Origin of the sequence: Halobacterium rubrum (assembly GCF_021729015.1) — an archaeon.
Classification (GTDB): domain Archaea; phylum Halobacteriota; class Halobacteria; order Halobacteriales; family Halobacteriaceae; genus Halobacterium; species Halobacterium rubrum.
The window spans coordinates 1-53440 of the sequence record NZ_JAJQQZ010000001.1; the positions used below are offsets into that span (position 1 = coordinate 1).

The 53440-nt window shown below is 69.8% G+C and carries 63 protein-coding genes and 1 tRNA gene (1 of these 64 cut by a window edge); 38 read left to right on the top strand and 26 right to left on the bottom strand.

The annotated features are described in order from the left end of the window. Nucleotides 1-677 precede the first annotated feature (677 nt). Nucleotides 678-989, bottom strand: a complete 312-nt coding sequence (locus LT971_RS00005) for a non-histone chromosomal MC1 family protein (protein WP_237004786.1) — start codon at nt 987-989, stop codon at nt 678-680. 213 nt (nt 990-1202) lie between these two features. Here LT971_RS00005 and LT971_RS00010 point away from each other — a divergent pair, with 213 nt between their 5' ends. Then, nucleotides 1203-1400, top strand: a complete 198-nt coding sequence (locus tag LT971_RS00010) for a hypothetical protein (RefSeq protein WP_237004787.1) — start codon at nt 1203-1205, stop codon at nt 1398-1400. After that, nucleotides 1401-2450 carry a quinone-dependent dihydroorotate dehydrogenase gene (locus tag LT971_RS00015; protein WP_237004788.1) on the top strand — a complete coding sequence of 350 codons (1050 nt, stop codon included), beginning with the start codon at nt 1401-1403 and terminating at the stop codon, nt 2448-2450. Nucleotides 2451-2501: 51 nt separating this feature from the next. On the opposite strand, the gene pheT is transcribed toward LT971_RS00015, so the two are convergent. The 4 genes from pheT to LT971_RS00035 all read right to left on the bottom strand — a co-directional run bounded on the left by pheT (nt 2502) and on the right by LT971_RS00035 (nt 8061). Continuing rightward, on the bottom strand, nt 2502-4262 hold the full coding sequence (gene pheT, locus LT971_RS00020) for a phenylalanine--tRNA ligase subunit beta (protein ID WP_237004789.1): 1761 nt from the start codon (nt 4260-4262) through the stop codon (nt 2502-2504). Continuing rightward, nucleotides 4262-5770, bottom strand: coding sequence for a phenylalanine--tRNA ligase subunit alpha (gene pheS, locus LT971_RS00025; RefSeq protein WP_237004790.1), 1509 nt, complete (start codon nt 5768-5770; stop codon nt 4262-4264). The genes pheT and pheS overlap by 1 nt, the downstream gene beginning before the upstream one ends. 266 nt (nt 5771-6036) lie before the next feature. After that, a complete protein-coding gene (locus LT971_RS00030; RefSeq protein WP_237004791.1) occupies nt 6037-7218 on the bottom strand; it encodes an HD domain-containing protein in 1182 nt (393 codons plus the stop codon). 54 nt (nt 7219-7272) lie between these two features. Further along, nucleotides 7273-8061: a TrmB family transcriptional regulator gene (locus LT971_RS00035; RefSeq protein ID WP_237004792.1), complete on the bottom strand. Its 789-nt coding sequence runs from the start codon at nt 8059-8061 to the stop codon at nt 7273-7275. Nucleotides 8062-8368: 307 nt separating this feature from the next. On the opposite strand from LT971_RS00035, the gene LT971_RS00040 reads away from it, so the two are divergent. From LT971_RS00040 to LT971_RS00065, 6 genes are all read left to right on the top strand, one after another. Then, nucleotides 8369-8659 (top strand): HalOD1 output domain-containing protein, encoded by a 291-nt coding sequence (locus LT971_RS00040; protein WP_237004793.1) that lies wholly within the window; start codon nt 8369-8371, stop codon nt 8657-8659. Between the two features lie 88 nt (nt 8660-8747). Next, on the top strand, nt 8748-9437 hold the full coding sequence (locus LT971_RS00045) for a type 1 glutamine amidotransferase (protein WP_237004794.1): 690 nt from the start codon (nt 8748-8750) through the stop codon (nt 9435-9437). Between the two features lie 67 nt (nt 9438-9504). Further along, nucleotides 9505-10668: an acyl-CoA dehydrogenase family protein gene (locus tag LT971_RS00050; RefSeq protein ID WP_237004796.1), complete on the top strand. Its 1164-nt coding sequence runs from the start codon at nt 9505-9507 to the stop codon at nt 10666-10668. A 60-nt stretch (nt 10669-10728) separates the two neighbouring features. Further along, nucleotides 10729-11592, top strand: a complete 864-nt coding sequence (locus LT971_RS00055; RefSeq protein ID WP_237004797.1) for a DUF7979 domain-containing protein — start codon at nt 10729-10731, stop codon at nt 11590-11592. Between the two features lie 73 nt (nt 11593-11665). Further along, the gene (locus LT971_RS00060; protein ID WP_237004798.1) at nt 11666-12547 is read left to right on the top strand and encodes a hypothetical protein; all 882 of its coding nucleotides are present in this window, start codon (nt 11666-11668) and stop codon (nt 12545-12547) included. Nucleotides 12548-12681: 134 nt separating this feature from the next. Further along, nucleotides 12682-12963, top strand: a complete 282-nt coding sequence (locus LT971_RS00065; RefSeq protein WP_237004800.1) for a hypothetical protein — start codon at nt 12682-12684, stop codon at nt 12961-12963. On the opposite strand, the gene LT971_RS00070 is transcribed toward LT971_RS00065, so the two are convergent. Continuing rightward, on the bottom strand, nt 12964-13341 hold the full coding sequence (locus tag LT971_RS00070) for a thiol-disulfide oxidoreductase DCC family protein (protein WP_237004801.1): 378 nt from the start codon (nt 13339-13341) through the stop codon (nt 12964-12966). A 2-nt stretch (nt 13342-13343) separates the two neighbouring features. Further along, nucleotides 13344-13811: a cupin domain-containing protein gene (locus tag LT971_RS00075; RefSeq protein ID WP_237004802.1), complete on the bottom strand. Its 468-nt coding sequence runs from the start codon at nt 13809-13811 to the stop codon at nt 13344-13346. 530 nt (nt 13812-14341) lie between these two features. Between LT971_RS00075 and LT971_RS00080 the strand changes: the two genes are divergently transcribed. After that, entirely contained in the window at nt 14342-14662 is a 321-nt protein-coding gene (locus LT971_RS00080) for a 4Fe-4S dicluster domain-containing protein (RefSeq protein WP_237004804.1), read from the top strand. Between the two features lie 135 nt (nt 14663-14797). Here the strand turns inward: LT971_RS00080 and LT971_RS00085 are convergent, their stop codons facing one another. Both LT971_RS00085 and LT971_RS00090 read right to left on the bottom strand, forming a co-directional pair. Further along, nucleotides 14798-14959 carry a DUF6757 family protein gene (locus tag LT971_RS00085; protein ID WP_237004805.1) on the bottom strand — a complete coding sequence of 54 codons (162 nt, stop codon included), beginning with the start codon at nt 14957-14959 and terminating at the stop codon, nt 14798-14800. A 75-nt stretch (nt 14960-15034) separates the two neighbouring features. Further along, entirely contained in the window at nt 15035-15853 is an 819-nt protein-coding gene (locus tag LT971_RS00090) for a PHP domain-containing protein (RefSeq protein ID WP_237004806.1), read from the bottom strand. A 109-nt stretch (nt 15854-15962) separates the two neighbouring features. Here LT971_RS00090 and LT971_RS00095 point away from each other — a divergent pair, with 109 nt between their 5' ends. Together LT971_RS00095 and LT971_RS00100 are read left to right on the top strand one after the other, a co-directional pair. After that, nucleotides 15963-16268 (top strand): DUF5789 family protein, encoded by a 306-nt coding sequence (locus LT971_RS00095; RefSeq protein ID WP_237004807.1) that lies wholly within the window; start codon nt 15963-15965, stop codon nt 16266-16268. An 82-nt stretch (nt 16269-16350) separates the two neighbouring features. Continuing rightward, entirely contained in the window at nt 16351-16518 is a 168-nt protein-coding gene (locus tag LT971_RS00100; RefSeq protein ID WP_237004808.1) for a DUF5786 family protein, read from the top strand. Here LT971_RS00100 and LT971_RS00105 read toward each other — a convergent pair whose 3' ends face one another. Both LT971_RS00105 and LT971_RS00110 read right to left on the bottom strand, forming a co-directional pair. Continuing rightward, nucleotides 16519-17322, bottom strand: a complete 804-nt coding sequence (locus LT971_RS00105; protein ID WP_237004809.1) for a DUF7530 family protein — start codon at nt 17320-17322, stop codon at nt 16519-16521. After that, nucleotides 17315-18217 (bottom strand): NAD(P)H-binding protein, encoded by a 903-nt coding sequence (locus tag LT971_RS00110; RefSeq protein WP_237004810.1) that lies wholly within the window; start codon nt 18215-18217, stop codon nt 17315-17317. The genes LT971_RS00105 and LT971_RS00110 overlap by 8 nt, the downstream gene beginning before the upstream one ends. 174 nt (nt 18218-18391) lie before the next feature. Between LT971_RS00110 and LT971_RS00115 the strand changes: the two genes are divergently transcribed. From LT971_RS00115 to LT971_RS00140, 6 genes are all read left to right on the top strand, one after another. Continuing rightward, entirely contained in the window at nt 18392-19564 is a 1173-nt protein-coding gene (locus LT971_RS00115) for a PstS family phosphate ABC transporter substrate-binding protein (RefSeq protein ID WP_237004811.1), read from the top strand. A 70-nt stretch (nt 19565-19634) separates the two neighbouring features. Further along, complete coding sequence (gene pstC, locus LT971_RS00120; protein ID WP_237004812.1) at nt 19635-20705, top strand: phosphate ABC transporter permease subunit PstC; 1071 nt, start codon at nt 19635-19637, stop codon at nt 20703-20705. After that, entirely contained in the window at nt 20702-22345 is a 1644-nt protein-coding gene (gene pstA / locus LT971_RS00125; RefSeq protein ID WP_237004813.1) for a phosphate ABC transporter permease PstA, read from the top strand. Before pstC ends, pstA begins: the two co-directional genes overlap by 4 nt. Continuing rightward, complete coding sequence (gene pstB / locus LT971_RS00130) at nt 22338-23243, top strand: phosphate ABC transporter ATP-binding protein PstB (RefSeq protein WP_237004814.1); 906 nt, start codon at nt 22338-22340, stop codon at nt 23241-23243. The genes pstA and pstB overlap by 8 nt, the downstream gene beginning before the upstream one ends. Nucleotides 23244-23248: 5 nt before the next feature. Further along, the gene (phoU, locus tag LT971_RS00135; protein ID WP_237004815.1) at nt 23249-23929 is read left to right on the top strand and encodes a phosphate signaling complex protein PhoU; all 681 of its coding nucleotides are present in this window, start codon (nt 23249-23251) and stop codon (nt 23927-23929) included. Nucleotide 23930: 1 nt separating this feature from the next. Beyond that, a complete protein-coding gene (locus LT971_RS00140) occupies nt 23931-24968 on the top strand; it encodes an AbrB/MazE/SpoVT family DNA-binding domain-containing protein (protein ID WP_237004816.1) in 1038 nt (345 codons plus the stop codon). 33 nt (nt 24969-25001) lie between these two features. On the opposite strand, the gene LT971_RS00145 is transcribed toward LT971_RS00140, so the two are convergent. Then, on the bottom strand, nt 25002-25865 hold the full coding sequence (locus LT971_RS00145; RefSeq protein WP_237004818.1) for a YkgJ family cysteine cluster protein: 864 nt from the start codon (nt 25863-25865) through the stop codon (nt 25002-25004). A 462-nt stretch (nt 25866-26327) separates the two neighbouring features. On the opposite strand from LT971_RS00145, the gene LT971_RS00150 reads away from it, so the two are divergent. The 3 genes from LT971_RS00150 (at nt 26328) to LT971_RS00160 (ending at nt 28931) form a co-directional block, all read left to right on the top strand. Continuing rightward, nucleotides 26328-26528 carry a DUF7561 family protein gene (locus tag LT971_RS00150; protein ID WP_237004819.1) on the top strand — a complete coding sequence of 67 codons (201 nt, stop codon included), beginning with the start codon at nt 26328-26330 and terminating at the stop codon, nt 26526-26528. Between the two features lie 31 nt (nt 26529-26559). Next, complete coding sequence (locus tag LT971_RS00155) at nt 26560-28497, top strand: helicase C-terminal domain-containing protein (RefSeq protein ID WP_237004820.1); 1938 nt, start codon at nt 26560-26562, stop codon at nt 28495-28497. 158 nt (nt 28498-28655) lie between these two features. Further along, the gene (locus tag LT971_RS00160) at nt 28656-28931 is read left to right on the top strand and encodes a hypothetical protein (RefSeq protein ID WP_237004821.1); all 276 of its coding nucleotides are present in this window, start codon (nt 28656-28658) and stop codon (nt 28929-28931) included. Nucleotides 28932-29007: 76 nt separating this feature from the next. Here the strand turns inward: LT971_RS00160 and LT971_RS00165 are convergent, their stop codons facing one another. Then, nucleotides 29008-30036 (bottom strand): class I SAM-dependent methyltransferase, encoded by a 1029-nt coding sequence (locus tag LT971_RS00165; RefSeq protein WP_237004822.1) that lies wholly within the window; start codon nt 30034-30036, stop codon nt 29008-29010. Next, the gene (locus LT971_RS00170; RefSeq protein ID WP_237004823.1) at nt 30029-31132 is read right to left on the bottom strand and encodes a 60S ribosomal export protein NMD3; all 1104 of its coding nucleotides are present in this window, start codon (nt 31130-31132) and stop codon (nt 30029-30031) included. The genes LT971_RS00165 and LT971_RS00170 overlap by 8 nt, the downstream gene beginning before the upstream one ends. Before the next feature lie 183 nt (nt 31133-31315). Between LT971_RS00170 and radA the strand changes: the two genes are divergently transcribed. Continuing rightward, nucleotides 31316-32347, top strand: a complete 1032-nt coding sequence (gene radA, locus LT971_RS00175; RefSeq protein ID WP_237004824.1) for a DNA repair and recombination protein RadA — start codon at nt 31316-31318, stop codon at nt 32345-32347. Nucleotides 32348-32379: 32 nt separating this feature from the next. On the opposite strand, the gene LT971_RS00180 is transcribed toward radA, so the two are convergent. The 5 genes from LT971_RS00180 to LT971_RS00200 all read right to left on the bottom strand — a co-directional run bounded on the left by LT971_RS00180 (nt 32380) and on the right by LT971_RS00200 (nt 35768). Continuing rightward, entirely contained in the window at nt 32380-32784 is a 405-nt protein-coding gene (locus tag LT971_RS00180; RefSeq protein ID WP_237004825.1) for a hypothetical protein, read from the bottom strand. A 49-nt stretch (nt 32785-32833) separates the two neighbouring features. Next, the gene (locus LT971_RS00185) at nt 32834-33256 is read right to left on the bottom strand and encodes an iron-sulfur cluster assembly scaffold protein (RefSeq protein WP_237004827.1); all 423 of its coding nucleotides are present in this window, start codon (nt 33254-33256) and stop codon (nt 32834-32836) included. Between the two features lie 62 nt (nt 33257-33318). Further along, nucleotides 33319-34563: an aminotransferase class V-fold PLP-dependent enzyme gene (locus LT971_RS00190; RefSeq protein ID WP_237004828.1), complete on the bottom strand. Its 1245-nt coding sequence runs from the start codon at nt 34561-34563 to the stop codon at nt 33319-33321. Nucleotides 34564-34650: 87 nt separating this feature from the next. After that, nucleotides 34651-34941, bottom strand: coding sequence for a DUF424 domain-containing protein (locus LT971_RS00195; RefSeq protein ID WP_237006234.1), 291 nt, complete (start codon nt 34939-34941; stop codon nt 34651-34653). Nucleotides 34942-34970: 29 nt separating this feature from the next. Continuing rightward, entirely contained in the window at nt 34971-35768 is a 798-nt protein-coding gene (locus LT971_RS00200; RefSeq protein ID WP_237004830.1) for a tetratricopeptide repeat protein, read from the bottom strand. Nucleotides 35769-35822: 54 nt separating this feature from the next. Here LT971_RS00200 and thpR point away from each other — a divergent pair, with 54 nt between their 5' ends. The 6 genes from thpR (at nt 35823) to ftsY (ending at nt 39334) form a co-directional block, all read left to right on the top strand. After that, nucleotides 35823-36380, top strand: coding sequence for an RNA 2',3'-cyclic phosphodiesterase (gene thpR / locus LT971_RS00205; protein ID WP_237004832.1), 558 nt, complete (start codon nt 35823-35825; stop codon nt 36378-36380). A 74-nt stretch (nt 36381-36454) separates the two neighbouring features. Continuing rightward, complete coding sequence (locus LT971_RS00210) at nt 36455-36607, top strand: 50S ribosomal protein L39e (RefSeq protein ID WP_237004834.1); 153 nt, start codon at nt 36455-36457, stop codon at nt 36605-36607. After that, complete coding sequence (locus LT971_RS00215) at nt 36607-36885, top strand: 50S ribosomal protein L31e (protein ID WP_237004835.1); 279 nt, start codon at nt 36607-36609, stop codon at nt 36883-36885. Before LT971_RS00210 ends, LT971_RS00215 begins: the two co-directional genes overlap by 1 nt. A 5-nt stretch (nt 36886-36890) precedes the next feature. Further along, entirely contained in the window at nt 36891-37556 is a 666-nt protein-coding gene (locus tag LT971_RS00220) for a translation initiation factor IF-6 (RefSeq protein ID WP_237004836.1), read from the top strand. Between the two features lie 118 nt (nt 37557-37674). Beyond that, nucleotides 37675-38142 (top strand): prefoldin subunit alpha, encoded by a 468-nt coding sequence (gene pfdA, locus LT971_RS00225; protein WP_237004837.1) that lies wholly within the window; start codon nt 37675-37677, stop codon nt 38140-38142. A gap of 7 nt (nt 38143-38149) precedes the next feature. Then, nucleotides 38150-39334: a signal recognition particle-docking protein FtsY gene (gene ftsY, locus LT971_RS00230; RefSeq protein WP_237004838.1), complete on the top strand. Its 1185-nt coding sequence runs from the start codon at nt 38150-38152 to the stop codon at nt 39332-39334. Nucleotides 39335-39402: 68 nt separating this feature from the next. Here ftsY and LT971_RS00235 read toward each other — a convergent pair whose 3' ends face one another. Next, nucleotides 39403-39837 carry a JAB/MPN domain protein-containing protein gene (locus LT971_RS00235; protein ID WP_237004839.1) on the bottom strand — a complete coding sequence of 145 codons (435 nt, stop codon included), beginning with the start codon at nt 39835-39837 and terminating at the stop codon, nt 39403-39405. A gap of 145 nt (nt 39838-39982) precedes the next feature. Between LT971_RS00235 and LT971_RS00240 the strand changes: the two genes are divergently transcribed. From LT971_RS00240 to LT971_RS00260, 5 genes are all read left to right on the top strand, one after another. Continuing rightward, on the top strand, nt 39983-41377 hold the full coding sequence (locus LT971_RS00240) for a signal recognition particle protein Srp54 (protein ID WP_237004840.1): 1395 nt from the start codon (nt 39983-39985) through the stop codon (nt 41375-41377). A 39-nt stretch (nt 41378-41416) separates the two neighbouring features. Continuing rightward, nucleotides 41417-42304, top strand: coding sequence for a hypothetical protein (locus tag LT971_RS00245; protein ID WP_237004841.1), 888 nt, complete (start codon nt 41417-41419; stop codon nt 42302-42304). Between the two features lie 52 nt (nt 42305-42356). Beyond that, nucleotides 42357-42929, top strand: coding sequence for a magnesium transporter (locus LT971_RS00250; protein ID WP_237004842.1), 573 nt, complete (start codon nt 42357-42359; stop codon nt 42927-42929). A gap of 3 nt (nt 42930-42932) precedes the next feature. Then, complete coding sequence (locus tag LT971_RS00255) at nt 42933-43490, top strand: magnesium transporter (RefSeq protein WP_237004843.1); 558 nt, start codon at nt 42933-42935, stop codon at nt 43488-43490. Nucleotides 43491-43571: 81 nt separating this feature from the next. Continuing rightward, a complete protein-coding gene (locus LT971_RS00260) occupies nt 43572-44528 on the top strand; it encodes a hypothetical protein (RefSeq protein ID WP_237004844.1) in 957 nt (318 codons plus the stop codon). A gap of 18 nt (nt 44529-44546) precedes the next feature. On the opposite strand, the gene LT971_RS00265 is transcribed toward LT971_RS00260, so the two are convergent. From LT971_RS00265 to LT971_RS00275, 3 genes are all read right to left on the bottom strand, one after another. Further along, nucleotides 44547-44888, bottom strand: a complete 342-nt coding sequence (locus LT971_RS00265) for a DUF2087 domain-containing protein (RefSeq protein WP_237004845.1) — start codon at nt 44886-44888, stop codon at nt 44547-44549. Between the two features lie 86 nt (nt 44889-44974). Continuing rightward, nucleotides 44975-45391, bottom strand: coding sequence for an RNA-binding domain-containing protein (locus LT971_RS00270; protein ID WP_237004846.1), 417 nt, complete (start codon nt 45389-45391; stop codon nt 44975-44977). Next, complete coding sequence (locus tag LT971_RS00275; protein WP_237004847.1) at nt 45384-45974, bottom strand: AAA family ATPase; 591 nt, start codon at nt 45972-45974, stop codon at nt 45384-45386. Before LT971_RS00275 ends, LT971_RS00270 begins: the two co-directional genes overlap by 8 nt. An 86-nt stretch (nt 45975-46060) precedes the next feature. Here LT971_RS00275 and LT971_RS00280 point away from each other — a divergent pair. Continuing rightward, a tRNA-Arg gene (locus tag LT971_RS00280) sits at nt 46061-46135 on the top strand. A gap of 726 nt (nt 46136-46861) precedes the next feature. Continuing rightward, nucleotides 46862-47980 carry a GNAT family N-acetyltransferase gene (locus LT971_RS00285; protein WP_237004848.1) on the top strand — a complete coding sequence of 373 codons (1119 nt, stop codon included), beginning with the start codon at nt 46862-46864 and terminating at the stop codon, nt 47978-47980. A gap of 125 nt (nt 47981-48105) precedes the next feature. On the opposite strand, the gene LT971_RS00290 is transcribed toward LT971_RS00285, so the two are convergent. After that, nucleotides 48106-49215 (bottom strand): aminopeptidase, encoded by a 1110-nt coding sequence (locus LT971_RS00290; RefSeq protein WP_237004849.1) that lies wholly within the window; start codon nt 49213-49215, stop codon nt 48106-48108. A gap of 127 nt (nt 49216-49342) precedes the next feature. Here LT971_RS00290 and LT971_RS00295 point away from each other — a divergent pair, with 127 nt between their 5' ends. Continuing rightward, the gene (locus LT971_RS00295) at nt 49343-50362 is read left to right on the top strand and encodes a threonine aldolase family protein (RefSeq protein ID WP_237004850.1); all 1020 of its coding nucleotides are present in this window, start codon (nt 49343-49345) and stop codon (nt 50360-50362) included. Here LT971_RS00295 and LT971_RS16335 read toward each other — a convergent pair. Next, nucleotides 50359-50490: a DUF7859 family protein gene (locus LT971_RS16335; RefSeq protein ID WP_272904595.1), complete on the bottom strand. Its 132-nt coding sequence runs from the start codon at nt 50488-50490 to the stop codon at nt 50359-50361. The two genes, LT971_RS00295 and LT971_RS16335, sit on opposite strands and share 4 nt — an antisense overlap. Before the next feature lie 107 nt (nt 50491-50597). Between LT971_RS16335 and LT971_RS00300 the strand changes: the two genes are divergently transcribed. Then, a complete protein-coding gene (locus tag LT971_RS00300; RefSeq protein ID WP_237004851.1) occupies nt 50598-51248 on the top strand; it encodes an ArsR/SmtB family transcription factor in 651 nt (216 codons plus the stop codon). A gap of 83 nt (nt 51249-51331) precedes the next feature. On the opposite strand, the gene LT971_RS00305 is transcribed toward LT971_RS00300, so the two are convergent. Continuing rightward, a complete protein-coding gene (locus LT971_RS00305) occupies nt 51332-51847 on the bottom strand; it encodes a metallophosphoesterase (RefSeq protein WP_237004852.1) in 516 nt (171 codons plus the stop codon). A 91-nt stretch (nt 51848-51938) separates the two neighbouring features. Between LT971_RS00305 and LT971_RS00310 the strand changes: the two genes are divergently transcribed. Next, complete coding sequence (locus LT971_RS00310; protein ID WP_237004853.1) at nt 51939-52889, top strand: cation diffusion facilitator family transporter; 951 nt, start codon at nt 51939-51941, stop codon at nt 52887-52889. Nucleotides 52890-52993: 104 nt separating this feature from the next. Next, nucleotides 52994-53440, top strand: partial view of a DNA starvation/stationary phase protection protein DpsA gene (gene dpsA / locus LT971_RS00315; protein ID WP_237004854.1) — the 5' portion only. 102 nt of this gene lie beyond the right edge of the window; only the first 447 of its 549 coding nucleotides appear in the window; it begins with the start codon at nt 52994-52996; the stop codon falls past the right edge of the window.

Sequence of the window (53440 nt, forward strand, 5' to 3'; positions counted from 1 at the left end):
CATTCCTTCGGACCTGAACGTAGTTCGCGGCGAGTCATAAACCCACCGGAACTGGTTTGGTCCGAGACGACGTTCGCATTCCTCCGAACGCCCCGTTATTACTTAAGGGCATCGAACCGCGCTCGAATCGAGCGGGGTCGACGCCGCACGGAGCGGCGAGGTAGATGCATCAGCCGCCCGGAGAACCCGGGCAGCCTCATTGTCGTTCGCATCACCTCGTTTCGCCCGTTATTACTTAAGGGCATCGAACCGGCCCGGACGAGTCCGGGTCGGCCGTCGGCGGCATGCGTCGGCCGCCCGAAGAACCCGGGCGGCCCCATTGTCGTTCGCATTCCACCGAAACGCCCTGTTACACTTAAGGGCGTCGAACTGACCCCGAGACGGCGTCGGTTCGAACGGGACGAGGAGGCTTCAATCAGTGGCGTCGGGTACACCGAGCCACCTCACGTCGTTCGCATCCCATCCGAGTGCCGAGGTACGTAAAACACCGTCGAACCAGCGCCGCTTCGGCACGTGACCACACGGCAGAAATCCTCGTACGAGACGATGTCGCGTGGGCGGAGGTCGGCCAGTCGTCCCGCGCGAGTGCGCTCGGTCGGGCCGAGTGGTACCCACGCAGAGACGCGTAGCCGTGGGACACCCTAAGCAGTTGCGGCGCGAAGAAGTCGGGGGGTGGGTTACTCGTCGAGGTGGTCGATGCCCTGCTTGGACACGTTGGCTTTCGTGATGTCGCCGGGCATCCAGTCGGGCTTGTCGTCGGGGGCGTCCTCCTCCCAGGCCCAGGCCTCGTAGATGTGTACTTTGTCCGTGCCTTTCTCCCGGAGCTCGATGTCGTGGCGATCGGCGTCGTCCTCGGAGCCCCCGACGTCGTCGAGGCGGCGAGCTGCTTTCAGAGCTGCCTGTCGGGGGGTGTTACCGCTGAAGACACTGGGCTCGGTCCCGTCGTCGGTGCGGAGTGCGAAGTTCCGCTTACCGTCCTCACGTACCATGGTTTTCCTCCATGAGACGCCAACACAAGGACTTGTCATAAATATATCGGCGGATTTCGGACATCTTTTATAAGCAACAGCGGATATTCCACCCACGGCGTCCGTACGGGACCCGACAGCAGACCCGCCGCTGCACGGGCCGACCGGCTGTCTGCGCACACGTCGGAAGCGCTTAAGTAGCGGCTGCGGCGAACGTTGACGTAGACACCCGCGATGGTCCGCAAGAAGAAGCTGAGTCCGAGCGGCGCGAGAGGCGAGGACGGCGAGTACCACAACGCGCACGTGAACCTCCACGAGGACGAGCTGTCCGTGGCCGGCCTGGAGATCGGCGACGACGTCTTCGTGCGCGTGCGAGAAGACAAGATTATCATACAGAAAGCCGACCCCGACGACGTCGACCACGACCTCTAGATGTACGGTCTCCTGAAACCCGCGCTGTTTCGGCTGCCACCGGAGACGGCCCACGAGGTGACGACGGGTGCGCTGCGTGTCGCCCAGCGGCTGGGCGTCCACCGGGCGTACGCGAGCCACTACACCGTCGAGGACGACCGACTGGGCGTCGAGGCGTTCGGGCAGTCGTTCCCGAACCCCGTCGGTGTGGCCGCGGGCTTCGACAAGAACGCCGAAGTGCCGCGTGCGCTGGCTGCCCTCGGGTTCGGGCACGTGGAGCTGGGGGCGGTGACGGCCGAGCGCCAGCCGGGGAACGACCGGCCGCGGCTGTTCCGGCTGCCCGAGGACGAGGCGCTCGTGAACCGGATGGGGTTCAACAACGAGGGCGCCGACACCGTGGGGGAGCGCCTCGACGAGGAGCCGCTACCGGACGTCCCCGTGGGCGTGAACGTCGGGAAGTCGAAGACGACGCCACTCGAGGAGGCCCCCGACGACTACCGGTACACGTTCGAGCGCGTGGGCGACGCCGCCGACTACGTGGTGGTGAACGTCTCCAGTCCGAACACGCCGGGGCTGCGCGAGCTCCAGGGGCGCGAGCAGCTCGCGGCCATCCTCGAGGCGCTCCAGGACGCCGGCGCCGACCGGCTGCTGGTGAAGCTCTCCCCGGACCTCCACCGTGACGCCGTGGCAGACGCCGTCGAACTGGCAGGCGACCTCGGGCTGGACGGCATCGTGGCGACGAACACGACGACCGACCGCCCCGACAGCCTCCAGCACCCGAACGCCGGGGAGGGCGGCGGGCTCTCGGGGGCGCCCATCCGGGAGCGCGCGACCGAGCAGGTGCGGTTCGTCGCCGAGCGCACCGACCTCCCAGTGGTGGGGGTGGGGGGCGTGGCGACAGCCGAGGACGCCTACGAGAAGATTCGCGCGGGAGCGAGCGTGGTCCAGCTGTACACCGCGCTCGTCTACCGGGGGCCGTCGGTCGCGAAGCGGATCAACGAGGGGCTGCTGGCGTTGCTCGAACGGGACGGCTTCGACGACGTCGAGGATGCGGTCGGGGCCGACCTGTAGCTCCGGGGGGCGACAGCAGAGACGGCGAGAGCGAGAGACGCAGCAGCTATTCTACCGGAGCGCGTCGAGTTCGAACTCGAAGCCGGCGACCGGCACTTCGACGTCGTGGTCGACGATGACCGCGGGGTGGAGTTCGCCGATGACGCCAACCGGCTCGCCGTCGATCTCGACGGTGGCAGCGCGCCCGTCGATGAACGACGGGTGGTCGGTCGGCGGGGTGGCGAGGTCGACGTGGAACTCGTCGCAGAGTGCCTGCAGGCGCGCTTTGGCGTCCTCGTAGGAGGCGTCGTGGCGCGCGAGCACGGCGGCGACGGTGCGGCGTTCGGCGACGCCCGTCTCGGTGTCGCCGTCGGCGTGAGCGGCGAAGCCGACTTCGGCGAGTTCCTGCGGGTAGGAGTGGTGCGTGTTGTTCTCCAGGACCATCGCGAGCGAGGGCAGCGCCCACGTGCGGAGGATGGTGAAGTCCTCGCTGTAGGGTTCGGAGATGGTGGCTGGCTCCGCAGCCCCCACCGCGTCGTCCTCGTCGGGCGACAGCCGCATGCGGTCGAAGTTCTCCGCCTCGCTGGTCATGTTGAAGTTCAGGAGGTCCTCGAAGCCGAGGCCGACGAGCGTCCCGCGGACGGAGCGTTCGAGCCGCGAGGACTCGGTGCGGCCGCCGATGGTGTTGACGTCCGGGTAGCGCGGCTCGAGGTCGTTGAAGCCGTACGCGCGCCCGAGGTCGTCGACGACGTCGACGGGGTGCAGCACGTCGACGCGGTACGGGGGAATCTCGACGTCGTAGCCGTCGTCGACCGGCGTGGCGTCGAGCCCCGAGCGTTCGGCGAGGTCGACGACGTCGTCGGTGGTGAAGTCGACGCCGAGCAGCGTCTCGATGCGGTCGTGGGTGACGTGTTTGGTGCGGACCGCGAAGTCCGGCCGGTGGAGCTCCCTGTCGGGGTAGTCGACCGTGACGTCCTCGATGGTGGCGCCGCGGGCGTCCAGCGCGTAGCAGATGATGGCGCACATGCGGTCGAGCGTCCACTGGTCGGTGCCAGTGAGTTCGACGAACAGCTCCCGGGAGTCGGTGGTGACCTCGGTGCGCCGGCCGTTGATGACCGGCGGGAAGCTGAACAGCCCGATGGCGTCGTAGATTGCGGGGTAGGCGTCGTAGTCCGCCAGGAGGTCGGCGTAGGTCTCCCCGGTCGGGTGCTCGGAGAGGACGTCGGCGGGCGTGCGTTCGGCGTCGTCGTCCAGTGGGACGAACGTGTCGCCGTCGGGCTCGACGCTCGTGTACGTGATGGAGCGAGTGGCGGCGCCGTCGCCCTCGGTGTCGACGGCTTCGCTCGCGGTTTCACCGCTCGCGCGTTCGGTGGCGCTGCGCGCCACCTGCCCCTTGAGCATCGCGAGGTCGTGGATGCCGATGGCGCCCTTCGCGCGCTTGCGGCCCATCGTGGCGTGCAGCTTCTCCTGGAGCTGGATGAGCGAGTCGAGCGCGTCCTCGTCGAGGTCGACGCCGCGAATCACGGCACCGGTGACGTACGGCCGATCTTCGGGGACGTCCTCGACGTTGATGGTCCACTCCGGGCTGTTCGTGTCGGGGACGTCGACGCCGCGGTCGTCGCCGTAGTGGTAGCGCAGACTGCGTGCGATGCCCTCGACGGAGAGCCGGTCGAGGCGGTCGGCCTCGAACTCGAGTTTGAAGTCACCGTCCTCGGTCTCGCCCTCGTACTCGATGCCGAGGCCGAAGAGGTCCTGGCGGAGGTCGTCGTCGTCCTTGTCGCGGTGGCCGGTGAGCCGGCGGAGTTCGTCGGGGTCGACGTCGACGACGGGCATCAGTACACCACCTCCGCGTCCCGCAGGAACTCCACGTCACACAGCGTCCCGTGGACGTCGCGGATGTCCTCGAAGCCGGTCATCAGCATCAGCAGCCGCTCGAGTGCGAGCCCCCACGCCATCACGTCGGCGTCTACGTCCAGCGGTTCCAGCATCTCCGGCCGGAAGATGCCGGAGTTCCCGATCTCGATGAGCTCCCCCGTCTCCGGGTGGCGGCCGAACAGCTCGAAGCTCGGCTCCGTGTAGGGGTTGTAGGTGGGCTTGAACTGGAGGTCGTGGATGCCGAACTGGCTGTAGAACTCCCGGAAGGTCCCCATGAGGTCGCGCACGGAGAGGTCGTCGGCAACCACCAGGCCCTCGATCTGGAAGAACTCCAGGAGGTGGGTGGCGTCGAGGGTGTCGTTCCGGTAGGCTTTCTCGACGCTGAAGTAGCGGGCGGGCGGTTCGACGTCCTCGTCGGCGACGCCGGCGAGGTGGCGGGCGGTGAGACTCGTCGTGTGCCCGCGGAGTGCGAGCGCACGCGCGAAGTCCTCGTCCCACGGCGAGTGGTAGCCGTCGCCGTCTGGGCTGACGCCCTCGCGGTGCGCGCGCTCGACGCGCTCGACGAGGTCGGCGGGCAGCGAGTCGATCTGCTCCGGGTTCGAGAGCGCGAACCGGTCCCAGTGGTTCCGGGCCGGGTGGTCCTGGGGCATGAACAGGCAGTCGTTGATGTAGAAGTCGGCGTCGACGTGGGGGCCTTCCATCTCCTGGAAGCCCATCCCCACGAGGACGTCTTTGACGCGTTCGGCGGCCTGCCGGAGCACGTGGGTCTTCCCGGGCGTGTGGTCGGCGGCGTCGGCTTCGACGTTGTAGTCCGCGAACTCGACGTCCTGCCACTCGCCGGAGGCGAGCAGCTCGGGAGTGAGTTCGCCGACCTCCTCGGCCGCTTCGACGCCGGCCATCAGTTCCGTGACGCCGGCCTCGGTGAGCGTCACCGACCGAACGGTGCGCTCGCGGACGTTCACGAGGTCGCGGCTCGCGAGCTGGTCGAGGACGGCCTGGTCGTCGACGCTGCCGCCGTCGGCGAGCGTCGCGAGCGCGTCGGCCTCGGGGTCGCTGTCGGGGTCGGCGTCCGGGTCCGCCGAGAGTTCTCCGGAGTCGATGGCGCCGTACCCCTTCCGGGCGTAGTTCGACAGCGCGATGTCGACCTGCGGACCCTCGAGCCCGGAGGCGCCGATGACCTGCCCCATCTGGACGGGAGATTCGTCGGCGCCCGCGTCGAGGGCGGCCCGGTACAGCCGGACCTCGGGCAGGCCGTCGGCGGCGTACTCGCGGCCTTCGTCGGTGAGCGATACGTCTGCGGTGCTGGCCTCGCTGACGGCGACCAGCCCGGCGTCTTCGAGTTCGAACGCCGCGCCGGCGACCGTCTCGGGCGGATACTCCGTCTCCGCCGCGAGGGCCTCGATTCGTCGGGGGTCGTCGGCGCTCGCCGCTTCGAGCACCGCGACCTGCTGTGCTGGGAGTTGCATGTCGTGTAGGCGTGCGTGGGAGTCAGTTATCGGTTCCGAACGACCGCGGCCCGACCGCGTGGTTTCGGCCGCCCCGGCGCGCCAGCGCCCGGGCGGCGTCCGCCACGCGTCAGGCGTCGAAGAAGAATCCGAACCCGGGACGCGCGGCTGGCTCGCGGCTCGTACACCCGGCGTAGGGTTCGGACGCCATACTCTGGGCGACGAGGCCTCCGGCCAAAAACGTTCCGTCGAGAAGGGGCGGTCTGGGGGGAGGAGGGAGGAGACGATTACTCCGCGGGGTCGCCGACGCCCGCGAGCCCGAGTTCGCGTTCGGCGGCCGCCGCGACTTCGGGGACGTCGTCCTCGGGTGCGTAGACGCCGAACCGCCACTGGACGCGCTGGGAGGCGAGCATCCCCTCGACGAGCGGGCTCTGTTCGTCCAGCCGGCGGGTGTCGCCGTTGACCGCGACGCGCACCGAGGACTCCGGCATCGAGGGTTCGCCGGGCGTATCGACGACGACGGCGTCCTCGGGGACGCCGGCGGTCTCGGCGACCTGCGCCTCGAAGTCCCGGGCCGTCTCGTAGTCGGCAGTGGCGACGTCGTCGGGGACGGCATCGCGTTCGGCCCAGACGGCGCGCTTGTAGAGGTCGCGGTCGCGGACGCGGCGGGCGGCGTCGCGGGTCGCCTCGCAGTCCCGGAGCGCGGCGAGCAGTTCGGCGTCCGTGAACCGCGCGAACGTCTCGATGTCGAGGTCGGTGGTGTCCAGCAGGCGGGCGCCCGCGCGGTCGAGCATGGCGCCCGCGATGCGGGAGACGTGGTGGCGGTAGACGGCCGAGTTCATGAGCGCGCGCCCGACGAGCACGCTCTCGGCGGTGGGGACGTTGCCCTCGGCGAGCACGAGGTCGTCGTCCCGGAAGGTGAGCGCGCGCAGCAGCCGGCCGTGGTCGATGGTGCCGTAGGGGACGCCGGTGTGGTGGGCGTCCCGCACGAGGTAGTCCATGCGGTCGACGTCCAGTTCGCCCGCGACGAGCTGGCCGAGTCTGCCCTCGCCGGCGACGAGGTCGGCGACCCGGTCGGGGTCGAGGCCGTGCTCGCGGAGGACGTCACCGAGGACGCCGTTCGAGAGGAGGTGGGCGACGTCGTCGTGGTGGCGGCCGAGCCGGCGCTGGATGATGCCCTCGGTCTGGTGGCCGTAGGGGCCGTGGCCGACGTCGTGCAGGAGGGCGGCGGCGCGGACGGTGTCGGCGCGCGCGCCGGAGACGTCGAGGTGGTCGAGCGCGCGGTCCGCGAGGTGGAAGACGCCCAGCGAGTGCTCGAAGCGCGTGTGGTTCGCCGACGGGTAGACGAGCCGGATGGTGGAGAGCTGCTTGATGTGGCGGAGTCGCTGGACGGGCCCGGTGTCGAGCAGGGCCTCCGCGACGCCGTCGACCTCGATGTAGTCGTGGACGCTGTCCTTGATGGCGCGCATTCGTTCGCCCCGTGGCAGGGGGCGGACAAAGGTGATTCGACAGCTACCGCGCCGTCACGTTCGCGGGGCGACCGGGACCTCGACGGGCGCGTCCGCGAGCAGCCGGCGGGCGACGGCGACGAGGACGTTCTCGGCGCCGGTGCCGACGACGGCGTGCGGGTCGTCGCCGGCGGTGGCGTACAGCACGCGCGTCCCGTCGACGAGCAGGAGCCGGTCGACTTCGGCGCCGTCGTCGAGTTCGCCGGCCAGCCAGGTGGGGTCGGCGTCGAAGACGGTGTCGTCACCGAGCGCGTCGGCGGCGGCGTCCCGGGCGCCCTGGTCGACACCGCCGACCGTGACGTCGACGCCGGCGTCGGCGGTCGCCGCGAGTTCCTCGGCGAGGGCGGCGTCGAGCGCGTCGGCGGTGGCGACGAGCGCGACGGCCGTGTCGGCGTCCGCGACGAGACCCGTGGTGCGGTTCGCGACGGCACTGGCGCCGGTCAGCGTCCAGACATCGGTGGTGTCGGCGTCGGCGTCGCGCTGGACGTCGGGAACGTCGTCGAGCGCGTCCCGGAGGTCGCCGATGCGGGCGTCGTACTCGTCGCGCAGCGTCTCGGCGGCCTCGGCGACCGGGACCGCGCGGAAGCGCTGGGGGTTCGAGTGCTGGCGCGCGACCAGTCCGGCGTCCTCGAGCGCGTCGACGGCGTCGTACACTCGCGTTCGCGGGACTTCCGAGAGCTCGCTGACGGCTTTGGCAGTCGCGTTCTCGACTCTGGAGAGCGCGACGAAGCACTTCGCCTCGTACTCCTTGAGACCGAGGGCCTGGAGCAGTTCGACCGCGTCGTCGACAGGTGAGTCGTGCATGGGTCCCAACCGGCCGAAACTTGCGCTGGCTACGGTTTAAATTACCATCAATATGGAGAGATATTACTAGCTTGTGGCGTCAGTGAGGCGAGACGAACCCGCGGAATCTGTCACCCAGTTAATCACAGCATATTATACACGGGGCGTGGTAGGGGGTCGTGGCTCCCGGCGCGAGGTCCCAACCAATCACGCGCCCGGAGTCACTGCCGACGCGAGACTGCGTCTCGACAGGTGCGAAAGACTCTTCGTGACGCACAGTATCAGTGGGCACAGTCCGGGGGTCTCCCCCGTACAGAGGCACGCCACCATGACTGACAACACTCGATGCGGGCACGGTCGCGGGCGACAGGGCGAGGGCAGCCACACGACGTACGACCTCGGAGAGTACGACCGGCCGACTGTCGGCGTCGTCGAAGCGGTGGCAGCCGCCACCGACCGCGACCCCGGGTCGCTCCCGCAGCTCGGCCACGTCGTCGACCCCGACGCCATCGACGACCTGCTCGCCAGCGGGCCGGACGTCGAAATCGACTTCGAGTACGCCGACACGACCGTCACCGTCCGCGGGGACGCCACGGTCGTCGTCGACGTCCACTGCTGAGGCTGCAGCCGCCGGCAGACACGCGTCCGGGAAGCCAGCGCTGCCGCCGCCGAAACCCGCTTGAGCCTCGAGTCGCTACAGCCCGAAAATGGGTCGACCGCGCGTCGCGCTGCTCAACGCCGCACACGAACCCGCAGAGACCACCCGGAACTTCCGCCGCGAGCTGGACGCCGACCTCGCCGAGTTCCACGCGAAGTCAGGCGAACTACCCACTCATCACGAGTTCGACGGCGTCGTCGTCACCGGCTCGAAGTCCTCCGTCTACTGGGACGACGACTGGATCCCGGCACTCGTCGACTACGTCGCGGACGCCCACGACGCCGGCGTGCCGATTCTCGGCGTCTGCTTCGGCCACCAGGTGCTCGCGGAGGCGCTGGGCGGCACCGTCGAGGACATGGGCGCCTTCGAGCTCGGGTACCGGGCGATCGAACAGACCGTCGACGCCGACCCCCTGTTCGAGAGCGTTCCCGAGACGTTCACGACGTTCACGACGCACGGCGACGCCGTCACGGAGCTCCCGCCGGGTGCGACCCTGCTCGCGGAGAACGACTACGGCGTCCACGCGTTCCGCGTCGACCAGTCCGTCGGCGTCCAGTTCCACCCCGAGTACGACAACGACACCGCCGAACGCATCGCCCGCGAGAAGGACGTCGACGAGGACCGCCGCGACGACGTGCTGGCCGGCATCACCCCCGAGGCGTACGACGCCGCCTGCGAGACCAAGCGGCTGTTCGAGAACTTCACCAGCGGGCTGGCGTCGCCGACGGCCGGCGACTGAGCCGGCCGCGACCGACCACTGCGACGGACCAGTAGGCTTTTTCACCGTTTGGCGCCGAGTACGCGGTATGCTCGACTACGTGGGCCTGGAGGCCGACCTCGACAGCGAGGAGCGGCTCGTCCGGGACACCGCCCGCGAGTTCGTCGACGAACACGTCCGCGACGACATCGGCGACCACTACCTCGAGGGGACGTTCCCGACGGAACTCATCCCCGAGATGGGCGAACTCGGGTTCTACGCGCCGAACCTCGAGGGGTACGGCCTGCCGAACGTCTCGGAGACGGCCTACGGCCTGCTGATGCAGGAGCTGGAGGCCTGCGACTCGGGGCTGCGGTCGATGGCGAGCGTGCAGGGCGCGCTCGTCATGTACCCGATTCACGCCTTCGGCAGCGAGGAGCAGAAAGAGCAGTGGCTGCCCGACCTCGGCCGCGGGGAGGCCGTCGGTTGCTTCGGGCTGACCGAGCCCGAGCACGGCTCGAACCCGTCCGCGATGGAGACCACGGCGGAGCCGGACGGCGACGAGTACGTCTTGAACGGCTCGAAGACGTGGATCACGAACTCCCCCATCGCCGACGTGGCCGTCGTCTGGGCGAAAGACCAGGGTGAGGACGGGACCCCCGTCCGGGGCTTCCTCGTGGAGACGGACCGCGACGGCGTCACCACCAACAAGATCGACGAGAAGCTCTCGCTGCGCGCCTCGATCACGGGCGAGATCAGCCTCCAGAACGCCCGCGTCCCGAAGGAGAACCGGCTGCCGGGCGTCGAGGGCATGAAGGGGCCGCTGTCCTGCCTGACGCAGGCCCGCTACGGCATCGCGTGGGGCGCAGTCGGCGCCGCCAGGGACTGCTTCGAGACCGCCCGCGACTACGCCACCGACCGCGAGCAGTTCGGGCAGCCCATCGGCGGCTTCCAGATGCAACAGCAGAAGCTCGCCGAGATGGCGACCCAGGTGACGACCAGCCAGCTGCTCGCCCACCGGCTCGCCGAGCTCAAGGAGCGCGGCGACCTCCGCCCCCAGCACGTCTCGATGGCCAAACGCAACAACGTCCGGATGGCGCGGGACCAGTCCCGCATCGCCCGCGAGATGCTCGGCGGGAACGGCATCACGGTGGACTACTCGCCGATGCGCCACATGGCGAACATGGAGACCGTCTACACGTACGAGGGCACCCACGACATCCACACGCTGATTCTCGGCGAGGACCTCACCGGCATGCAGGCCTACCAGTAGACCGGAGTCCTCGCTTCAGTCCCGACAAGACACTTACCCCGACCGCCGGAACCCGGAGGCATGCCCACGCGCAGAGCCCTCCTCCGGGACGGCGCCGGCGCCGCTTCGCTGGCGGTGCTCGCCGGCTGCCAGTCAGCGCTCCCCTCCTCCCGGAACACCACCACACAGCCCGAATCCTCGGGCGCCGGCGAGCCGAGACTGGACGCCGAACCCGTCACGCCTTCGTCAATCCCGGACGGTGCGACTGTCGGCGTCACCAGTCCGCCTCTCCACGAACTCGTCGCGAACGCCGCCGAAGCTGACGGCCGCGTCGACCTGCAGACGACCGGGAGCGCCGACGGCGACGAGTCCCTCACGCTCGGCGGCTTCGACTACGTCGAGTTCGAGGACCAGACGTACGAGTCGACGGCGTCGTTCGCCGGGTTCGGCGAGGAGTCCACCGCGAAGTTCTCGCTGCTCGCCGTGGACGGCGACGAGGTCGGCGCTGACGCCGACGTCACCACGTACGAGTCGCTGAGCGACCGCGAGCAGGCGGTCGCCGACGAGATGCTCGCGGACGGGTCACTCTCTGTCGGCCGCCACGAACGGCGACCCGAGGAAGTCGGGGCAATCGTCGGGAGTGAGTTCTTTCGCGCGGACGGCCAGACGTACCGCATCCAGATCACCGTCGGCGACCCACCAGCACACCACATGCTGGAACTGGATACCGCGAACCCCGGCGACGACGCGCAGGTCGTGACAGTGCTCGACGAACGCCCTGCGGCCGACTGGAGTGACGTCCTGCAGGAGGGCCTCGGCCCCGGGAGCGTCGGTGTCGAGGACCTTCCCAGCAGCGCGGCGCTCGTCGACTACCTCGACGGCATCGACTACGTCGTCACCGCCACGACCGTCGCCGACGCCACGGTGAACGAGACCGTCCAGTAGCGCGCGGCGGCGGTCGTTACAAGAAGTCGGGACCGCAGAAAAGACACTTACAGCGGCGTCCGGAACGCCCGGTATGGCCTCTCGCAGGCGGTTCGTCCGGGCGGCAGGCGCCGCGGCGGTCGCGGCGCTCGCCGGTTGCGCGAGCGGGAGCGGTGGCGACGCGACCGACACCACCCACAGCGACGGCAGCAGTGGGGACGACACCGGCGACGGCGGGCTGCGGCTCGCGGGCGAGGCGATAGTGCCGGCCGACGTGCCCGACGGCGCAACGGTGGCAGTGTCCGAGCCGGACCTCCACCAGCTGGTCGTCGACGCCACACAGACCGACGGCCGGGTCGACCTCGACCGCGGCGGCAGCGGGCCCGGGCGGAACGCGACGCTGGCGCTCGGCGCGTTCGAGTACGTCGCGTTCGAGGACGAGACCTACGCCCCGAGCGCGTCGTTCGCGGAGTTCGCGGCGGAGACGGCCTACCGCTACGAGCTCGTGTCCGTCGACGACGCGGACGCGCCCGAGCGTGGCGACGACGTGCTCCGGTACCCGGACCTCAGCGAGGGCGAACAGGCGTTCGCCGACCAGTTGCTGGCGAGCGGGACGCACACAGTCGGTCCACACGAGCAGCGGCCGCCCGGCGCCGAGCCGTTCCAGTCCCAGTCCTACCTCCGCACCGACGACGCCACGTACCGGATTCGGGTGTCCGTCGGCGACCACGCCGCCCACCACATGCTCTCGCTGGACCCCGCCGACCCGGGGAACGACGCCCAGGTCGTAACTGTCACCGACCGCGTGCCGGAGCCGGCGTGGTCGGGCGTGTTCGCGGCGCTGCTCGGCGCAGGGTCGGTCAGCATCGAGGACGTCGCCGGCGCCGACGCGCTCGTCAACTACCTCGACGGCGTCGACTACGTCACCACGGCCGCCGACGTGCTCTCCGTGGACGTCCGGGGAGCCAGCGAGTAGGAGCGGGAGCACCACCACAACGCTGAAGCCGGCGGCAGGCGCCACTCGGCGGATTCTCGCGGCCACAGCGGCAGCACCGTGTGGGCTCGCCGCCGCCAGTGGCCGGCCGCCACACGACACGTGGCGGAGTATCCATGGAACCCCACCACGCGCTCGTGTCGCAGTTCGAGTCGTACAGCGTCCAGCGACAGCTCCACGGCGTGCCGCCCCACGAGGTCACCGTCGACGGCCAGCCGGCGGTCTGCAAGCGCGACACCGGGCCGACCGGGGGAGCAGGCGTCGAGGGGCGCGTGACCCGGTTCGTCGGCGAGCGGACGAGCGTCCCAGTTCCCAAGATTCCCGCCGTCGGCGACGACTGGCACGAGGCGGCGATGGGGTACGTCCGACGGCGCCGGCCGGTGCTCGACGACTGCTGACTACTCCCGCGCCGGCGGGTCGTCGCGGGCGAGCTTCCCGAGCGTGACCCGGTTGTCCGCCCCCCAGCGGTAGAGGCGCTCCCGCACCACTGCGTACCCCGGCACCGCCCCGAGCGCGGCGAACACCGGCCGGAGTTCCGGGAAGTCGTGTTCGAGCGTGCGCTCGATGGCCGCCCCACACGAGTAGACGGCGTCGTCGGTGAGGAGGTGCGCGCAGTCCTCGTAGTCGTCGGGCAGCCGCGCGACCTGGTCGGGGGACAGCTCCGTGAACCCGACGAGCTCCACGTCACCGTGGCGCGCCGCGAAGTTCGCACACCACGTGCAGAACCCGCAGTCGTCGTCGAACACCAGCCGCGGCGGGTGGTCTGGCTCGGGCATGGTCAGTCGAAGCGCCCCGTCACAGTCCCGCAGGACTCACAGACCGCGCGAATCTCGGAGTGGTCGTCGGCGAGCGAGAGCTCCTGTGTCGTCTCGCCCCCGCAGTCCGGACACTCGCGGAGGATTTCGGTCTCGCCGGCGTCCTGCGGCGCGCCGACGGCGAGCGCGCGTACGGGCTCGTCGCCCTCGTTGACGCCCTGCTGGAACTCGCCCGGCCCGAACCGCGCGAGCTCCCCCGCCTCGACGGTGACGTCCTCGTCCAGCGTCCGGAACGTCACCTCGCCGTCGAGCACGTAGAACACCTCCTCCTGCTCGGCGTGAGCGTGGAACCCGTACGCGAAGCTGTCTCCGGGTTCGAGCTCGTAGAAGTTCATCGCGGCGTCGGCCAGCCCCAGCGCGTCGGTCAGCGGGAGGCTGCGGGCAGCCGGCCCCATCCGGGAGTCGAGGTCGTCCAGACGCACTTTCCGCATACGTCTGGATTCCGTTCGGCGCGCGCATAAGCCCTCGGGAGTTCTAGGCCTCAGCGTCCTCCCGGCCTCCTTCGGGACCCAGAAAGCCCCGGCTGGCCGAACTCGGGGGCACCGGAAGACTCGCTACGCTCGTCTTCCGAGGTCACGTTCGCTGCGCTCACGTGACCCTCGCTGCGCGCTCCCTTCGGTCGCGTGCTTACGTCGGCCGCCTGCGTTCGGCCAGCCGCCCCTTTCAGTCCACCCACTACCGGCTGGCCAGCCGGCAGAAACCGTCTGATTCCACAGCCGGTAGCGGGGTGGGGAAATCGAAAGGGGCGAGGCGCTGGGCGAAGGCGCGCGACGCAAGCACTGGAGCGAGCGTAGCGAGTGAAGCGCGCAGCGAGCGCACCGAGCCCAGCGCCTCGGGGCTTTCGAGGCGTCCAAGTCAGAGAACAAACCTGTAGCAGCCCCACAACCACCAGAAACCCAAATGAGGCCTAGCCGAAGTCGTTCCCCGAGGGTTTCATACAGCCAGCGCGCAGAGCAGTGGTATGGCAATCGACCCGCAGTTCACGGAGAACCGCGAGCAGGTGGACTCCCACCAGGGCCACGACGTCTGGGGGCCGGTGGAGGAGCCCGAGAAGCTGGGGATTCACGGCACGCACGTCGCGGTCGACTTCGACATCTGTCTGGGGGACGGCGCCTGCGTGGAGGACTGTCCCGTCGACGTCTTCGAGTGGGTCGACACCCCCGACCACCCGGAGTCCGAGCTCAAGGCCGACCCGGCCAACGAGAGCCAGTGCATCGACTGCATGCTGTGCGTGGACGTCTGTCCGGTCGACGCCATCGACGTCGACGCCGGCCGGACGTAGCCGGCGCTGTTCTCGGACCGGCGCTGTTTCTCGGAGCGGCACTGTCTGACGGCGAGCCGGTGGCTGTGTGTCTTTGACTCGGTAGCCGAACGTCGTCGAACGAGCGGGGTAAAAGTGGGGCGAAAGCGGGGCGCGTTACGACCGGTCGATCTCGAGCTGGTCTCGGAGCTGCTCGAGGGTCTCGCTGTCGGAGATGTCGTCGAGGCGCTCCTGGAAGTGCTCCTCGCAGACGCCGACCTTCAGGCCGCCTTTCTCGACGGTCAGGTCGGCGCTCCGGTCGCAGTAGTGACACTGCATACGCGTCGGTTGGGGCCGGAGCCTCGTGAACCTCACGGCAGGGGCACGAATGGTACCGTGTCGCGCGGATTGCCGCTACTCCGTGGGGAGGTGCTGGCGGACGGCGTCGTACTGGTCGCGGTCGAGGCCCGCCGTGCCGAGCGTGCGCTCGTGGGCGTCGGTGCCGCCGGTCGCGAGGAGGTCGTGGGTCTCGATTGCGGCCGCGACGAGGGCGGCGCCGTCGCCGTCGGCGTCGTCGGGGTCGCGGCCGACGGGGCGGTCGTAGGGGTAGTGGGCTTCGACGGCGTCGAGGTCGGCGCAGAGCGCGAGCGCGCTCTCGGGGTCGTCGTACCGCAGCGGGTGGGCGAGGCCGACGAGACCGCAGGCGTCGGCGAGGAGGTCGACGCCTGTCTCGAAGTCGGGGACGTCGCGGGCGACGAAGCAGGGACCGTCGTCGGCGATGAGGTCGGCGAAGACGCCGTCCATCGCCTCGTAGTCCGTGTCGGCGTGGTCGACGACGGCGCGCGCGATGTGCGGGCGGCCCAGCCCCTCCCGGGGTTCCAGCGGGAGGCCGACGCCGAGTTCGGCCTCGACGTTCTCGATGATGCGGCGGCCGCGCTCGCGGCGGTCGCGCTGGATGCGCTCGCACTCGGCGACGAGCGCGTCGGTGCGGCGGACGCCGTACCCGAGGAGGTCGACGCGCTGGTCGCCGGCGTCGACCCGGAGTTCGATGCCGTGGACGACTTCGACGCCGTCGCGTTCGGCGACGGGCGCATCGAGGTCAGGGTGGAGGCGGTCGTGGTCGGTGACCGCCACCGCCGAGACGCCGGCGTCGCGAGCGGCGCTGGGCACCTCGTCGACCGTGAGGGTGCCGTCGGAGTTGGTGGTGTGGACGTGGAGGTCCGCGTAGACCATACGGGAGCGCGGGCGGCCCGCCACCTAAGCCCCCCGGTACCGGGCGTCGGGCGGGGGCGTGACTAAGGGCCCTATAACTATCATTATTGTTGATGCAGAACACTCTTGCATGGAGCCAGCGACCACAGACGTGATGACGTTCAAAGAGACCGCAGACGTGCTACGCGACCAGGAGTACCCGACCAGCGCGGCAGCGCTCGCGGCAGCCTGCGGGGACATCGAACTCGACGACGCGGGCGGCGAGGATCTCCGGACGGTCATCGCCCGCACGGGCGCCGACCAGTTCGCGTCCGCGACCGACGCCACGTTCGCGGTCTACGGCGCACTCCCCGCCGACGCCGTCGGCCGCGTCGGCTACAGCGACCGCGACCCGGACCCGATGGGCGTCGGCACCACCGAACCGGTCTCGTTCTGACCCGCCCAGTCCGGTGGGACCGGGTCGAATCCTCCGTTAGTTTGATATTGGACAACTGACTACTACCGTGTGTGTAGTTGTCATGTCAATGGGTGCCTATGACGAAGACGAACACGAACGGCGGGAATCGAAACACAGCGTCGAAGTCTCGGACGACGACACGCGGTCCACGTACGAGGGGTCCGTCGAGTTCGACTCCGGAGACTCCACGGAGGAGCTGCTCGACCAGTTCGAGCAGATGAAGAACTGACTACTTCCTGAGGAGATACAGCGACACGCTCGTCACCACCGCCACCGCCAGCACGTGTCCAGACACGGCCGCGACCAGGAACGGGTGTCCCCAGACGAAGGGGACCAGAACCGCCTGCAGCACACCGAACCCGAGTGTGCGGACGTCCACGGCGGCCATTCTGGTCGCGGCCGCCGGGTGCAGGTCCTGCGTCAGCGACCGCCACAGCGCCACGACGGCCGCCCACCAGCCCGTCCCGATGCGGTAGCAGACGTCCCACAGCACGAGCAACGCGAGCGCCGACGGCAACACGGGCGGCTGCTCCCCGAGCAGTGAGACGAACAGCGTTGCGCCGTCCCGCGGGTCCCAGACGAACAGGTACGTCAACAGCAGGACGTACGACACCACCCCCAGCACGACCTCGATGCTGGACGCGAACAGGAGTTGGCGGTACCGCGGCGGGACGCCCGGTCCCCGGGCGCGAGAGCCGATGTCGAGCATGAACGCGCTGCCGGCCGCCGCCACCAGCACTGCCGCCGTCCCCGGCAGAATCGCGCCCGGCAGGTCGTAGACGGCGGCCATCACGAGCAGGCCCGCCTCGAACAGCACGAACTGCACGAGCACCGCCAGCCGGTCGGAGATGTCGACGCCGGGGACGGCGCCGACGATGCTCTCGTACACCCACGTCTCGCCGTAGACGCCGCCCGCGACACCGGTCCCCGCGCTCGCTGGGTCGAACTCGCTGTACTCGGCCCCGCCGCCAGCGTCACCGCCGGGCGCGCTACCGCCGCCGGAGCCGCCACTGCCGCCGCTCCCGTCAGCCATCGACGGCCACCCCGCGGTCCCGCAGCGCCTGCGCGGCCGCGTCGTCGAACGGTGTCAGGTCCACGTCTACGAGGTCGCGGATGCTGTCGTCGGTGACGACGACGGGGTTCTTCAGGCCGTGAATCAGGGGGTGGGCGACGCTGCGCGGGACGTCCGTCACGAGGTCCACCCAGTACGTCGACAGCGTCGGTGACAGCACGGGCACCGGGAAGATGTACAGCCGGCGGCCGGCCAGCGCGGCAGTGCGCTCCAGCATCTCCTGGTAGGAGAGGACGTCCGGCCCGCCGACCTCGTAGGTCCCGCCGGCCGTCTCGGGGACGTCGAGGACGCCGACGAGGTACGCGACCACGTCCCGGGCCGCGATTGGCTGGCAGGGCGTCCGCACCCACTGTGGCGTCACCATCACCGGCAGCCGGTCGACGAGCTGGAAGACGAGCTCGAAGCTCGTGCTCCCCTCGCCGACCACGACGGCCGCCCGCAGCGTCGTCAGGTCGAACGCGGCGTCGGCCAGCACCGCCTCGACCTCGCGGCGCGACTCGAGGTGTTCGGACAGGTCGGCGCCCTCCTCGCCGAGCCCGCCGAGGTAGACCACGCGGTCGACGCCCGCCGCGTCGGCGCCGGCGGCGAAGTTCCGGGCCGCGCGGCGGTCCCGTTCGGCGAAGTCCTCGCCGGCGCGCATCGAGTGGACGAGATAGTAGGCGGCGTCGACACCCTCGAAGACGCCCGACAGCGACTCGGGGTCCAGCAGGTCGCCCTCCACGACCTCGACGCCCTCGGGCGGGTCGTACCCCGAGGCGTCGCGGACGAGCGCCCTGACGTCGTGGCCGGCGGCGACGAGTTCGGGAGCGAGCCGGCCGCCGACGAAGCCGGTCGCGCCCGTGACGAGTACGTGCACGCCGCTACCAACGGCCGGCGCGGGGTTAAGTGTCGTCCCCGGTCGTTCGCCACCGGGAGCGCGCCGGGTCCGGGGAGCGTTCCTATATAGCAATCATTCTCCTACAACCCCCCAAAATCCGGCACGTACCCCTATTATAAACCGGTTTAGTGTCAGCTGGCCCGTGTCCAGTCGATGGCATCAGACCCAGACCGGCTGGCCGACATCGTATCGCGTCGGAAGTTCGTCGCGGCGACGGGCGCCGCAGGCATCGCGGCCGTCGCGGGCTGTTCGAGCAGCGGCGACGGGGGAGACGGCGGTGACGGCGGAGACGACGGGGAATCGACGACGGCAGCGGCGACGGCCGACAACCAGGAGACGACGAGCGGCGACGAGCAGGCCTCGCAGGTCGCGACGGACACCCTGGTCGGCGACGGGTCCTCGACGGTGTTCCCCATCGCGAACACGGGCGCCTCGTACTGGAACTCCAACCCGGAGCCCGGCGACGAGGACTACTTCCCGCAGGAGTGGGCCGACGAGTACGGCACCGACATGCGTCTCGCCGACTACTTCGCCACCCAGTACGGCTGGACGGAGTCCGGCGAGCGCTCCGTGCCCCCGTTCCGCATCAGTATCGCGCTCTCACACTCCGGGACCGGCATCGAGGGCGTCATGGAGGAACGCATCGATATCGGTGACGCCAGCTCCACGGCGGAGGCGGAACTCGCCGGCAGCGACGTCTCCGACGAGGAGCTCGACAAGTTCGTCGACCACGTCGTCGGCGTCGACGGCCAGCCCATCGTCGTCTCCAAGGAGATCAAGGACGCCGGCGTCACCGACATCACCATCGAGGAACTGCGCAAGATCTACCGCCAGGAGATCACGAACTGGCAGGAGCTCGGCGGCCCGGACAAGGAGATTCTCGCGCTCGGTCGCGCACCGGGTTCGGGGACGAACACGGCGTTCCTCGTGAACGTCATGGGCGACGCCGAGGCGTCCATCTCGCCGGACCAGCGCTACGGGAAGAACCAGCAGCTCCAGCAGGCCGTCGCGACGGCCGACAACGCCATCGCGTACATCGCGCTCGCGTTCGTGCAGCCGGACGGCCAGGTGCCGCCCATCGGCCTCGAAATCGACGGCACGCTCTACGAGTACGGGAAGAACCTCGGCTCCAAGGAGTACCCGCTGGCGCGCGACCTCCACTGCTACACGTGGGAGGACACGAGCCGCCAAGAGGCTGCCTTCATCAACTTCCTGCTGTCGGACTTCGGCCAGGAGTTCTTCGTGGAGTCGAACAACTACTTCGCGCTGCCCGACGGCCGACTCGAGACCCAGCGCGAGAAGGTCGCCGCGAGCAAGTACGAGTAGCCCGCGGTCCGCCGACTGTCGACCTGTCATCCACCTGCGGTCCGCCTTCGATACACCGAACACAACACACATGGCATCCAGAATCGTCGAGCGGTTCGAACAGTACCGGTCCCGGAACGAGGACGCCGCGCTGGTCCTGCTGGCGGTGACCGCGCTGTCACTGGTGGTGGCGTTCGTCCTGTTCTACCAGCAGTCACGCTGGACCGTCGTCCCGGTGGCGGCGTTCCTCGTGTTGACCGTGGTCGGCTGGGTCAGATACCAGGCGACCGTCGCGCGCGGCCTGACGTTCGTCATGACCGTCGCCACGGTCGCCGTCCTCGGGCTCATCGTGGCGTTCCTGGTCGTGCGAGCGTGGCCGGCGTTCGAACAGATGGGACTAGAGGCACTGTACCGGACCGAGGAGCCGCTGTGGAAGCCCGCGAAGACCACGCCGTGGTCGCTCGCGCCGATGATCGTCGGGACGATGGTGACGACGGCCATCGCGACGGTCGTCGCCGCGCCGCTGGGCATCGCCGGCGCGCTCTACATCAGCGAAATCGCGTCCGAGACCACCCGGGAGGTCGTGAAGCCGGGCATCGAGCTGATGGCGGGGATTCCGTCCATCACGTACGGCTTCATCGGGTTCGTCATCGTGAACCGGTTCTTCTACGAGGCGTTCCAGACGTCGACGATTGGGAACTACTTCACGGTCGGGGTCATGATCGGCATCATGGCGCTGCCGACCATCGTGTCGGTCGCCGAAGACGCGCTGTCGACGGTCCCCGAAGCGATGAAGAGCGGCGCGCTGGCCGTCGGGACGACGAACTGGCAGACGATGAAGAGCGTCACCGTCCCGTCGGCGTTCTCCGGCGTGTCCGCCGCCGTCCTGCTGGGCGTGGGGCGCGCGATGGGCGAGACGATGGCGGCGACGGTGATGATTCCGCACACGAAGGGTTTCGCCGACCCAGTCTACGACGTGTTCGGCGGCGTCGGCGAGACGCTGACGACCGTCATCGCCTTCGAGGGCGGGAACGCCACGGGCCGCCACATCGAGGGGCTGTTCGCGGCCGGCGTCGTGCTGTTCGCGATGGTGCTCGTCCTGAGTGTCACCGCGCAGCTGATTCAGGCCCGGATGCGGAGCAAGTACGGTGGTGACCGATGAGCACGGTCACCCGGCACGCGCTCGTCGCGGGGGAGACGACGCTCCGCGAGTACGTCTCGACGGGCGTGATGGCGGTCGGCGCAGTGCTGTTCCTCGCGAGCTGGGCCGTGCTGTTCCAGTGGGTCGGCGAGCGCACGCCCGTGCTCGGCGTGGACCTCTTCACGCTGTTCGGCGTGCTGTTGCTCGCGATGGCCGCCGGCATCGCCGGCGTCGGCGTCGCCTCTCGGCTCGGTCACGTGTCCGCGTCGCCGTCCGCGTCGGCCGGCCTCGTCGCCGGCTCGCTGTTCGGCGGCATCGGCTTCGTCACCGGTGGACTGGTGGCGTCCCAGACGCTCGGAATGGGGACCGTCGGCTGGCTCGCCGTCGCGGTCGCGACTGGTGTAGCCGCCGCCGCCCTCGCGGTCGTGCCTCGAGAGGACGTCGGGTCGACGCTCCCGGCGGCGCTGTTCCTCGCGCTCGTCGGCGCGTTGCTCGTCACCGACACCCTCGGCCTCGGGTGGTCGTGGTCGCCGAACGACGTCTCGGCGACCTTCGTCGGGTCCGTGATGGTCCCCGTGGTGACCATCGCCGGGTCGCTGGTCGGCTCGTGGAGCGCCGCGAAGGCCCGAGCGGGCTTCGGCACGCAGGGCCGCGAGGCCGGCGCGTTCTACCTGATTCGGCTGAGCGTGTTCGGGATGCTCGGCGTCCTCACCTTGCTCGTCGGCTTCATCGTGAAAAACGGGCTGGAGACGGCGCTCACGAACGCCCAGTTCGGCCTCGACGGCCACCTCGACCTGCCCGGGGCGCTGTTCGGCGTGGCGCTGCCGGACTGGTCGCTTCCGTTCGTCGACGTACAGGTCCCGTTCGTGACGAACGTCTCCCAGAGCCTCTATGTCGACGTGCCGGGGCTCGCGCCCGCCATCCTCGGGACGCTCTGGCTCGTGGTCGGCGCGATGCTGTTCGCTATCCCGCTCGGGCTCGCGGCCGCCATCTTCCTCGCGGAGTACACCGAGAGCCGGCTGTTCCGGCAGCTCGTCGAGGTCGCGACGAACGGCCTCTGGAGCACGCCGAGCATCGTCTTCGGGCTGTTCGGGCTGGCGTTCCTCGTGCCCCGGTTCGGCGGCGGGAAGTCCCTGCTGTCGGGTCAGCTCGTGCTCGGCTTCATGCTGCTGCCGCTGGTCGTCATCACGAGCTACGAGTCCATCAAGGCCGTCCCGGACGAGTACCGGGACGCCAGCGCCGCGCTCGGTGTGACCCAGTGGCAGACCATCAGGAGCGCCGTGCTCCCGGCCGCGATGCCGGGCGTCATCACGGGCGTCATCCTCGGCGTCGGCCGTATCGCGGGTGAGACGGCACCGCTGCTGCTGGTCTACGGCGGCCCCCCCTTCGCGAGCCAGAACCCGAACGTCCTGTCGTCGTTCCAGTTCACGAGCTCGCCGCCGTTCGTCTCCAACACCGCGCTACTGGACGCCGGCAGCGCGCTCCCCTACCAGCTCTACACCTCGATCACGAGCGGGCGGCTGCCCGGACAGGGCGCCCCCTTCACCGTCCAGGACTTCGGCTGGGGGACCGCGCTCGTGCTCCTCGTCGTCGTACTCGGCCTGTACGCCGTCGGCATCGCCAGCAGACTGTACTTCCGCAACAAACTGTACAATGAGTAACGCAGACGTCAGCCACCAGTCGACCCCGGCACCAGCATCGACCACGACGACCGGCGAGACCGAGGAGACCGTCCGCGAGTCGTGGCGCACCTACGACGTCACGGGCGAGCCCGCCGTCGCCGTCGAGGACCTGAACGTCCACTACGGCGACGACCACGCCCTGAAGGACGTCTCCATGGACATCCCCGAGGAGAGCGTGACCGCGCTCATCGGGCCGTCGGGCTGCGGGAAGTCGACGTTCCTCCGGTGCCTGAACCGGATGAACGACCGCATCAAGGCCGCGCGCATCGACGGCTCCGTCGAGGTCGGCGGCGAGGAGATATACCAGGACGGCGTCGACCTGGTGGAGCTCCGGAAGCGCGTCGGGATGGTGTTCCAGGCGCCGAACCCGTTCCCGAAGTCTATCCGGGAGAACGTCTCCTACGGCCCGCGGAAGCACGGCGACCTCGACACGAGCCTGCTCAGTCGCCTGCTCGGGCGCGACGACGCCGAAGCCGAGGAAGCGCTCGTAGAGCAGTGTCTCCGGGACGCAGCGCTCTACGAGGAGGTCGCCGACCGCCTCGAGGACAACGCGCTCGGCCTCTCGGGCGGCCAGCAACAGCGCCTCTGCATCGCTCGCGCGCTCGCCGTCGACCCCGACGTGCTGTTGATGGACGAGCCCGCGTCGGCTCTCGACCCCATCGCGACGGCGAAAATCGAGGACCTCATCGGGGAACTCGCCGAGGACTACACGGTCGTCGTCGTCACGCACAACATGCAGCAGGCCGCCCGCATCAGCGACCAGACGGCGGTCTTCCTCACGGGCGGCGAGCTCGTCGAGTACGGTGACACCGACCAGGTCTTCGAGAGCCCGGAGAGCCAGCGCGTCGAGGACTACATCACCGGCAAGTTCGGGTGATTCTCGTGCCACGTGATGCATTCCAGAACGCACTCGAGGACCTGCGGGCCGACGTGGTGGCGCTCGGCGAGCTGGTGGTGTCCCGGCTCGACGACGCGCTCGCGGCGTTGACGGGCGACGGCGGCGACGAGGTCGCAGCGGCGGTCGTGGACGGCGACAACGAGGTGAACGAGCGCTACCTCGACCTGGAGGCCGACTGCATCGAACTGTTCGCGCTCCAGCAGCCGGTCGCCGGCGACCTCCGCGTCGTCGCGGCGTCGTTCAAGATTCTGACCGACGTCGAGCGCGTCGGCGACCTCGCCGCGAACCTCGCCTCGTACGCGCTGGCAGCGGGCGACGAGCACGTCGCCGACGTCGACCTCGCGGCCATCGGGACGGCGGCGCGCGACCTGTTCGCGGACGCGCTGGCCGCGTACGCCGGCGGCGACGCGGCCGCCTGCCAGCGCATCGCGAACCGGGACGACGAGGTCGACGCGCTCTGCCAGCGCGCGAACGACCGCGTCGTCCGGGACCTCGTGGAACGTGGTGCCGCCAGCGAGGGGCCGTGGGATGCCGAAGCCGTCCTCGACGACGTGTCGACGCTGTTGCTCACCGTCCGGGACCTCGAACGGGTTGCCGACCACGCGGTGAACGTCGCCGCGCGGACGCTGTACCTCGTCGAGAACGACCCCCGGCTGGTGTACTGAGATGGAGACGAGGAAAGTCCAGCAGGTCGGCGGCGGCACGTACACGGTCTCGATTCCCGTACACTGGGCGAACGAGCACGACGTCGGCGCGGGCGACACGGCCTACCTCTACCCGCACAGCGACGGGTCGCTGGTCGTACGGTGGGCCGACGGCGAGGACAGCGACCTCGCGGCGACCGTCGTCGACCTCCCCGACAGCGACGAGGCAGCGGCGTCGCCGGCGGCGGCCGAGCGTAGCCTCGACGCGGCGTACGTGGCCGGCTACAGGCGAATCGAGATACGGACCGCCGGCGGCCTCGACGACGGCCAGCGGCGGGCGGTCGTCGACCGGGCGCGCACCCTGAGCGGCGTCGGCGTCACCGAGGGGACCGAGGACAGCGTGACCGTCCGGGGGCTACTGGACGCGGACGACGTCTCCGTCCGGCAGTCCATCCGGCAGTTGCGGTTCACGGCGCTATCGACACACGACTCGGCGGTCAGCTCGCTGTCCGCTGTGGCAGCGGCAGACGGCGGCGTCGACCACGGCGACCGGCCCGCGCGGGTCCGCGACCGGCTCGGGGAGGTCGACCGGCTCGCGCGGCTGGTCGAGCGCTACGCGAACCGCGGGCTCGCCGACCGACAGGTGCTCGACGACCTCGGGGTCTCACGGGTGCGACTCGCCGAGTACGCCACGGTCGCCCGACAGCTCGAACGAGTCGCGGAGCACGCGGCCGCGGTCGCCCGGCACGCCGACGCTGCGCGCGGGTCGGTCGCGGCCGACGCCGTGACGGAACTGCGGGGAATCGGTGACGACGCCCGGCAGGTCGTCGACGACGCCACCAGCGCTCTAGTCGACGACGGCGACCCGGACGCGGCTCACGGCGCTCGCGCACTTGCGACGACGGTGAACTCGGATGCCGAGAGCGTGCGGCGGGCGCTGATCGAGCGGAGCCGGCACGACGCGCCGTGCCTGCTGCAGACGCTTGACTGTCTCGCCGGGACAGCGGCCTGCGGAGCGGAGATTGCGGCGGCGGCGCTCCGGGCGTCCGTGCGGTCGTAGTCTGCCCGGCAAGCCGCCGGTGGCGGCGCGCTGTCAGCCCCAGCCGGGCGTCCGGGGCGCGCCTCTCGCCGCTTCGACCGTGTCGGCGAGCTCGGGGTCGGGCGTCTCGTCGCCATCGGCGTGCTCGGCCCAGTCGTCGATGGCGCGCCCGACCCACGAGTCGGCGTCGACTGCGGTCTCGTAGGCCTGCTCGCGCTTCGTCGGTTCGACGGCGGTCGTGCCGGGGGCGCTGGCGGCGGCGACGGCGACGAACCGCGCGCGGTCCTCGTCGGTGAGCTCGCCGGCTTCCAGGCGGTCGACGATGCCCGCCGGCAGGTCCCCGGGGTCTGGGTACGCGAACACCTTCTGGCCGACCGCCTGCGGCCCGAACAGGAGCCCGGAGAGTTCCTCGGGCGGCGTGTCGTCGAGCAGCCTGTCGCCGCCGACGTGGTTCTCGACGCGCTCGCACTCGGTCTCGACGTCGAGTTCGAGGTTGTGTCCGGGGTACTCGGCGCACTCCTCGGGGTAGACGTCGCTGTCGTGGATACGACACTGCAGCGTCTCGGGGTCGAGGAACGCACACGAGGGCAGCCACGCACCGTCGGTGTCGAACGGCGCGACGGGCTTCGGTGGCTTCCGGATGCCGACGAAGAACGCCGGCTTCCCGCGGATGGCGGCGACCTCACGGCCGTCGACCTCGACGCTCGGGCCGTCCCGGGCTTCCCAGAGCCGGGGCGTCATCGCGTCGCCGAGCCCGGCGTCGAGGAACGCCCGCACGTCGTCCCGCGTCAGGGGGACGAGGTTGTACGTGTCGTCGAGGGGTTCCTGCGGGCCGCGGCGCTCGTGGTCGACGCCGGTGTCGGCGAGCGCGCGCCAGTCCACACAGCAGCCGGCGCAGTTCTCGCAGTCGACCTGCATGGGCGGTGATTCGTGGTGTGGCGTTTTGACTGTAGCGCCGGCTGGTGCTGTCGCTGTTCAATTATCAGCCGGCTACTCCGCTACAACCACGAAAGCCCCGGCGCGCTCGACTCCCGGGCCTCCCTGCGCTCCTCGGTCGCTATGCTCCCTGCGGTGCTTACTTCGGCCGGGTTCACCGACCGCGCCGCCCCTTTCGAAGTCCACCCGATACCGGGTGGCCGACGAGCACGTTTCTGCCCATTGACCAGCCGGGTGTCAGCGCAAGTGCGCCAATCAGACCGGGCGGGAATGGAAGGGGGCGGCGGGCTCCGGGAAGGCGCGCGACGAAAGCACGCGACCGAAGGGAGCGCGCGCAACGAGCGCACCGACCGGAGCCCGTCGGGGGCTTCCAGAACAAGTGCGAAGCAGGGTCGAACGCTCCTGCGGGCGAAAGTGTTTGGCCGGCGCGCCCCAACTCGGGGTATGAGCGAGGTCTGTGACGCCTGCGGCGACGAGGTGCGGCTCGCCGGCGGCATCGCGAACATCTGGTCGAGCGAGCCGATCCGGACCGGCGGCATGACCCTGGAGTTCGCCGACGACACGGAGCACTTCCTCTGTTTCGACTGCATCGAGGAACTCCCCGACGACCCCGTCGAGGCGGACGTGGACGCGCTGAAGGGATGACGTTTTCCGCGCGGCCCGCCTGCCTCCGACAGTGAATCCCGAGCGCATCGTCGGGGAGTTCCCCGCCCCCGAGTTCCGGGGCGCCCAGCAGCAGGCGCTTTCGGACATCCGGGACGCGTTCGCGGCGGGGAACGACGTGGTGCTGGTGCGGGCGCCCACCGGGAGCGGGAAGAGCCTGCTCGCGCGCTCCATCATGGGGTGCGCCCGGCGGGCTGCCGACGCCAGCCCGAGCGACGCCGTCGGCGCCTACTACACGACGCCGCAGGTGAGCCAGCTCGACGACGTCGCCGAAGACGACCTGCTGGAGGACTTCAAGCTCATCCGGGGGAAGTCCAACTACACCTGCATCCTGCCCGACGAGGAGACCACGCCCGTGGACCGGGCGCCGTGCGCTCGCGAGCGAGGCTACGACTGCGCGGTGAAACACCGCTGTCCGTACTTCTCCGACCGCGCCATCGCGTCCTCCCGGGACTTCGCGGCGATGACGCTGGCGTACTTCATGCGCACCGCCGGCAGCGAGGTCTTCAGGAAGCGCGACGTCTGCGTCGTCGACGAGGCCCACGGGCTCGCGGAGTGGGCGGAGATGTACGCGACCATCGACCTCGACGACCGGACGGTGCCGGTCTGGGAGGACGTCCGCGTCCCGGACGACCTCGACGGCGACCCCGACAGGACCGTGGACTTCGCCGAACACCTCGTTCGAGTCTGCGAGGGCGCGAAAGACGACCTGCTCGGGCAGGACGAGCTCACCGCCGAGGAGGTCGCTCGCCGGGACCGGCTCCAGGAGCTCATCTCCGAGCTGAACTGGTTCGTGGAGGACTACCGCGACCCCGAGTCGGCGACGACGTGGGTGGTGGACAGCGAGGCGCCACGCGCCTCGGAACGGTCGAGCGGGCGGAGCCCGCGAGACGCCGACGCCGAGGCGGTCACCATCAAGCCGATGGACCCGGAGCGCTACCTCAAACACACCGTCTGGGACCGCGCGAACAGGCACGCGCTGCTCTCGGCCACGATTCTGAACAAGGAGGCGTTCTGCCGGAGCGTCGGCCTCGACCCGTCGAACGTCGCGCTCGTCGACGTCGAACACACCTTCCCCGTGGAGAACCGGCCGCTGTACGACGTGACGCAGGGGAAGATGACCTACGAGCACCGCGAGCAGACGCTGCCGAAGGTCGCCGAGACCGTCGTGCGCGCGATGGCGAACCACCCCGACGAGAAGGGCATCGTTCACGCCCACAGCTACGACATCGCGGAGAAGCTGGCGGCCCACCTCGACGACGTCGGCGTCGGCGACCGCGTGCGGACCCACGACTCGGACACCCGGGACGCCGAACTGGAGCGCTGGAAAGCCAGCGACGCCCCCGAGGTGTTCGTCTCCGTGAAGATGGAGGAGGCCCTCGACCTCGCTCACGACCTCGGGCGCTGGCAGGTGCTGTGCAAGGCGCCGTTCCTCAACACGAACGACTCCCGCGTGGCCGCGAGGCTCGCGGACGGCCAGTGGGCGTGGTACTACCGGACCGCCCTCCGAACCGTCATTCAGGCCTGCGGCCGGGTGGTGCGCGCCCCCGACGACTACGGCGCCACCTACGTCGCCGACGCGAGCATCCTCGACCTCTTCGAGCGCGCCCGCACCGACATGCCGCCGTGGTTCGCCGACCAGGTCGACCGCATGAGCACGCCGGACCTCCCGCCCGCCGACCCCGAGGCCGCGCTCGGCGAGACAACCACGAGCGTCGAACAGGTCGAGACGTTCGACCGCTCCGACAGCGGTGACCGGAGCGGGTCGAGGAGTGGCGGTGGCGGCAGTAGCAGTTCGGACGGGAGCGGTGGCAGCAGCAGCAAAAGCGGTGGTAGCGGTAGAAGCGGCGGCGGTGGCTCCGGCGGGGGGGCGCCCGTCGGCCGGACGACGGACTACGAGGACCGCGAGAGCAAGGGGTCGCCGGTCGCCGACGTCTGGAACACGGAGTAGTAGCTAGAAGAACGAGACGGCGTACGCGACCGACGACCCGAGCATCAGGACCGTGAGGACGATGGCGAGGTACTGCTTGCGCTCCATGCCGTTGCGGTGTGGCTGCCGGGAGTTAGGCGTACCGGTGGGGTTTCGGACCGGGAGCCCGAAGCGCCGGTATGCTCCGGACGCGACTGCTCGGCGTCGGCCTGGTGGCAGCGGGACTGCTGCACCTCCTGGGCGCGACCCGGCTGCTGGACCTCGGCGAGACGGCGTACGGCGTCGTGCTGGACGTGGACTTCGACCCCGGGCGGACGGCCGCGTGGCGCGTGCGCGGGTTCGGCCTCCTGTTCCTCGCAGCTGGCGCGCACCTCGTCTACCACGGCCGCGTCGTCCCCCGGAGCGAAGACGGCGACAGGGACGCGGACGACGACGACGACGAGCGTGAGAACTAGGCGACCCGGGCGTCGAGAGCGACCACCCCAACGTGGTCAGTCCACGCGGGCGTCGAGAGCGACCACCCCAACGTGGTCAGTCCACGCGGGCGTCGAGGACGACGTGGAAGACGCCCTCGCTGTGTGACTTCACGCGGCGCCGGTCCAGCACCTCGACTTCGCGGCCGGCGCGCTCGCAGCCCTCGCGCAGGCGGCCGAGCGGGCGGTCCCAGAGTTCGGCCTCGGGGACGGCGGCGTGGACGTGGACGGTGCCGCCGGGTTCGAGGGCGTCGAGGGCGGCGGCGAGGTAGCCGGGGTCCTCGCCCGCGACCGGGCCGCCGAGCGCGTCGTAGTAGCCCATAACGACGCGGTCGGCCGACGCCTCGACCTCGCGGCAGTCGCCGAGGACGGCGTCCAGATTCCCGGCGACGTCGTTGAGCTGGGCGTTCTCCACGAGGAACCGGAAGGCGGTGGGGTTCTTCTCGACGGCTGTGACGGCAGCGCCGGCGCGCGCCATCGGGAGCGCGAAGTAGCCGACGCCGGCGAACATGTCCAGCACGCGCTCGTCGGCTTCGACGGCGTCGCCCATCCGGGCGCGCTCGGCCTTGTTGCCGGGCGAGAACATGACCTCGGCGAGGTCCAGCGCGTACCGGGTGCCGTGCTCGACGTGGACGGTCTCGGTGTCGCCGGCGCCCGCGACGACCGAGACATCGGGTTCGCGGTGTTCGCCGTCGACGCCGTCGCCGCGGTCGAGGACGGTGTCTGCCTCGCCGTGGAGGTCCAGCAGCGCGTCGCCGACCTCGTGGGGGTGGGGGCAGTCGGTGAAGTCCGCGAGAATCACGCTGCCGAGCACCGCCCACGAGGACGGCGCGCGGTCGCGTTCGGCGTCGGTCCAGCCGCGCTCCCGCAGCAGGTCGCCGAGGTCGGGGGCACGGGGGTCCGGGTCGTCCTGGGCGATGGCGCGCTCGAACGGGACCTCGTCGGGTTCCTCGGTCACCGGGAGTTCGACGTGGTCGTCGTCGTGCTCCCGTACCTTCCGCCGGTCGTCGTAGACGCCCTCGGCCTCCAGGCCGTCGATGACGGTCTGGCTGTCGGGCTTCGGGACGACGACGGCGAGGCTACGCATCGGGGAGGACGTGGAGGCCGGCCCGGGATTTGAGCGCCGGCACCGTCGACGCGTCTGGGTCGACGTAGTCCGGCCGGGGCACGGTCTCGGCCTCGTAGGTCTCCGGGTCGAGAATCTGGATGGAGGCGTCGTCCTCGGCCGTGACGACGGTCGCCTCCGTGGCGTCCTCGACGGAGCCGAGTTTGCGGGCGTCCGGGCTGTCGCCGTCCTCGAAGCTGGCCTCGTAGGGTTCGCCCGTGGTCACGCGGACGCCCTTGAGGTTGCCGTGGTTCGACCGCACGAGCACCGGGCCGCCGTCGTCGTCGGCGAGGTCCACGACGTCTCCGGGCGTGAACTCGGGGAGGCGGACGGCGTACGTCACCCGGTAGACCTCGTTGCCGTCGTCGTCCTCCGTGATGAGCGTCTCGTGGTCCTCGAAGCCGCCGCCGAACTCCTCGACGAGCTTCCGGGCGAGCTTGAGCCCGATCTTCGTCGTGGAGACCTTGATGTCGATGCCGGACTCGGCCGGCGATATCTCGGTGACGAACGCCTCCCGGTCGCCGGTGTCCTCGAGGTCGCCGACGATGCGGTGGGCGAGCTCGGTGGCTCGCTCGGTCTCCTCGCTGGTCGGGTCCCGGCCCACGGCCCGCACCTGCACTGTCGAGGCGTACGACTCCCCGGCGATGCGGCCACAGCGCGTGCACGTCTGGCGGCTCACCTTCACCGTGACGGTGACCTGCTCGGTCCGGTGGGTGTCCCGGACGACGCCCGTGAACGTCGCGTGCATCCGGACGGTGTTGTCGTCGAGTTTCTCCGGGCGGACCTCCCAGTCGACGTCCTCGGCCTCGAGGTGGACGCCCAGCGCCTCCGTCGTCTCCGCGACGGCGACGTCGACGTAGTCGTCGGCGCCGACGTCCACCCAGCGGTTCCCGCGGTGGACGGCCCCGCAGCGCGCGCACACCATCACCTCGATGGTGTCGGGAGCGTCCACGAGGTCGAAGTCCTCGAAGTAGCAGGCGTCGCACAGCGACTGCTCGCGGCGCGTCGCGCCGCTCCCGCCGCCCGCCTCGACGGGGTCTCCACACTGCGGGCAGAAGCTACTGCCTGCGTCGGTCATGCCCCCGGATAGCGCGCGGAGGCTGTTAAGTACCCCGTCACGGCCTCGGGACACCGCTCACTGGACGGCGGCGGTAACGAGCACCCACCAGCACCGGGCAGCGCCCCGCCGGCGCCCGCCATTTTCACTTTCAGTCTGGTGTATACGAGGCTTTATGGGTGGGCCCGCACAAGCAGGAGGTACATGCCCGAAGCAGACCTCGAGGAACTCCCCGGTGTGGGGCCCGCGACCGCAGAGAAACTCCGCGAGAACGGCTTCGACTCCTTCCAGAGTCTCGCCGTCGCCAACAGCGCCGAGCTGTCGAACACCGCCGACGTCGGCGAGAGCACCGCCGCCGACGTCATCCAGGCCGCCCGCGACGCCGCCGACGTCGGCGGCTTCGAGACGGGCTCGACCGTCCTCGAGCGCCGCGAGGAGATCGGGAAGCTCACGTGGAACATCCCCGAGGTCGACGACCTCCTCGGCGGTGGCGTCGAGACACAGTCCATCACCGAGGTGTACGGCGAGTTCGGCGCCGGGAAATCCCAGGTCACCCACCAGCTCGCGGTGAACGTCCAGCTCCCCACCGAGCACGGCGGCCTCCACGGCCGCGCCGTCTTCATCGACTCCGAGGACACGTTCCGCCCGGAGCGCATCGACGACATGGTACGTGGCCTCCCCGAGGAGAAACTCGAGGCCGCGATGGAGGCCCACGAGGTCGAGGGGAGCGTCGACGACGACGAGGCCCTCACGGAGCTCGTCGAGGCGTTCCTCGACAAGATCCACGTCGCGAAGGGCTTCAACTCCAACCACCAGATGCTGCTCGCCGAGAAGGCCAGCGACATCGCCAGCGAGTACGAGGACAGCGACTGGCCGGTACGAACCCTCGTCGTGGACTCCCTGACCGCACACTTCCGCGCCGAGTACGTCGGCCGCGGCGAACTCGCCGACCGACAGCAGAAGCTCAACAAGCACCTCCACGACCTCGAGAAGGTCGGGAACCTCTACAACGCCGCCGTCGTCGTCACCAACCAGGTGCAGTCGAACCCGGACGCGTTCTTCGGTGACCCGACCAAGCCCATCGGTGGCAACATCCTCGGCCACAAGTCCACGTTCCGGATGTACCTCCGGAAGTCCAAGAACGACAAGCGCATCGTGAAGCTCGTCGACGCGCCGAACCTCGCGGACGGCGAGGCCGTGATGCGCGTGCAGGACGGCGGTCTCAAGCCCGAGTAGCGCCGCAGAGTCCGAACGTCGCCTGCCCACTCCTACCCGTTCTCGACGGCGTCCAGTGCCGTCTGGCGTTTGGCCACGACGTCGTCGATGCGGGCTTTCTTGTCCTCCGGGTCTTCGAGGTCCCGGAGCCAGTAGAGGCTCGCGTAGAACTCGACGAGCGCACCGACCTCGCGCTCCGAGAGCCGGCCGAGATCGTCGGCGTTCGCCTCGTAGACGACCGGCACGTCGACGGCCGTCGTCACCCCCTCGTAGTCGCCCGCCTCGACGAGGTCGTCGACGTAGTCCAGCGACCGGAGTTCGTGCGTGAGTGCGACGCGGAGCCGGCGGGTCGCCGCGCGCTGGCGCCGCCAGAAGACGAAGTACGAGCCGGCGGCCGTGGCGACGGCGCCGACGAGCGCGCCGAGCACGAACCCCGGAGCTGTCGACGGGACGGTCACACCGGCGGTAGCCGGCGAGCACGGAAAAACTGTGGGCGGCGCGGAGCGGTCAGTCCTCGGTGGTCGTCTGGTCGACCTCGTCGGCCTCGCCGGCGTAGATCTCCGCGCCGTCCTGCACGACCTTCTCGGAGAGCACCGCGCACTTGATTCGCATCGGCGTCACCTCGACGCCGAGCATGTCGAGGACGTCGTCGCGGTCCAGTTCGTCCACCTCGTCGAGCGTCATCCCCGGCAGCTTCTCGGAGAGCATGCTCGCCGACGCCTGACTGATGGCACAGCCCTCGCCGCGGAACGCCACCCGCTCGATGGTCTCCCCGTCGTCGCGGAGTTCGACGTCGAACTCGAGTTCGTCGCCACACGAGGGGTTGTAGCCCTCGTGGGAGAACGTCGGCTCGGGGAGTTCGCCCTGGTTCCGGGGGTTGCGGTAGTGGTCGAGAATCTGCTGCCGGTACATGTCCGAGCCCATACTCATCTTGTGTCCGGGTACGGCTGAGCGGCGTAAAAGCGTTCCGCGAGTCGGCGTCAGGGCGTCCGCTACGCGAAGATGTCGCGGGCTTCGTCGACGGCGTCGACGAGCGCGTCGACCTCCTCGCGAGTGTTGTAGAGGTAGAACGACGCGCGAGCGGACGCGGCGACCCCGAGCGTGTCGTGCAGGGGCTGCGTACAGTGGTCGCCGGCGCGGATGGCGACCCCGTAGTCGTTCAGAATCGAGGAGAGGTCGTGGGCGTGGATGCCGTCGACGTTGAACGACACGACGGCGCCACGGTCGTCGCCTGGCGGCCCGTAGACGTCGACGTCGCCGGTCTCCGTGAGGCGGTCGTAGGCGTACTCCGTGAGTTCCTCCTCGTGGGCCTGAATCGCCTCCATGCCGACGTCCTCGATGTAGTCGACGGCCTCGGCGAGCGCGACGCCCTGCGCGATGACCGGCGTCCCGGCCTCGAATTTCCACGGCAGGTCGTTCCACGTCGAGTCCTCGTACGTGACCTTCTTGATCATCATGCCGCCGTAGAGGTACGGCTCCATCGCTTCGAGGAGGTGCCGTTTGCCGTAGAGGCAGCCGATGCCCGTCGGGCCGAGCATCTTGTGCCCGGAGAACGCGTAGAAGTCGGCGTCGATCTCCTGAACGTCGACGGGCCGCGTCGGCGCGGCCTGCGCGCCGTCCACGAAGATGAACGCGTCGTGGTCGTGGGCGATGTCGGCGAGGTCGCCGACGGGGTTGACGGTGCCCAGCGTGTTCGAGACGTGGACGACGTTCACCAGCTGGGTGTCCTCCGTGATCATCTCCGCGGCGGCGTCCATGTCGAGGTAGCCCTCGTCCGTGATGGGGATGTACTTCACCTCGGCGCCGGTCTTCTCGGCGACCTGCTGCCACGTCACGAGGCTGGCGTGGTGCTCCATCTGCGTCAGCACGACCTCGTCGCCCGGCCCGAGCTCGTTCAGCCCCCACGCGAACGCCACGAGATTCTCCGCCTCGGTGGTGTTCTTCGTGAACACCATCTCCTCGCGGTCCTCGCCGCCCACGAACTCCGCGAGCTTGTCGTGGGCGTCCTCGTAGGCGACAGAGGCCTCCTGACTGAGTTCGTGGAGGCCGCGGTGGACGTTCGAGTTGTACCGCCGGTAGTAGTCCGCGATGGCGTCGACGACCTGGTCCGGCGTCTGCGACGTGGCGGCGTTGTCCAGGTAGACGAGGTCCCGGCCGTCCGCGACCTCCCGCTCCAGAATCGGGAAGTCCGCCCGTATCGCTTCGACGTCGAGCGGCGCCTGCTCGGTTGCTTCCATTACCCCGAGCTAGGGAGGGAGGCCACTACTGTTCTTCGGTGGACCAAAACCCGGCCGCTATCCGTGACACCCCAAGAATCAGCGCCGTCAGAGCCGCACGAACTGCGCGTGGACGGTGTCCTCGAGGTCGAGGACGTTCGCCTCGTCGACGAACCCGGCGTCGATGGCGAGGTCGACGACCGCTTCCCCGACGAGGTTCCCGACGTTCGCGGCCGCCAGCGACTCGCGGACGGCCTCCGGCGAGGCCACCTCGCCGCCGTAGAACTCCTCGTTGACGGTGAACTCGAGGTCGCCGTTGTCGTAGGTCTCACCGAGCACGTCCCGGTCGCAGGCCGCGACCAGCAGCCCGCGCTCGGTCTCCCGCTCGGCCAGCACCATCGACGGCCCCGCCTCCGGCCCGGACGTCGTCATCGCTCGTCGACGAGCTCCCGCTCCTGCTCGGTCTGGATCTCCTCGGCCTGCTCGGCGACCTCGGCGGCCTCCTCGTCACGCCCCAGTCCCTCCAGCGCGCGGGACTTCTCCTCGTAGACGTCGGCCTGCTGGAAACCCAGCCGGATGGCGTTGTCGAGGGCGTCCAGCGCCTGCTCGTGGCGCGCGCGCTCGTTCTCGATGAAGCCGAGGTTGTACCACGCCTGCGGGAGGCGCTTGTCCACGCGAACCGCTTCCTCGGCGTGCTCGTAGGCCTGCTCGTCCTCGCCGTGCTCCCAGAGCGCGTACGCCAGATTCGTGTGCGCCGCCGCCTCGTGGTCGCCGTCCTCGGCGACGAACAGCGCCTCGCGGTGGGCGCCCATGGCGGCGTCCCACTCCTCCAGCTCGCCGTGCGCGATGCCCTTGTTCACCCACGCCTCCTGTTCGAGGTCCTCGTCGTCGGCGTGTCGGGCGGCGCGCTCGAAGGTCTCGGCGGCCTGCTCGTTCCGGTTGATGCCCATGTAGCTCAGGCCGACGTCGATGAGTTCGTCCGCGTCGACGTCCTCGTTGTCCACCGAGCGCTCGTCGAGGGTGTCCGCGACGACGCGGCTGTCGACGGGGTCGACCTGGTCGGGGTCGACGTCGAGCTCCGGCGGGTCGAGGTCGAAGCCCTCGTAGGGGTCGTCGAAGCCCTGCCCAGAGGAGAACTCGTGGTCGAGGTCCGCGACGTCGACGTCCTCGTCGAGCCCGTCTTCCGCGGCGGGCTCGCTGTCGGCGTCGTCGCTGCTGTCAGTCATACGGCAGGGTTGGCGAGCCGCGTGGTTAAGGCCTCCGCACCCGGACGCGTACGCATGCGGCTGTTCGTCAGTGTCGACCTCCCGGACGACCTCGCCGACGCGGTGGCGGCGGTCCAGGACCGGTTCGCGGACGCCGACGGCCTCCGGTACACCGACCCCGGACAGGCCCACGTCACGCTGAAGTTCCTCGGTGACGTCCCCGACTCCCGCGCCGACGAACTCGCCGGCGCGCTCGACGCGGCGGTCGCAGACGCCGACGTCGAGCCGTTCGACGCGAGCTTCGAGGGGCTGGGTGTCTTCCCGAGCCTCGACTACATCTCGGTGGTGTGGCTCGGCGTCGGCGAGGGCAGCGAGGCGCTCGCGGCGCTCCACGAGGCCGTCGAGTCCGAGTTCGTGAGCCAGGGCTTCGACCCCGAAAGCCACGACTTCACGCCGCACGTCACGCTCGCCCGCATGGAGCACGGCGGCGGCAAACAGCTCGTCCAGAACGTCGTCTCCGAAGAGCACCCGGCGGTCGGGACGGTCCGCATCGAGGACATCAGGCTGACCGAGAGCACACTCACCGACGACGGCCCGGTGTACGAGACCGTCCACGCGACCGACCTCGGCTGACGGCCGCGAACGGCCGCCGACGGCGCCGACAGAAGAACAACGTTTTAACGACGGCGGTGGTACTCGCGTCCACTATGGGTAAGAAGTCGAAGGCCTCGAAGAAGCGGCTGGCCAAGCTGGAGCGCCAGAACAGCCGCGTCCCCGCGTGGGTCATGATGAAGACGAACCGCGAAGTCCAGCGCAACCCGAAGCGCCGCAACTGGCGGCGTAACGACACCGACGAATAATGAGCGCCAGCGACTTCGAGGAGCGCATCGTGACGGTGCCGCTCCGCGACGTGACGAAGGTCCCGAGCCACGAGCGCGCCGGCGAGGCGATGCAGATCGTCCGCCAGCACCTCGCCAAGCACTTCGCCGTCGACGAGGACGAGGTCCGCATCGACCCGTCCATCAACGACGCCATCTGGGAGTCCGGCAACAACAGCCCGCCCCGGAAGCTCCGCGTACACGCGGCCCGCTTCGTCGAGGACGGCGAGACGGTCGTGGAAGCAGAGTACGAAGGCTGAGAAGCTTGCTACGCGCTGCGTTCCACGGTTCCTCGTACGTCGGCGTGTTCGCTCGCGCCACCGATAGCTGCCTGCTCGTCCGACCGGACCTCGAAGACGACCTCGTCGACGACCTCGCGGCTGAACTCGACGTGCCCGCAGTCGAGACGACGGTCGGCGGGTCGTCGACCGTCGGGTCGCTGGCCGCCGGGAACAGCAACGGCGTGCTCGTGAGCAACCGCGTTCGAGACCGGGAGCGCGACCGTATCGAGGACGAGGCCGACGTCACCGTCGGCGAACTCCCCGGCGAAATCAACGCCGCCGGGAACGTCGTCGTCGCAAACGACGAGGGCGCGTACGTCGCCAGCGAGCTCGACGACGACGCCGTCGCGGCCGTCGAAGAGACGCTGGACGTCCCCGTGACGCGCGGCCAGCTCGCGGGCGTCGACACCGTCGGGACGGCCGCCGTCGCGACGAACGACGGCGTGCTCTGTCACCCGAAGGCGACGGACACGGAGCTCGACCGCATCGAGGACGCGCTCGACGCGTACGCCGACGTCGGCACCGTGAACTACGGCGCGCCGCTGGTCGGCTCCGGACTGGTCGCGAACGCCAGCGGCTACGTCGTCGGCGACGACACCACTGGCCCCGAACTCGGCCGCATCGAGGACGCGCTCGGCTACATCGACTGACCGGCTCGACACACCGGCGTTCAAGACGGCCGTCTCGCAGCTTCTCTCTCCCGTTTGTCTTCTCGGTTCGAGTCCCCGAGTAGGAAGATACTTCCCGCTCGCAGCCGGACTCAATGACATGAGTCTTGGAGGCGGCGGTCAACAGCAGCTGCAGCAGTTGTCACAGGAAATTGAGGCCATCGAGGAGGAAATCGAGGAGCTCGAGGCGGACGTCCAGGACCTCCGCGACGAGCAGACCGAGATCGAGGAGGCCAAGGAGGCCCTCGACGTGCTCGAGACCGGTTCCACGGTGCAGGTGCCCCTGGGCGGCGACGCGTACGTTCGCGCCGAAGTCGAGGACATCGACGAGGTCGTCGTGAGCCTCGGTGGCGGCTACGCCGCCGAGCAGGACGCCGAGGACGCCGTCGACGTGCTCGACGAGAAGAAAGAGACCATCGACGAGCGCATCGAGGACGTGGAGGACGAGATCTCGGAGCTCGGCGACGAGGCCGACCAGCTCGAACAGCAGGCACAGCAGGCCCAGCAACAGATGATGCAACAGCAGATGCAGGCCCAGGAGCAGCAGCAGCCGCAGGGCGACGAGTAAGGTCAGCATGTTCGACGGGCTGAAGGACAAACTCTCGAACTTCCGGGAGGACGCCGAGGAGGTCGCCGAGGAGAACGCCGAGGAGCTCGACGACCCCGAGGCGGCCGAGGAAGCGGAGGACGCAGCGGCGTCGGAGGCGGACGCAGCCGCCGGCGACGACGCAGTCAGTGACTCGCCAGCGGCCGCTGCGTCCGGCGGCGCGCAGTCGGGTGCAGCCGTCGACACTGCGAGCGCCGAAGCCGCCGAGACTGACGACAGCGGCGACGGCGACGGCGGCGACGGCGAGGAGGAGTCTTCAGCCGGGTTCGTGAGTCGGGCGGCGTCGATGGCGCGCGGCCGCGTCGTCATCGACGAGGAAGACCTCGACGGGCCGCTGCGCGACCTGGAGTTCGCGCTTCTCGAGAGCGACGTGGAGATGAGCGTCGCCGAGGAGATCCTCGACCAGATCCGCGACGACCTCGTCGGCGAGGAGCGGAAGTTCACGGAGTCGACGGGTGCGCTCGTCGAGGACGCGCTCCGGGACGCCCTCCTGTCGGTCATCGACGTCGGGCAGTTCGACTTCCTCGAGACCATCGCAGCCAGCGAGAAGCCCGTCACCGTCGTGTTCACGGGCGTCAACGGCGTCGGGAAGACGACGTCCATCGCGAAGGTCGCCGAGTACCTCGAACAGCGCGGGTTCTCGGCGGTGCTGGCGAACGGCGACACGTACCGCGCCGGCGCGAACCAGCAGATCCAGGAGCACGCCGACAACCTCGGGCTGAAGTGCATCAGCCACGAGCAGGGCGGCGACCCGACGGCGGTCGTCTACGATGCCGTGGAGTACGCCGAGGCCAACGACATCGACGTGGTGCTGGGCGACACGGCCGGCCGGCTGCACACCAGCGACGACCTGATGAGCCAGCTCGAGAAGCTCGACCGCGTCGTCGACCCCGACCTCACCATCTTCGTGGACGAGGCGGTCGCGGGGCAGGACGCGGTGAACCGCGCCAGCGAGTTCGACGACGCGTCCAGCATCGACGGCACGATTCTGACGATGGCGGACGCCGACAGTCAGGGCGGCGCCGCCATCTCCGTCTCGCACGTCACCGGGAAGCCGATTCTCTTCCTGGGGACCGGGCAGGGGTACGACGACCTCCAGCCGTTCGATCCGGAGGAGCTCGTCGACGACCTGCTCGCCGACGACGACGACTGAGGCGGGCGGCTTCTCTCTCCCGGCTTCCTCGAACGCCGAGTACTAGCGGCAGCAACGGCGGGCCCGTGTTACGGCGCGTCGGCTGCTGGCGCTTCGGCGTCGACGAGCACGAGGTCGCGGCGGGTGCCGCTGCGGTCGTGCGCGCGGACGTCACTCGCGTCCCACGGCGGGATGCCGACGAGCAACTGGGCGTGGAGGTCGTCGGTGACGGTGACGTCGGGGTTGCCGTCGGGGTGGGAGACGAACCGGCCGGCTGTCTGGCCGGTGGGCGCGGCGAGGTCGACGCCGAACACGCGCGTGAGGGCGTCGCCGGCGTCCGGGAAGTAGAAGTCCGAGAGCACGCGCGTGTCGGGGTCGAGGCCGATAGTACCGTCGCCGTCGCTGGCCTCGAGGTCGCCCGCGCGGGTCGCTGCGAGGCGGACCGAGACCGACCCGGGGTCGGCGTCGGCCGCGAGTTCGCACAGCACGTCGACGAGTGCGCGAGTCGCGTAGACGGGTGCCACGCGTCCACGTAGGGCGTGGTCCCGGTTGAGCGTTCCCCCTGTGCGAGCCGGTAGCAGGGGCGGCCGCGAGCCTCGCGTCGGCCGGTCTCGGCGCCGTCGCGTGGAACAAGGCTCTTAGGGGGCGGTCGCGTAGCTGCTGGCAATCATGGTACTCGACGACCTCGGGAGTTCTCTGCGGGGCACACTCGACACGCTCCGCGGGAAGTCCCGCATCTCCGAGGAGGACGTCGACGAGGTCGTCAAGGAGATTCAGCGCTCCTTGCTGCAGGCCGACGTCGACGTGAGCCTCGTGATGGACCTCTCCGACTCCATCAAGGAGCGGTCCCTCGACGAGGAGCCGCCGGGCGGGACGAGCGCTCGCGACCACGTGCTCCGCATCGTCTACGAGGAGCTCGTGGACCTCGTCGGCGACTCGACGACCATCCCCCTCGAGGAACAGACCATCATGCTCGCCGGCCTGCAGGGGTCGGGGAAGACGACGACGGCGGCGAAGATGGCGTGGTGGTTCTCGAAGAAGGGGCTGCGGCCGGCAGTCATCCAGACGGACACGTTCCGCCCGGGCGCCTACGACCAGGCCGAGCAGATGGCCGAGCGCGCCGAGGTGGAGTTCTACGGCGACCCGGACAGCGACGACCCGGTCCAGATCGCCCGCGAGGGCCTCGAAGCCACGGCCGACGCCGACGTCCACATCGTGGACACCGCCGGTCGCCACGCCCTCGAGGACGACCTCATCGCCGAGATCGAGGAGATCGAGGAGACCGTCGACCCGGACCGGAGCCTGCTGGTGCTGGACGCCGCCATCGGGCAGGGCGCGAAAGACCAGGCCCAGCAGTTCGACGAGTCCATCGGCATCGACGGCGTCGCCATCACGAAACTCGACGGCACGGCGAAGGGTGGTGGGGCGCTGACCGCCGTCGACGAGACCGGGTCGACCATCGCGTTCCTCGGGACCGGCGAGACGGTCCAGGACATCGAGCGCTTCGAGCCCGACTCCTTCATCTCCCGGCTGCTCGGGATGGGGGACCTCAAGCAGCTCACCGAGCGCGTCGAGCGCGCGATGGAGGAGACCCAGGAGGACGAGGACTGGGACCCCGAGGACCTCATGAAGGGGGAGTTCACGCTCCACGACATGAAAAAGCAGATGCAGGCGATGGACAACATGGGGCCCCTCGACCAGGTGATGGACATGATTCCGGGGATGGGCGGCGGCGGCCTGATGGACGAACTCCCGGACGACGCGATGGACGTCACCCAGGAGCGCATGCGGAACTTCGAGGTCGTCATGGACTCGATGACCGAAGAAGAGATGGCCAACCCCCGCTCGATCGGTGCCTCGCAGGTCAAGCGCATCGCGAAGGGGTCGGGGCAGCCCGAGGACCGCGTCCGCGAGCTGCTCGACCAGCACAAGATGATGGCCCAGACCATGAAGCAGTTCCAGGGGATGGGCGACGGCGACATGCAGCGCATGATGAAGCAGATGCAACAGCAGGGCGGCGGCGGCGGTGGCGGCGGTGGCGGCGGGTTCGGCGGCATGTTCTAGGCGAAGACGTTAACACCCGCCCCGCGAAACGTCGCGTGAATGCGTCACAGGGGGACCGGGGAGTCGGTCACCGGCGTGGTCCGCGGCGTCGAGCGCGTTCCGGCCAGTGAAGTGGCCGACGACGTGCGCTTCGACGCCACGCACGCCGTCGTGCTCGCCGTCGACACTGGCGACCGGCGGGTGCGTGCGCTCGAAGCGTGGCCGAGCGGCGGCCACTCGTCGAGCCGGCTGGCCCGCGTGCTGGACGCGGTCGGCCGCGGCGTGGACGGCCCGCGTGCCCTGACCGGCGAGACGGTCGTCGTCGAGCACCGCGACGACGTCCACCGGGTGGCCGTCTCGGCCACCGAAGCCCACCACGCGACGGACCCCGGGGAGCGCCACCACTCGCACTCGCTGCTGGAGCTCGGCGTCGGCGCCGGCGTGCTCGCCGGGTTCGCCGCCGCGCTGGCCGTGCTCACCGGAGCGGGCGCAGTCGGTGCAGGGCTCGCACTCGTCGCAGCCGCCGTCCTCCCGGTCTCGCTGTGGCTGGACGCGCGCCGCACCGCCATCGGCGGCTGGTCGCCGCGCGCGACGCCGTGGGCGGTCGGCGGCATCGTCCCGGTGCTGAACGTCGCCGTGGCGGTCGCCTACCTCGCGCGGAAGACCGTCGCCATCGACGGCGAGGGCGCGACGACCGTCTGGCGGGACGTCCTGTACGGCGTCGTCGGCGCGTTCGGCGTCGCGCTCGCGCTCGCGGCCGTCGACCTGACGGCGCCGGTCGCCGCCGCGGTGGCGGTGCACGCGTGGCTCCTCGCCCCGCTTGCGGTCTACCTCGACCTCGGGAGTAGCCGCCACGGCGGCCGCTGCCCGAGCCGGGCGCCCTGGGTCGCCGGCGCAGCGGTCGTCGGCGGGGCGGGCGCGCTTGTCTACCTCCTCAAGACAGCCTGACCCGGACACGCGGCGACGAGGTTTTTTCCACGGGGGCTGCGTCGTCGTCGGCATGAGCGTTCGCCGCGTCGCCGTCGACGCCTACCGGGAGGCAGCGCCGGCGCTGGCGGCGAGCGTCGTCGGCGGCCTGTTCGCGGGCGCCGTACTGGGCGGGATGCGCGCCCAGCTCCGGGCCGTCGAGGGGCTGCTGGTGCTGGTGCCGGCGCTGCTGGCGACCCGCGGGAACGTCTACGGCGCGTTCGGCGCGCGGCTCGCCACCGGCCTCCACCAGGGTGTCGTGGAACCGCGCGTGGACGTCGGCGACCGGCGGCTGCGGGCGGGGGTCGCCGCCGCGATGGGCAACGGCCTCCTGGCCAGCGGGTTCGCGGCCGTCGTGGCGTTCGTCGTGCTCGCCGTGCTCGGGCGGCCGGTGGCGGGGCTCGGGACCCTGGTCGCCGTCGCACTGATCGCAGGGCTGCTTTCGGGCATCGCGCTCACCGTGGCCGTGGTCGCGGTCGTGTTCGCGGGCTACCGACGGGGCCACAACCCCGACACCATCGTCGGCCCGCTGGTGACGACGACCGGTGACGTGTTCGGGCTGGCGTTCCTCGTGCTGGCGGTGCGCGTCGTCGTGGGGGGCGTCTGAGCCGTGCACCGCGAGTGGACCGTCGCCGCCATCACGCGCGCGACGCTGCCCGTCCTGCTCGCGCTCACCGTCGTCGAGGTCGGCAGCGGGCTCGTCCTCGGCAGTTTCGAGGCGACACTCCTCCGGTACCCCTCGCTGCTGGTGCTCGTCCCGGTCACCATCGGGACGGCGGGGAACCTCGGCAGCATCCTCGCCTCGCGGCTGTCGACGGCGTTCCACCTCGGCACGCTCTCGTTCGACCCCGCCGACGACGACCTCGCCGGGAACGTCGTCGCGACGGTCACGCTCGCCGTGACGCTGTTCCCCGTCGTCGGCGCGGGCGCGTGGCTGCTGGCTGCCGTCACGGGCGGCGCCATCCTGTCGCCGGGGACAGTCGTCGCCGTCGCCGCCGTCTCGGGCGCCGCGCTCGCCGTGCTCGCGGTCGCCGTCACGCTCGCCGCGACGTACGCCGCCTACCGCTTCGAGCTCGACCCCGACGACGTCGTCATCCCGGTCGTCACGAACGTCTGCGACGTGCTCGGCGTGCTCGTGCTGTTCGGCGCCGTCCAGCTGCTCGTCTGAGCCGGCGGCCCGACCGCTCCCCGCGACGCAGGCACGACCGGAACCGACACCAGTAACCCGGACTGGGTCCAACCACGGCCCGTGCAACTCGGGGCGCTGCTCGCCGAAGTCGGCCCACGTGTAGCGGTCGTCTCGGTCGCCATCGCAGTCGGCCTGACGCTCGCGAACCTCGCGGTCTCGTTCGGCGCGGTCCGGTACGTCGCCGGGCTCGCCCGCCCACTCACGGGTCCCGCGAACCTCCCGGACGCCGTCGGCACCGCCATCCTCGCGACCACGGCGTCGCCGACGGCGGGCTACGGGATGCTCAAGGAGTACCGGGACGCCGGCGTGCTCGACGACCGCGCCACCCTGATCGCCGTCACCGTCAACACCTTCTTCGGGTTCGTCCAGCACATCTTCACGTTCTACGCGCCGGTGTTGATTCCGATTCTCGGCCTCAGGGTCGGGCTCATGTACGTCGGTGCGCGCGCTGCGGTGAGCCTCGGCATCACACTCGCCGGCATCCTCGCCGGCGCGCTCCTCCTCACCGAGGCAAACGTCAACCCCGGCGGCGACGCCGACGTCGACCTCCCCGGCGACGGCGAGGACGCCACGCGCCGGGAGTCCGTCCGGAACGCCCTCGAGAAGACCGCCGGGAAGCTGAAGACCCTCGTCCCCCGGCTCGCCGTCGTCTACGCCATCGTCGTCTACCTCACGGAGACCTACGACGTCACTGCACTCACTGCGGCCGCCGACCCGCTCACGTCGCTGCTCGGGCTCCCCGGGGCCGCCGTCCCCGCCATCGCAACGTTCGCCGTCGACACTACCACGGGCGCCATCTTCATCGCCCCACAGGTCCCGGGCGCGTTCACCGCCGAGGAAGCCGTCGCCACGATGCTCGTCGGCGGCATCGTCTCCTTCGCCGTCTCCACGTTCAAGCGCTCCATCCCCTTCCAGTACGGCATCTGGGGCGCGCGCTTCGGCTCGAAGGTCATCGCCGTCAACGTCGCCACGAAAGTCGTGTTCATCGGTGTCGCCATCGCCGTGCTCCTGCTCTGACCCGACCAGTCAGGTCGACTACTCGAGCACGCCGACGTCCCGGGCGTGGCGCTCCAGCCGGGTTCGCTCGCGCACCTCGGCTTCTGAGAGTTCGCGCTTGACGACCGTGTACTCGTTCGTCGTGTTGTCGTAGTGGACGTACCCGAAGTTCACGAGCTCGCGCCGGACCGTCACGTGGTCTCCGAAGTGCTCGCCCAGCGTCGCGTTCACCTCGGCCTTGCTGTACGTCTCCCCGACCTCGAACTCGTCGAGCAGTTCCTCCAGGACGACGAGTTTCAGGGCGTCGTTGCCGGGAAGCGAGTCCGCTTCGACGCGCGTCTCGAAGAACTCGCGCCAGTCCCGGTCGAAAGAGAGTGCCATACGCTGCGCAGGCCCACCGGGACGGTGTGTTTTGGGGTGGTCTGTGGAGTGCCAGCACACCCACCCGACGCTCGCTGGCGGGGGCGCTACGGCTCCTCCAGCGGCTCGCCGTCCTCGGTCCGGGGCGCGAAGTAGTCGACGAACTGCTGGACGTCGGGCTCGTGGACGGTCACCTCGACGTGGAGGTCGCCGAGCTCGTCGGGGTTCCCGACGGCGAAGTTCACCGTGTCGTTGAACGCCGCCTGCTTCTTCAGGTCGAAGCTGAACCCGGAGTCGGTCTGGTTCGCCTGGAACTGCTTGCGGGCCGTGTCGAGGATGCGCTGCTCGAACAGCTGCTGGCGGAACGACTCCACCGTGTGCGTCTCCGCGACCACCCGGCTGCCCTGCGTCTCGACGTCGACGCCCGGGAACAGGTTCCGGATGGCGTCGGCCACCCGGTCCTCGAGTTCTGTCGGGTTCACCGGCGCCGTCACGCGCACGTCGACGCTGTACGCGTCAGTCATCGCTCTCGTTCACCCCCGTCTTCGCCTCCGCTTCCTCGTCGACGTGCTCGCCAGTCAGGAGGTCGCGGAACGCCCCGTGGAACGCCTCCAGTGTCCCCGCGTTCTTGATGCGGACGTCGGCCAGCTCGATGGCGTCCTCCATCCCGAAGCCCTTCTCTCGCTCCTCGCGGGCTTCGAGGGATTCGCCGTCGGTGTCCCCGGGTCGGTTTCGGCTCTCGATGCGTTCCTTCCGGAGTTCCCGGGGCGCGTACACGTGTACGAGCGTGAAGTCCTCCCCGAAGGCCTCCCGGAACGTCTCCACTTCGACGTCGGACCGGATACCGTCCACGAGCACCGTGTCGCTGTCCGCGAGGTGGTCCTCGATGATCGGCAGCGACCGCTGCGCGATGGCGCCCGGACCGTTCTCCTCCCGGAGCGCCTGCGCGATGCGGCCGTGGTGCTGGGCCGGGTCCAGCCCCCGGTCCCGGCACTCCTGGCGAATCACGTCGCCCATGATGAGGACGGGGACGCCGGCCTCCTCGGCCACTGTCGCGGCCTCGCTCTTCCCGGAGCCCGGCATTCCCACGGTCCCGATGACTCTCATTAGGGGAACCCTCGGCCGGCGGCTACGAGTGTGTGTCGGTTCGATACCCGGCGGTTTTTACTCCCGCCCACGTTACCTCGGCTTGCGGGCACGTAGCTCAGTTCGGACAGAGCGTTCGGCTTCTAACCGAAATGTCGGGGGTTCGAATCCCCTCGTGCCCGTATTCTGTCGCGAGCGAACGCGAGCGACGAATCGGGTGAGGGGTTCGAACCCTGGAAGTCGCAGCGACCGAGCGAAGCGAGGTCGACCGTCTTCCACCGGTTCGAATCCCCTCGTGCCCGTACAGCGAGGAGCAGACCGACGAGCGAACCGGCACGGAGCGCCCGCTAGCACGGCCAACGGGGCCGGTCGTTCCGCTCGGCTCACAAGTTGCCACGCAAAAAACTCCTCGCTCAGTCGCTGTGCTCTTTCACGGTGAGTCGCGCTCGCTTCGCTCGCGCGAACGCGCTGACAGCACTGCAACCACCCAGTTCCGTCTTCAGCAGCACCAGTCGGTGCGAGCTATCGGTCCGGGCGATGCCGGCGCTGTCCTACATCAGCTGCTGGACTTCCTCGAAGTCCGAGCGACAGAAGGGACAGCAGTAGCTCGTCTCGAAGCCGGTCGTCTGTGCGACTGTCTGCGTTTCGAGTTCGTGCATCGCAATATCGCGACCACAGTCCGGACAATCGAGCTTGGGCACGTGACAGCGTTACTCACGCCCGTGACTTAAAATATAGTGCGGTACACGTTAGCACGCCAGCGGTTCTCAGGCTCGTTATCGCACGGTATCCACCGATACTCCGAGCACGGGCCGAGCCGGCCGCGGCATACGCTTTGTGGCGAGCTGGCCCGCACAGCCGCTGTTACCGCAGGACTAACAATTTCGCCGTCGTCCCTCGCTGCCAGCATGAGCAGTGAGGAACTCCAGGAGGCCGGGTACACCATCGAGCCGTTCGACGCCGCCACCGACGTCGAGGAGTTCCTCGCCCTCCACGGCCACATCTTCGACCCCGACCACGACCGCGAGTGGTTCGCGTGGAAGTACGCGGACAACCCCTACGTCGACCACCTCCCCATCCTCGTCGCCAGAGAGCGCGGCGACCTCGTCGGCGCCCGACCGTTCTTCGCACTGGACGTGTTCGTCGACGGCCAGCGCCACCTCGCGCTCCAGCCCGGCGACACGATGGTCCACCCCGACCACCGCCGCCAGGGGCTGTTCACCCGGATGACGGAGGCAGCCATCGAGCGCTACACCGACGGCGAGCCGAGCTGCTTCTTCAACTTCCCGAACGGGCAGTCCGGCCCCGGCTACCTCAAGCTCGGCTGGGAGCGCGTCCGGGAGAAACCCACCTACTACCGGATTCAGGACTCGAACGCGGTCGGCCTCGGCGGCGACGACGGCTCCGGGGGCGCACTGGCGGGGCTGGCGGGCGGCGTGGCGCAGCCGCTCCTCGACGGCTACAACCGACTCAGGGCCGCCCGCCTCGGCGGAGGCGGCAGCGACGTGACCGTCACGCGCCACGAGGACGTTCCGGCGTCGGTGCTGGCGGCCATCGACAGCGAGCCCTCCTCGGGCGGCATCCACGTCGCCCGCGACGAGCAGTTCTACGAGTGGCGCTTCGGCAACCCCGAGTGGGAGTACGCGGCCTACGTCGCCGAGGTCCGGGGCGGCCCCGTCGCCGGCATGATCGCCGGGACCTCGGTCGGTGCCGGCGAGACGACCACGAAAGTGACCGATGTCACACCGCTCCCCCCGGAACTGGACGACCGGGTCCTCAAAGCCCTGCTCGCCCGGCTCGTCGCCGACTACGCCGACTCGGACGTGCTCGCCGCACCCCCGATTCTCCCCCGGTCGACGATGCGCGCGGCCGGCTTCCACGGCGACGACCGCCCCCCGCTGTCTCTGCAGGCCAGCCGGACCACGCACGTCGTCCGAACGCTCACCGGCGACTGGACGCTCGACGGCGTCGACCTCACCGACGCGGACAGCTGGCGGCTCACCTTCGCCGAACACGACACGAGCTAGGCGGCGAAATCCGTCGACAGAACAGCGCTCCAGTGGGCTCGCGGCTCACTCCGTTCGCCGCTCGCCATTTCCGCGGTTCTCACTCGCTACGCTCGCTCCGAATCGCGCTCTCCTTCCGAGCCACGCTATCCTTCGAATCCGTCCTCGAACCGGAACGTCCCGTCGCGCTGGACGATTTCGCCGTCGACCTCGATGAACGAGTCCTCGCTCATGTCGACGATCATGTCGACGTGCTTGGCCGACTCGTTCTGTTCGACGTCCTCGCCGACCGTCGCGGGGTACGCGCGACCCAGCGCCATGTGGACGGTGTCGCCCATCTTCTCGTCGAACAGCATGTTGTACGTGAACTGGTCGATGTCCCGGTTCATCCCGATGCCCAGCTCGCCCAGCCGTCGGGCGCCGTCGTCCGTGTTCAGGATGCCCGCGAGGACGTCCTCGTTCTGGTCGGCCGCGAAGTCCACGACCTCGCCGTCCTCGAACTCGAGGTACGCGCCCTGAATCTCGCGGGCCTGGTGGTAGACCGGCTTGTCGAACAGCACTTCGCCCTCCACCGAGTCGGGGACGGGCGCCGTGAACACCTCGCCCGCGGGGAGGTTGTTCGAGCCGGAGTCGTTCAGCGTCGTCATGTCCGCGACGCTCATCGTCACGTCGGTCGTGTCGCCGGAGACGATGCGCACCTCCTCGGCGGGGTCGAGAATCTCGACCATCTGGGCCTGGTGGGCTTCGACGGCGTCCCAGTCCTTGTTCATCGCCTCGTAGACGAACTCCTCGTAGGCCTCGGTGGACATGCCGGCGAGCTGGGCGTCGGCGGGCGCCGGGTAGTGCGTGAGACACCACTTCGTGGACAGCCGCGAGTCGAGGACGTTCCGGTAGGCGGCGGCGAACGCCGAGCCCGTCTCCGTCGAGACGTCGCTCTGCTCGCTGACGTTCTCGTGGGGCCGGGCGACGATGGCGGCGTCGGCGTGCTCGAACAGCTGCAGGAGGTGCTCGGGCTCCGAGATGTCGTCGGCGTCGACCGCGCGGAGGTACGCGCGAGCGGCGCGGTCCGTCCCGATGCCGCGGTCGCCGCGCGCCAGCATCACGGGGTTGGCGCCGACCTTCCCGATCTCCTCGTAGAGGGCGACGCGGAGGTCCTCGGCGACCGGCGGCATGCTCACCACGACGTTCTCGTCGGGCTGGAGGTCGATGCATCGGTCGACGATGATCTCCGCGTGGGTCCGAATCCGGGGGTCCATGGGCTTGAGTGATGCCAACGGACGGTTGGCTTTTTCGGAACGCCCCCGTCGGCCACACCGCCGCCTGCTCTGCCGGCTGGCCGGCGGGCCGGTCGCACTTTTGGGTCTGGAGTGTGGACGTCCACCCGTGATAGACCTTCGCAGCGACACGGTCACGACGCCGAGCGACGCGATGCGGACGGCCGCCGCGGACGCCGACGTCGGCGACGATGTCTACGGCGAGGACCCGAGCGTGAACGAGCTCGAAGCGGCGGCCGCCGACGCCGTCGGGATGGAGGCCGCGCTGTACGTGCCGTCGGGGACGATGGGCAACCAGATCGCCGCCCGGGTCCACACCGAGCGTGGCCAGGAGGCGCTCGTGGAGCGCGAGAGTCACGTCTACAAGTGGGAGCTCGGCGGGTTCGCCCAGCACGCCGAACTCCAGGTGCGTACCTTCGAGGGCGGCGAGAACGGCTGTCCGGCGCCCGAGCGGATACGGGACGGCTACGTCGAGGAAGACCTCCACCGGCCGGGGACGGGACTGGTGTGTCTGGAGAACACCCACAACTCGAAGGGCGGGACGGCGGTGCCGGCCGACGAGTTCGCGGCGGCCGCGGAGGCCGCCCACGGCCTCGACGTTCCGGTGCACGTCGACGGGGCGCGCGTGTTCAACGCGGCGACTGCGCTCGGCGTCGACCCCGCCGACCTGCTGGCGCCCGTCGATTCGGTGATGTTCTGCCTGTCGAAGGGGCTGGGCGCGCCGGTCGGGTCGGTGCTGGCGGGCAGCGAGTCGTTCGTCGAGGAAGCCCGCCGGGTGCGGAAGCTGTTCGGCGGCGGGATGCGGCAGGCGGGGATGATCGCTGCGCCGGGCGTGCTCGCGCTGGAGAACCGCCACCGGCTCGACGAGGACCACGAGAACGCGCGGCGGCTCGCGGCGGACCTCGACGCGCTGCCGGGGCTGTCCGTCGACGAGCCGGACACGAACATCGTACTCGTGGACACGAGTGACGCCGGCATGACGGCCGCGGCGTTCCTCGCCGGCTGCGAGGACGAGGGCGTGCTCGGCTCGGAGTTCGGCGACTACACGGTCCGGTTCTGCACGCACCTCGACGTCGACGGCGCGGACGTCGCCGACGCCGTCGCGGCCGTCGAGCGCGTCGTCGCCTAGTTGCCTTTGCCGTCCTCGAAGCCCTCGCGGAACCCCGCGAACGTGCGGCGGATGAGCAGGAACATGAAGAACACGAACAGGAGGACGGCGGCGGCGAGGACGTAGAACACGGGGCCGAGTTCGACCATGTGGGTGGCAACCACGGGCGTGACAATAGGGGTTTCGGGTTCCCGGGGCGTGTGAGGCCGCGCGAGTAACGACAAAATTCATTGTAGTTTGGTGATAATGGGGTGTTATGTCTGGTCTCCTGCCCTCGACGTCGGAGGTCGCGGCGCCCGACGGCGACCCGCGGGTCGTCGGCGTCGACTCCGACGACGCTGACCGCCTGCTGTCGGCGCTGTCCTCGGGCACGGCCCGCGACCTCTACGCCGCCCTCCACGACGACCCGGCGACCCCCTCCGAGCTCGCCGAGGACGTCGACACCTCCCTCCAGAACGCCCAGTACCACCTCGAGAACCTCGAGGACGCCGAGCTCATCGAGGAGTGCGACACGAAGTACTCCGCGAAGGGCCGGGAGATGAGCGTGTACGCGCCCATCGACGCGCCCGTCGTGCTGTTCGCGGGCAGCGAGGAAGACGGCGAGAGCGTCCAGTCGGCACTGACGAGCCTCCTCGGCGCCGTGAGCGTGCTCGGCGTGGCGAGCGTGGTCGTGCAGCGCGTGTTCGGCGACGGACTATCGGCGCCGGGCGCGGCGTCCGGCGGGAGCGAGGTCGGTACGGCGACCGGCCAGCACTCGGCGCTCGTCGCCGAGGGCGGCGAGACGGCCGGCGCCGCAGCGCAGGCCGCCAGTCAGGGCGCCGGTGGGCTGCCGGTCGGGCTGCTGTTCTTCCTCGGCGGGCTGCTGGTGGTCGGACTGCTCGCCGTCGCGTGGTTCGCCGGTAAGTAAAACGCCAGTTTGAGTGTGCGTCGCCTTATTGATAGCGGCTCCCGTACCGGATGGTACAGGCCGCTGCGGCCTGCCCCCTGACGCTACCGGCCCTCCACACGGAACTCCCGAAGCACCCGCCCGTCGCGGGCCCGGAGCTCCCCCCGCACGCCGCCGCGGTCCGTCGACCGCAACTCGGCGTGTGCCGCCGGGTTCCCGCGCGGGTCGGCGTGGCTCCCCGGATTCAACAGGACCGCGTCGTCGGTCGTTTTCACTGCCGGTGTGTGCGTGTGCCCCGACACGACGAGGTCTGCGTCGCGCTCCCGCCCGAACAGCGACAGCCCCATCTCGCCGCCGTCCTGTCGGTGGGTGACTGCGACGCGGAGCCCGGCGACGTCGACCGTGCGGGCCGGCGGGAGCCGGTCGCGGACGGCCGGGCTGTCGGCGTTCCCGTGGACGGCGTGCAGGCGGTCGGCGGCGTCGTGGAAGGCGTCGAGGGCGGTCTCAGTGGTGAAGTCGCCGGCGTGGACGACGGCGTCGGCCGTCTCGACCGCTTCGCGGGCGCGGCCGGCGAGCGCGTGTCCGTCCTCGCTGTGGGTGTCCGAGAGTACGGCAATCACGCGTCCGCCTAGTCGGCGGGGGGTCCTCAGGCTTGTGCCGGGGGCGCTCGTGTCGGGGCTTCTTTACGGGGTACGCGCGAACGACGTTGACATGGCTGGCAGCAAGTCCGTCGTGCTCGCGGCGCTCGTCGCGAACGGCGCGATTGCGGTGTTGAAGTTCCTCGGGTTCCTCGTGACGGCGAGCCCGGCGATGCTCTCCGAGACGTACCACTCGGTGTCCGATACCGGCAACCAGGTGTTCCTGCTGGTCGGGCTGCGGTACGGCGAGAAGGACGCGACCCGCGACCACCCCTTCGGGTACGGGAAGGCGCAGTTCTTCTACTCGTTTCTGGTGAGCGTGATGCTGTTCGGCATCGCCGGCTGGGAGGCGCTGAAACACGGCTACCACGCGGTCACGCACGGCGAGGCCGCCATCGCGAGTCAGGCGTCCCTGCTGGGGTTCCAGTTCCCGGGCGTGTGGGTGAACTACGTCGTGCTCGTGAGCGCCATCGGGTTCGAGAGCTACGCGTTCGTGAAGGCGTACCAGGAGACGCGCCGGCAGATGGACCGCCACGGCTGGGAGACGCTGCGGGAGATGTTCCGGCGGACGAGCGACACGACGACGCTGACGGCGCTGACCGAGGACACGGTGGCGCTGCTGGGACTGGTGTTGGCGCTGGGCGGCATCCTCCTCACGCAGTACACCGGGAATCCGTTCTACGACGCGATGTCGGCGCTGCTCATCGGCGTCCTCCTGATGGTGTTCGCGGTGGCGCTGGCGTGGGAGAACAAGCGTCTGCTGCTGGGGGAGAGCCTGCCGGCCGTCGACGAGCGCGAGCTCCGGGCGGTCGTGGCGTCGTCGACGGGTGTGACCGAGATCGTGGGCTTTCGGACCGTCTACTTCGGGCCGAACGAGGTCGTGGTGACCGCCGACGTGGCGTTCGAGGAGGGGATGCCGACTGGGGAGGTCGACGACGCGATCACCGCCATCGAGGCGGCGCTCCGGGAGGCGAACCCGTCGGTGTCGAAGGTGTACGTGGAGCCCGAGTCGACGCCGGCGTAACCCGGCACCGAACACGTTAGTGCAAAGATTGTTTTTGGAAAAGCAAATTGATTTTCAGGACAGCGGCAACCTTTAAGTGTGGGGCGGACCAACGTGTAGTTGTTATGAGCACCCAGAAGAACGTACTCGCGACCGCCGGCGAGGTCAAAGGGTCCGACGCGCTGCGGATGGACGCCGAGCGAGCCGAACAGGTCGTCGACGCGCTGAACGCCGACCTCGCGGACGCCTACGTCCTCTACCACCAGCTGAAGAAGCACCACTGGAACGTCGAGGGCGCCGAGTTCCGCGACCTCCACCTGTTCCTCGGCGACGCCGCCGGAACGGTCGAGGAGATCACGGACGAGCTCGCGGAGCGCGTGCAGGCGCTGGGCGGCGTGCCCCACGCAAGCGCCGCGACGCTCCAGTCCGAGGCGTCCGTCGAGCCCGAAGACGAGGACGTCTACGACATCCGGACGTCGCTGGCCAACGACATGGAGATGTACGGGGACGTCATCGAAGCGACCCGCGAGCACGTCGAGCTGGCGGAGAACCTCGGCGACCACGCGACTGCC

Coding starts and splice junctions, on each gene's coding strand:
- LT971_RS00170 (WP_237004823.1), bottom strand. CDS start 31,132: ATGACCGACGCAGGCAGTAGCTTCTGCCCGCAGTGTGGAGACCCCGTC.
- LT971_RS00185 (WP_237004827.1), bottom strand. CDS start 33,256: ATGAGTATGGGCTCGGACATGTACCGGCAGCAGATTCTCGACCACTAC.
- thpR (WP_237004832.1), top strand. CDS start 35,823: ATGCGGCTGTTCGTCAGTGTCGACCTCCCGGACGACCTCGCCGACGCG.
- radA (WP_237004824.1), top strand. CDS start 31,316: ATGCCCGAAGCAGACCTCGAGGAACTCCCCGGTGTGGGGCCCGCGACC.
- LT971_RS00140 (WP_237004816.1), top strand. CDS start 23,931: ATGGAGACGAGGAAAGTCCAGCAGGTCGGCGGCGGCACGTACACGGTC.
- LT971_RS00050 (WP_237004796.1), top strand. CDS start 9,505: ATGCTCGACTACGTGGGCCTGGAGGCCGACCTCGACAGCGAGGAGCGG.
- pheT (WP_237004789.1), bottom strand. CDS start 4,262: ATGCCCGTCGTCGACGTCGACCCCGACGAACTCCGCCGGCTCACCGGC.
- ftsY (WP_237004838.1), top strand. CDS start 38,150: ATGTTCGACGGGCTGAAGGACAAACTCTCGAACTTCCGGGAGGACGCC.
- LT971_RS00215 (WP_237004835.1), top strand. CDS start 36,607: ATGAGCGCCAGCGACTTCGAGGAGCGCATCGTGACGGTGCCGCTCCGC.
- LT971_RS00095 (WP_237004807.1), top strand. CDS start 15,963: ATGGAGCCAGCGACCACAGACGTGATGACGTTCAAAGAGACCGCAGAC.
- LT971_RS00240 (WP_237004840.1), top strand. CDS start 39,983: ATGGTACTCGACGACCTCGGGAGTTCTCTGCGGGGCACACTCGACACG.
- LT971_RS00115 (WP_237004811.1), top strand. CDS start 18,392: ATGGCATCAGACCCAGACCGGCTGGCCGACATCGTATCGCGTCGGAAG.
- LT971_RS00270 (WP_237004846.1), bottom strand. CDS start 45,391: ATGACTGACGCGTACAGCGTCGACGTGCGCGTGACGGCGCCGGTGAAC.
- LT971_RS00265 (WP_237004845.1), bottom strand. CDS start 44,888: ATGGCACTCTCTTTCGACCGGGACTGGCGCGAGTTCTTCGAGACGCGC.
- LT971_RS00060 (WP_237004798.1), top strand. CDS start 11,666: ATGGCCTCTCGCAGGCGGTTCGTCCGGGCGGCAGGCGCCGCGGCGGTC.
- pstB (WP_237004814.1), top strand. CDS start 22,338: ATGAGTAACGCAGACGTCAGCCACCAGTCGACCCCGGCACCAGCATCG.
- LT971_RS00035 (WP_237004792.1), bottom strand. CDS start 8,061: ATGCACGACTCACCTGTCGACGACGCGGTCGAACTGCTCCAGGCCCTC.
- LT971_RS00040 (WP_237004793.1), top strand. CDS start 8,369: ATGACTGACAACACTCGATGCGGGCACGGTCGCGGGCGACAGGGCGAG.
- pfdA (WP_237004837.1), top strand. CDS start 37,675: ATGAGTCTTGGAGGCGGCGGTCAACAGCAGCTGCAGCAGTTGTCACAG.
- pstC (WP_237004812.1), top strand. CDS start 19,635: ATGGCATCCAGAATCGTCGAGCGGTTCGAACAGTACCGGTCCCGGAAC.
- LT971_RS00015 (WP_237004788.1), top strand. CDS start 1,401: ATGTACGGTCTCCTGAAACCCGCGCTGTTTCGGCTGCCACCGGAGACG.
- LT971_RS00080 (WP_237004804.1), top strand. CDS start 14,342: ATGGCAATCGACCCGCAGTTCACGGAGAACCGCGAGCAGGTGGACTCC.
- LT971_RS00275 (WP_237004847.1), bottom strand. CDS start 45,974: ATGAGAGTCATCGGGACCGTGGGAATGCCGGGCTCCGGGAAGAGCGAG.
- LT971_RS00285 (WP_237004848.1), top strand. CDS start 46,862: ATGAGCAGTGAGGAACTCCAGGAGGCCGGGTACACCATCGAGCCGTTC.
- LT971_RS00200 (WP_237004830.1), bottom strand. CDS start 35,768: ATGACTGACAGCAGCGACGACGCCGACAGCGAGCCCGCCGCGGAAGAC.
- LT971_RS00145 (WP_237004818.1), bottom strand. CDS start 25,865: ATGCAGGTCGACTGCGAGAACTGCGCCGGCTGCTGTGTGGACTGGCGC.
- pheS (WP_237004790.1), bottom strand. CDS start 5,770: ATGCAACTCCCAGCACAGCAGGTCGCGGTGCTCGAAGCGGCGAGCGCC.
- LT971_RS00070 (WP_237004801.1), bottom strand. CDS start 13,341: ATGCCCGAGCCAGACCACCCGCCGCGGCTGGTGTTCGACGACGACTGC.
- LT971_RS00160 (WP_237004821.1), top strand. CDS start 28,656: ATGCTCCGGACGCGACTGCTCGGCGTCGGCCTGGTGGCAGCGGGACTG.
- LT971_RS00195 (WP_237006234.1), bottom strand. CDS start 34,941: ATGGTGCTGGCCGAGCGGGAGACCGAGCGCGGGCTGCTGGTCGCGGCC.
- LT971_RS00290 (WP_237004849.1), bottom strand. CDS start 49,215: ATGGACCCCCGGATTCGGACCCACGCGGAGATCATCGTCGACCGATGC.
- LT971_RS00010 (WP_237004787.1), top strand. CDS start 1,203: ATGGTCCGCAAGAAGAAGCTGAGTCCGAGCGGCGCGAGAGGCGAGGAC.
- LT971_RS00150 (WP_237004819.1), top strand. CDS start 26,328: ATGAGCGAGGTCTGTGACGCCTGCGGCGACGAGGTGCGGCTCGCCGGC.
- LT971_RS16335 (WP_272904595.1), bottom strand. CDS start 50,490: ATGGTCGAACTCGGCCCCGTGTTCTACGTCCTCGCCGCCGCCGTCCTC.
- LT971_RS00055 (WP_237004797.1), top strand. CDS start 10,729: ATGCCCACGCGCAGAGCCCTCCTCCGGGACGGCGCCGGCGCCGCTTCG.
- LT971_RS00075 (WP_237004802.1), bottom strand. CDS start 13,811: ATGCGGAAAGTGCGTCTGGACGACCTCGACTCCCGGATGGGGCCGGCT.
- LT971_RS00090 (WP_237004806.1), bottom strand. CDS start 15,853: ATGGTCTACGCGGACCTCCACGTCCACACCACCAACTCCGACGGCACC.
- LT971_RS00105 (WP_237004809.1), bottom strand. CDS start 17,322: ATGGCTGACGGGAGCGGCGGCAGTGGCGGCTCCGGCGGCGGTAGCGCG.
- LT971_RS00245 (WP_237004841.1), top strand. CDS start 41,417: ATGCGTCACAGGGGGACCGGGGAGTCGGTCACCGGCGTGGTCCGCGGC.
- LT971_RS00085 (WP_237004805.1), bottom strand. CDS start 14,959: ATGCAGTGTCACTACTGCGACCGGAGCGCCGACCTGACCGTCGAGAAA.
- LT971_RS00045 (WP_237004794.1), top strand. CDS start 8,748: ATGGGTCGACCGCGCGTCGCGCTGCTCAACGCCGCACACGAACCCGCA.
- LT971_RS00165 (WP_237004822.1), bottom strand. CDS start 30,036: ATGCGTAGCCTCGCCGTCGTCGTCCCGAAGCCCGACAGCCAGACCGTC.
- LT971_RS00250 (WP_237004842.1), top strand. CDS start 42,357: ATGAGCGTTCGCCGCGTCGCCGTCGACGCCTACCGGGAGGCAGCGCCG.
- LT971_RS00100 (WP_237004808.1), top strand. CDS start 16,351: ATGTCAATGGGTGCCTATGACGAAGACGAACACGAACGGCGGGAATCG.
- LT971_RS00005 (WP_237004786.1), bottom strand. CDS start 989: ATGGTACGTGAGGACGGTAAGCGGAACTTCGCACTCCGCACCGACGAC.
- LT971_RS00065 (WP_237004800.1), top strand. CDS start 12,682: ATGGAACCCCACCACGCGCTCGTGTCGCAGTTCGAGTCGTACAGCGTC.
- LT971_RS00300 (WP_237004851.1), top strand. CDS start 50,598: ATGTCTGGTCTCCTGCCCTCGACGTCGGAGGTCGCGGCGCCCGACGGC.
- LT971_RS00310 (WP_237004853.1), top strand. CDS start 51,939: ATGGCTGGCAGCAAGTCCGTCGTGCTCGCGGCGCTCGTCGCGAACGGC.
- LT971_RS00190 (WP_237004828.1), bottom strand. CDS start 34,563: ATGGAAGCAACCGAGCAGGCGCCGCTCGACGTCGAAGCGATACGGGCG.
- pstA (WP_237004813.1), top strand. CDS start 20,702: ATGAGCACGGTCACCCGGCACGCGCTCGTCGCGGGGGAGACGACGCTC.
- LT971_RS00210 (WP_237004834.1), top strand. CDS start 36,455: ATGGGTAAGAAGTCGAAGGCCTCGAAGAAGCGGCTGGCCAAGCTGGAG.
- LT971_RS00030 (WP_237004791.1), bottom strand. CDS start 7,218: ATGCGCGCCATCAAGGACAGCGTCCACGACTACATCGAGGTCGACGGC.